Here is a 57,671-nt window from a genome sequence, read left to right as displayed (position 1 = left end):
AGTCGCCCATGCGGTAGGCCCGCTCGTCGAGCACGGAGGACACGATCATCGGCACGTCGGCGGATACGGCGGGCGCATCCGGGTCCCACGGGTGGCGGGGCAGGGCGATCCCGTCGACGACGGGCGCGAAGGATCGCGGTGCCTCGCCCTTGGCGCGGTCGGCGGCCTCCAGCTTGGCCTGCGTTTCGAGCAGAACGGTCCACGGCACCTCCTGCAGCTTGCGGAAATCGCCGGGGGCGATCTCCAGCGCATCCATCAGCCGTTTCGCGGTCGCGCTCGCCATTTCGGGCGGCATCATCCGCAGCGCCGAACCGCTCATCACGCCCGCGCGGTGGAACAGGCCCTTGCCACCGGGCATCGCCATCAGCACGCTGGTCTTTGCCCCACCGCCCGACTGGCCATAGACCAGCACGCGATCCAGATCGCCGCCGAAGGCCGCGACATTTTCGCGCACCCAGCCCAGCGCGGCGACGATGTCCTGCATGCCGACCGTGCCCGAAGTGGCGAAGTCCTCACCCCCGAACTCGGCGAGGTGGAGGAAGCCGAACGCCCCGAGACGATGGTTGATCGCGATCACCACGCTGTCGGTGAAGCGCGCCATCGCCTCCCCGTCCATGCCCACCGAATTGCCCGAGCCGGAGTAGAACCCGCCGCCGTGGAGCACCACGATCACCGGCTTCTTCGCATTCGGGTCGAGCCCGGGCGACCACAGGTTGAGCGAGAGGTTGTCCTCCCCCATCCCTGAGGGATTGCGATCGACCATGATCAGGTCGGCATAGACGTGGCGGCGATCGCCCGGGATTTGCGGGGCGACGTCGGTCCAGTGCAGCGCATCGCGCACGCCCGCCCATGGTGCGACCGGTTGCGGCGGCATGAAGCGGTTCGCGCCGCTCGTGTCGGCGGCGTAGCTCACGCCGCGGAAGATCGAGACCCCGCCCGATTCCAGGCCGCGAAGCTTGCCCTGCGCCGTCTCCACGATCGGGAACATGCCCGCCGCGAATGCTGGCCGCGCCATGGCGGTAGCGCCGAGCGCGAGTGCCGATCCAAGTGTCTGTCGCCGCGTCATCATCCCCGAGTCTCCCTGTGTCGTTTGCGCTGACACTAGAACCAATTGGACTTGCGTGTTAAGCCCTTTTCGTAAATGCGGTATGCCTGCAAGGTCCGGTTAAATCGGGTGAATGGTTTTCGTTCAAATGCCGGGTTCCTTGATGTGTGCGGTTCGATGAGTGGGAGAGGCAGGATTTGGAGCGATTGCGCATCACGCGGCGAAGCGCGCTTGCTGGGGCGGCTGCGCTGATGGCGGCGTCGACCTTGCGTGCGCAGCATCCGGCTGGTGGCCGGATTGCGCCCAAAGCCGATTCGCCCCAGCGGGTGTGGGCGAAGGCGAACCTGCGCGGGTTGATGAACCTGTTCCTGCCGACCTTCCGCGAGGACGGGCGCACGCTGGACGAGGACGCAATCCGCCACGATGTGCGCCATGCGATCGCGCAGGGCTTTTCGGGCACGCTGCCGATGATCAACTGGACGCTTCCCGGCGATCCGCGCTGGGGCGAGTTCCATCGCATCCTGATCGACGAGGCGGGCGATGGCCTGCCGGTCCACGGGATCATCGCCAGCGGCAAGGTGGAGTCGGACCTTCGCCTGCTCGGCGCACTGGAGGAACTGGGTACACAGCTGGTGCTGCTCGCCTCGACTTTTCCAGCCGAGAGCAGCGCCGACCAGCTTCACGACCTGATGGCGCAGCGGATCACCGCCACGCAGCTTCCGGTCATGCTCTATGCCGCAACCGGGCGGCGCGCGTTTCCGGCGCTTGGCCCGGCAGGCCAGCCGCTCGACGTGTACGACCGGATTGCCGACCTCGACAACGTGGTGGCGGTGAAGATCTCGCAGCCGGTATCGCTGACATCCACCATGCAGCTGTGCCAGCGGCTGGGCGACCGTCTCTCGATGGGGCCGGTCAATCTCGATTTTCTGCCACTGCTGGCGCGTCATTTCGACATCAGCTGGAGCGGGCAGTGGAATGCCGAGGCGGTGCAGACGCCTGCGCAGCCAATCGGCAACCGCTGGCTCGCCGCCTCTGCCGCGGGTGACATGGCCCAGGTCGATGCGCTGGCCCGTCAGATACAGCCTGCGCTGTCGCACTTCTTCGCGATGCAGGCGCCGGTGATCCGCGCGGGCGGGCATCCGTGGCAGCACAACCGCTATTACCAGTGGCTCTCGGGCGGCAATGGCGGGCTGCTTCCGCATGATCCCCACGCGCCGGCCGGAGCGATCCCCGTGCTCGATGCCAGCGCGCGCGCCGCGATGCGTGCGGCCTACCGGGCTTCGGGTCTGGAGCCGACCGATGCGCCGGAAGAGCAATTCGTGGTCGGGCGCGCGGCCTGGGCGCGCGGCGTGCGCGCCTCGGACCTGACCGCGCTGCCGTATTACTCGCAAGATTGAGACAAGAGGGAGAGGGGAATGACGATCCGCAAACTTTGGGTGGGCCTTGCCACCGCCGCTGCGCTCGGGCTGTCGGCCTGCGCGACCACGGGGGCAGACGCGCCCGCCGTGCAGGTGGGCGGCGCACCGCTCCTCCGGACCAGCTACGGCCCGGTGGTCGGCTCGCGCGAAGGCGCAAGCGGGGCGGTCAACGTCTTCCGCGGCGTTCGCTATGCGGCATCGACCGAGGGACGGCGCTTCCAGCGCGCGGCGGACCCGCAGCCGTGGTCGCAGCCGCTGGAGGCTACCCGGTTCGGCAGCGAATGCCCGCAAATCCCTTCCCCCGATGTGCCCGTTTTCGCCTCGTGGGCGAACACGGTCGGCACCAGCGAAGACTGCCTGTTCCTCAACGTCTGGACGCGCGGCCTTGGCGACGGGAAGAAGCGCCCGATCATGGTCTGGCTGCACGGCGGCGGCTACGTCACCGGTTCCGGCTCTAGCAATGGCTACGACGGCTCGCGGCTGGCCGAGCGGGGCGATGTGGTCGTCGTCACGCTCAACCATCGGCTGAACGCGCTGGGCTATTCCTACCTCGGCGGGCTGACCGACGATCCGAAATATGCCGATAGCGGCAACCTCGGCAGTCTCGACATCGTCAGGGCGCTCGAATGGGTGCGTGACCATGCCGAGGCGATCGGCGGAGACCCGGATAATGTGACGATCTTCGGCGAGTCCGGCGGTGCCGCCAAGGTCTCCACACTGATGGCGATGGAGGGTGCGCGCGGGCTGTTCCAGCGCGCGATCGCGCAGTCGGGTTCGATGTCGCTCTCAGGCTTCACCCCGCGCGTGGGAACGCCGCTGGCGAAGGACCTGATGACCACCGCCGGTGCCTCCAGCGTGGAAGAACTGGCAGCCATGCCGATCGAGGATTTCATCGCGGCGATGATGAAGTCGCGCAGCCGCGGCGCGTTCTATCGGCCGGTGGTGGATGGCCGATCGCTGACTCGCCAGCCTTACGCGCCCGATGCCAATCCGGTCTCCGCCGACATCCCGCTGCTGGTCGGCACCAACAACAACGAGATGCGCCTGCAGGGCGGCCTCGGCAGTCCGGAGAACTTCGTGCTGACGTGGGAGCAGCTGCCCGCGAAGCTCAAGGCCTTCACCGGCGATGCCGATGTCGATGAGGTGATCGCGGGCATGCGCGCGGCGCATCCGGACTACGACGCGAGCGACGTGTTCTTCCAGGTCGCGACCTTCCGCAATTATCGCGGCACGGCGCTGCTTCAGGCAGAGCGCAAGAGCGAGCAGTCCGCTCCGGTCTACATGTACCGGCTCGACTGGAAGACCCCGGTCGAGGGTGGGCGGCTGGAGACGCCGCACGCGCTCGATATCGCCTTCGTGTTCGACAATGTCGCGCGCTCGACCAGCTATACCGGGCCCGAGACGGCGGAGACGCAGCGAATGGCCGACCTGATGGCCGATGCGTGGATCGCGTTTGCGCGCACCGGTAATCCGAACACGCCCGCGCTGCCGCAATGGCCGACTTATGATACGCGCACCCGGGCGACGATGATCTTCGATCTCGATCCGCAGATGGTGCAGGACCCGGACGGGGAAGAGCGCGAACTGCTCCAGCGGCTGCTGCCCGAGGGGCGCGGGCTTTAGGGCCTGGCGATTGGGGAGCGCGGCCCTTGAGTGCCGCGCTTCTCCTCAGCCTGCGGTGGCTGCCGCGCCCATCTGCATGATCTCGATCTCGTGGCCCTCGGGCGCGCGGACGAACGCGATCCGGGCGGGGCCGAATTGAACGGTCTCGCCCTTCTGCTTTGCTCCGGCGGAGAGGGCGCGGGCCAGGTCGGCATCGAGATCGCGCGAGATCATGCCCACCGGGCCGTAGCCGTTGCCGGTGTCGATCGCGCGGCCATCCTTCCAGTGGAACAGCACGATCGTGGTCGAACCCTTCGCGCCGGTCATCACATGTTCGCGGAAGGTCGGCGTGTCGACCGTGTCGGCATGGGTCAGGCCGAAGCCGCTTTCGAAGAAGGCGGTCGCGGCGTCGATATCCGCCACCGTCAGTTTGACGAAGGTGAAGAGGGCGGGCTCGGTCGTGCTCATTGAGAGTCCTTTCGTGCATCACTTCTGGGTCGCATCAGGCTCTCCTGCGCAACGGTGGCGACCATCCGGCCATTGAGATCGTAGAAGTGCCCGCGATTGAGGCCCCGTGCGTGGCCTGCCCACGGGCTCTCGGTCGCGAACAGATGCCACTTGTCGAAATCGGGCGTCTCGTGAAACCACACCGCATGGTCGAGCGAGGCGGTCTGTACGCGATCGCTCCCCGGCCGGATGCCATGTGGCAGCAGCGCATTGCGCAGGAACATCATGTCCGACGCATAGCCCAGCAGCGCGCGCTGGAGCAGCGGGTCCGCCCCGGTCGGCTCGCGCATCCGCATCCACACCGCGGTCTTCGCTTCGCGTCCTTCGGAACCGAACAGCAGCCCCGGATCGATCGGGACGATCTCTATCGGGCGTTTCTGCAACCGCTCGACGATCGGGACGCTCGCCGCCTTGGCGTTACCTTTGCGCCATGCCTCCAGCCCGGCCAGCGCCGCGTCGATGTCGAGCGGGAAGGGCGCAAGGGCGGTGTGCCGGAACCCGTCCTCCTCGACATGGAACGACACGGTCATGGTGAAGATCAGCCGGCCGTCCTGAAAGCCATCGACCCGGCGCACTGCGAAGCTTCGTCCGGAAGATAGCTGGGTGACGGTGTAGCGCACCGGATGCGCGCTCGATCCGGCCTTCAGGAAATGGGCGTGCAACGAATGGGGCAGGCGGGCGCCATCCTCCACCGCCGATGCCGCGAGCAGCGCCTGCGCAATGGCATGGCCGCCGAACAGGCGCGGCCCCATGGCCGGGCCGGAGCGCCCTTCGAAAGTCGCGGCATCGATGGTTTCGAGCGCAAGGACTTTGACAAGATCGACGATGTTGAGCCTCCCCCAAGTTCTCCATACCGGATATTCAGCCATGCCGCCGATAGCAAGCCGCTGCGGCGAAATGTGCCAAACTTCGCTTTGCAGGCGCTTTCATTTACTAGCGTTGACACCATAACAACTAGTGTGACAATGTGCGCCGGACAACGCAGGGAGAAGCTGATGACCTATACCAAGGGCCGGATCGTGAACGACGCCGATTCACACACGATGGAAACGCAGGACTGGCTCGCCGCCCATCTCGAAGGCGAGTACAAGGAGATGTATTCGCAGGTCTATTCGAAGCGCGAGGGTGGTGACCGGATCGTCAAGATGATCGACGCGGCAAAGGCGCGGAAGAGCGACCCCGAAGCACGCGCCAAGGCGCTGGAGAACCCCATTGAAGGTGCCAAAGGCTGGCTCGGCTATGGCGGGTTCGACAAGGAGGAACGCGTCGAGGCACTCGACTGGCTGGGCTTCGAGCGCCAGCTAGTCTTCCCGACCTTCGGGCTGGGCGCGATCACCAGGGCGGAAACCGACGACCAGCGCTATGCTGCGGCCACCGCGCTCAACAAGGCGCAGCAGGAGTTCTGCGATGCCGATGCGCGGATGGACTGCGTCGCGTTCACTCCGCTCGACGATCCCGAGCGCGGCCTCGCGGAGGCAAAGCGCGCGGTCGGCGCCGGTGCGAAGGCGGTGATGTTCAGCGCCGGGCCGGCGGGCGACAAGAGTCCCGGGCACCCCGATTTCGATCCGTTCTGGCAGTTCCTGCAGGACAACAAGATCCCCTTCATGCTGCATATCGGGCCGGGCACGAAAACCCAGCCGACCAAGTTCCGCAACAACGGGCGCGAGCGTGCGGCGGATCTGCATGGCGGGGGCGAGAACCTGCGTTTCCCGGACTTCATGTGCCTGTGGTACGCGCCGCAGGAGTTCCTCACCGCGATGGTCTATGACGGCGTCTTCCAGCGCTTCCCCGACCTGCGCGGCGGCGTGATCGAAAGCGGGGCGGGTTGGGTGCCCGAGTTCCTGCGCATGCTCGACCACGGCTGGTACTCGTTCAACAAGACCGACCAGTACCTGAAGGACATGGACCTGATGCCGTCGGAGTACATCAAGCGTGCAGTCCGCTTCACGCCGTTCCCGAACGAGGACGTGGGCCACATGATCCGCAATTCCGCGCCCGAACTCTACCTGTTCTCCAGCGACTATCCGCACCCCGAGGGCACGAAGGATCCCTTCGGCAAGTTCGAAGCCTCGCTCGAAGGGTTCGACGAGGAGGTGAAGGACATGTTCTACCGCACCAACTACGACCACATGATGTACCGCAAGAGCGAAGCGTTGGCCGAAGCGGCCGAGTAAGCTTCCTCTCATGTCGACTGGGGGAGCATCCGCGCGGTGCTCCCCCCTTTTTGTCCGTCGTCAGGCGCTCTCGAAGCGCATCAGATCGATGATCGGATCGACGCTCTCGGCACTGTCCAGCCCATCGCATAGCGCGACCAGGCGATCCGCCTTGCGCGTGCCCAGCACCGGCTCGACCAGTTCGTGGGCCTTCACTTCCACCTCGGCCTTCGACAGCGGGTGGGTGGGGAAGCCGGGGACGTAGGCCACGTAGCGTTCCTCGCGCGTCCCGTCCTTGCGAACTAGCGTGACCCGCGCGCTTTCGGTGCGATCCTCGCCTTCGCCGGTTTCTTGCGCTTCGTCGCGCACCACCGTCACCTTGCGCGCGAAGGCCTGTGCCGCCGTGTCGCTCTCCTGCCGCTCAAGCGATTGCGCGGAGACGAAATCGAGCCGCCCGTCGAGCATGATGATCGCGGCGAGATAGGGGATGTTGAGCGCGGGCATGTTGGCGCGCTCGAAGGTGGCAGCTTCGCCGGGCATGGCCACGGTGATGCTCTCCACCTCGTCGGGCCGCACGGTCTGCCGCAGGTCGAGCAGCGCGCGGACTGCGGGCTGTGTCGGCCCGCCTACGGGATAGCGCTTCATCGCTGAGAGCGACAATTCGTAATGCTCGTGCAGGCCCTCGACCAGCGAGGCATGGTCCGCACCTTCGCCCTGGAACGCGCGCCAGCGGAACCAGGCATTCTCGTTGTCGAAGCTCGCGGGCACGCCGGTGTAGCCCAGCTTCGCCATCTGCGCGGCCTGCATCCCGTTGCGCGCGCCCATGCCACCGAACACGAACGCCTTTTCGACATGGCGCACGTCGAGCAGCCATTGCCACGACCCCGACGCCTGCTGCGCGCAGTAGGCGAGCATGTGATCGACCTGTTCCGCCGACAAGCCCATCAGCGGGGCCGCGGCGGCGGCCGCGCCGAAGGTGGGGGCAACGCCATGGTTGGCAAGCCCGGCGAGGTAGAGATTGCGCGTGCCGATCGCCTTGGGGAGCCTGCCCGCAATCTCGTAGCCCGCCGTCACCGCGCCGACCAGATCGGCTCCGGTCCTGCCGTTCAGCCGCGCCGCTTCCAGCGCAACCGGCACGATGGCGGGGCCGGGCTGGACATAGGCGGAGGGGATGAAGTCGTTGATCTCGGCTGCATGTGCCGTCATCGCCGAGGCGAACACCGCATCGACGGGGGAGGCGGTTTGGCGCGATGCGAGGATCGGGCTTTCCCCGTGCGGCGACATTGCGGCGGCATAGCTGCGCCCCAGCTTCGCCGCTTCGAGCGGCTGGCAGGCCACGATCGCGGCCAGCGTATCGAGAATGTGGAGCCGCGCTCGCTCGCGGATAGCGCCGGGTATGCGGTGCCCCCGCGCTCCGGCGATGTAGCCGGTCAGAGCGGGGGTGATCTCGCGCCACTCCGATGGCTCGGCAACCGGCGCGGCGGTCGCCTGGCGGGCGGCCAGCGCCGGGGCCGTGACTGCCAGCGCACCCGCCGCCGATCCCGCCTTTATAAGCCCGCGCCGTGTCATGCCCCTGCCGATACCCTCGCTCACCCCGGTTCTCCCTCTCTTGGCGTCAGGGTGCCGAGACGGCCTCTGACAGTCAAACCAATAGTGATAAAGCGTGGGAGAGTGGGGTGGCGACCTTGCCAATTTCGTGAGTGCGCGGCACAGCGGGGGCATGGAGGCCATGCCGGCAGAGGGTGATCGCGAGCAGCAGCTGCTCGACGCAGCGCAGACGCTGATCCGCGAAGGCCGGACACTCAACATCTCGCTGGGCGAGGTGGCCGACCGGGTAGGGGTCAGCCGCAGCCTCCTCTACGTCTATTTCGACGGTGTTCCGGCGATCATCGACGCGCTGTTCCTGCAGCATCTGGACCGGCTGGCGGCACGCATCCTGCCAGAGCTGGATTCCGCCGAGGCGAGCTATCGCGAGCGTGCCAGCGCGGCCTATGCCGCCTATCTCGACTACCTGATCGAGAGCGGGCCGATCCTGCAGTTGATCCTGCGCGAACGGCATCAGGACAGTCCGCTCGGCGCGGAGAGCCAGCGGCAGTTTCGCCGCCTGCTGCGGCGCGTTGCCGAGGATACGCGCCGTGCGCTCAGCCTCGCGCCGCGCGAGGCCTTCGTCCTGCTCGAACTCACCGCCGGGATACCCGAGGCGCTGGCGCGTCTGGTGCGTGGCGGGGAGATCGACCGGGAGGCCGCGCATGCGACCTGCCGCCGGCTGGTTACCGCCTCGGTAGACGGGTTCGCGGTCGCCCCGACGACCTAGTCGGCTTCTGCGGTGAGGGTGTCGCCGCTGTGGACTCCGGCCATGATCACGGTGAGGCAGATTTCCTCGACCATCGCGAAGGGCGCACGCCTGCTCGCCACGATACCGCCCGCTTTCAGGCTGACCGCAGCCAGTGCGGCGGTCGATGCGCGTGCGCTCTGCAGGTCCATCTTGCGCTTTCCGACCAGCTGCTGGAGGATCGGCGCGCGCGCCGCATTGCTTTGCGCCACCCATTCGGGCTTCAGCGCGTCGCGGACCTCGGGCGTGCGCAGCAGCATTTGCAGCAAGGGTCCGCGCTGCGCAGCTTCGTGCAGATAGCCGATGGTCGAGAGCATCACCCGGGTCTGGTGGTTCGTGCCGCGCGCAATCCGCTTGCGTCGCTGGGTTTCCTGGGTCGCGATCTCACGCCGCGCGAGCGCCAGCAGCAGCTCTGTCCGCCCGCCGAAGCAGTTGTGCACCTGGGTTTCGCTGATCCCGGCAAGCCGCGCGACCTCGCGGATCGTCACCGCCGACAGCCCTTCCTTGAGCGCGAGCTCGCTGGCCGTGTCCATCAGGTGCTGGCGCCGTTCCTCGGCAGACATGCGCGTGCGGGTGCCGGGCGACTTGCGCGGCTGCCGCTGGCCGAGGGCGAAGGTCTCGCTCAGGCCGATCGGGGCGGGGGGCAGGTCGGGGCGCGGGTCGCGCGCGGATGCGCTGCGGGTCCAGTGTGATCGCGGCGGGCGCGGAATGTCGAGCCGGTCGCAGATCTTGGCGAGGCCATTGCCGGTCAGGCCATAGCGTGCCGCGACCGATCCCATGGGTTCGGACCATACTCGTTCGAACAGCTCGGCGCGGGTCAGTTCCATGGTCGCTTGGATATTCCCATCATCACCGGTGTGTCCAGCCGCAGGATCGCTGCGCGCCGCTCGCGAGCCTGACACACCTGACACACTGTCCAGGGGGAGAAAACGTCCCCTTCCCGGGCGCGCCTTTCGAATCCGGTCCCCGGCCATCCGGTGCAACCCGTCCTAGCGCGAATGGCGAGCTGTAGGACAGCGCCCCTGTGGCTCCGCTGCCTGCGCACGCCGCCGCTGGCCGTCATGGCGTGTGCAGGCTTGTAAAAAATCCGTCTCGATATCGTACCCGATATTCGAATATGCTTGTTGTTAGATTGTAAATGGTGCGCTATGACGGTGGGAAATAAGGATGTGGAGGGGAGAATGGCGCGGTTTTTGGCGGCTTTGGCCGTTGTTGTCACCGGCCTGGTGCCGCAGGCTCTTGGCGCTCAAATGCCAGACCCGATCGACGGGGTGGAGGTCGATGTCGACGCGGGCACCCTCATGGGATCGCGCGAAAACGGCGTACTGGTTTTTCGAGGCGTGCCCTATGCCGCTGCCCCGACAGGCGAAAATCGCTGGCGCGCTCCGCAGCCGGTGGAGCCGTGGGCGGGTGTTCGCGCAGCGACCGCTCACGAACCGCCGTGTGCCCAGCCGGTCGATACCGACACCACGGTCGCAAATTTCGGCGGGGTGAACGGGGCCCAGTCGGAGGACTGCCTCTACCTCACCATCACTGCCCCGGAGAATGCACAGGGCGCGCCCGTGCTGGTCTGGTTCCACGGCGGTGCGTTCTTCCTCGGCGCGGGCAGTCTCGGCTCTTACGACGGGACGGCCAACGCGCAGCAGGGCGTCATCACGGTCAGCGTCAATTACCGGCTGGGGGCGCTGGCGAACTTCGTTCATCCCGCGCTCGATGCGCAGCACCCGGATGAGCCGCAGGGCAATTACGCGCTGCAGGATGCGGTCGCCGTGCTCGAATGGGTGCGGGACAATATCGCGGCTTTCGGAGGCGATGCCGAACAGGTGACCGTCGCTGGCCAGTCGGCCGGGGGCGGGATCGTCGTCAACCTCCTGTCGCTGCCGTCTGCCAAGGGCCTGTTCGACAAGGCCATCGTGCAGTCGGGCAGCCTGCTGCTGCCGGACCGGCCTACGGCAGACGCGCAGCGCATGGCGCAAGAGGCGCTGGAAACCATCGGCATCGGCCCGGACGTGACAGCGGACGAATTGCGCAGCATTTCCGCGCAGACCTTCGCCGCCTCGGAGCCGCTGCGCGCGGGCTTCTTCTTCACGCCGGACCCGGCTTTCAAGCCGACATCGACCATCGCCGCATTGCGGGCGGGCAAGGAAACCGACGTGCCGGTACTGGTCGGCACCAACAGGGGCGAGAAGGGCTTTGCTGCCGCGCGCACGCTCGCCGCGCTGGCGGGCGACACCGGCGCACCGGCCTTCCTCTACCGCTTCGACCACACGCCCGCCTTCCGCGCGGGCGAATGGGGCGAGGGGCCGATCCATTCGGCCGAGCTGATGTTCACCTTCGATTCGATCGACCGGTCGAGCTGGGGCGGAGAGCGCGCCGATGCAGCCGACCGTGCGCTGGCCGACAGGGTCAACGGCTGCTGGGTCGCCTTCGTGAAGATGGCGCCCGGGGCGAAAGACTTCGCGTGCGCCGACGGCTTCACCTGGCAGGCCTATCAGCCGGGCGGCTCGGCGGCGCTGATCGAAACCGCGGGTCTGCGGATGGCTCCGGCGGACGCGCTGCCGGACGGCCCCGAGGAGGATGCCACCACACAGGACGAATAGTCCGACCGAATAAAAACGCCGGAAAACGGCGATGTTGGGGAGAGAGAAATGATTGGTAAATCGCACTTCATGGTGGGGACCGCGTGCGCCCTGGCGTTCGCGCCTGCGGCAATGGCGCAGACCACCCCGGACAGCGACGCGCAGAACCAGCCCGAGCTTGCCGAGCAGATTGAGTCCGAACCCGATGTGACGATCGTGGTCACCGGATCGTATATCAAGGGCCAGCGCGAAGACGGCGCGCAGCCGGTCGACGTGTTCGGTCAGGCAGAGCTGGAAGCGCGCGGGATCGACAGCCCGCTGGAGTTCATCAAGAGCCTCCCCTCGGTCGGCCCGGTGCTCGGCGATTCCAACCAGTACGGTGCGGGCGGCAGCCAGGGCGTCGGCTCGATCAACCTGCGCAGCCTGGGGCGTGAGCGGACGCTTGTGCTGTTCAACAATCGCCGCTTCGCAACCGAACCGGGCGATGGCGCGGCGGATACCAACCTGATCCCGCTGTTCGCGCTGGACCGGATCGAGGTGCTCAAAGACGGTGCCGCCTCCACCTATGGCTCGGATGCCATCGCGGGCGTCGCCAACTTCGTCACCCGGCGCGATTTCACCGGCGTCGAGCTGGCCGGCGATTACGAGTTCGTCGACGGGTCGGACAATAATTATCGCCTCAGCGCGCTCGCCGGGTTCGATCTGGGCGCGGCCAACCTGATGATCGGGGCGGGCTGGCAGCACAGGTCCGAACTGCCCACGACCGCGCGCGATTTCACCCAGGTGCCTTACGCGGACAATCCCACCGGCTATTCCTTCCTCAGCAATCCGGGCCTCTATGCGCCGCTCGGGGTCATTCCCGGGCGCGGGGTGACGACGCTGGGGCTGGGGGTCGACGGCAATCGCGTGGATGCGTGTGAATCGCTGGGCGGGATCGAAGGTGCATTCCCCCGCGCGGTCGGCGCGCCGCTTCCGGTCTGTCGCTATAGCTACATCCCCTTCGTCAACCTGATCGAGGAAGAAGACCGCTACCAGTTCTATGGCCAGCTGCTGGTCGACCTCTCCGACACGGTCCGTTTCACCGCCGAAGCGCTCTATTCGCATACCGAGCTGAAGGAGCTTGGCTATTCGCCGAGCTATCCGATCACCCAGGGCCCCAACGGCCCCGGCAGCGCGAGCGCGTTCACCGTGCCCGCCAGCAACCCCGGCTATGCTGCCTTCCTCGAGCAGACCTTCGCGCCGGGCACGCCGCCGCGCCTGTTCACCCCGGTTCTCGCGTCCATCGTGCTGTTCCGGCCCTTTGCGCTGGGCGGCAATCCGCTCGACGATCGCGGAGCCGGGCGGGGACAGGCGATCAACGATGCGTGGCGCGTGTCCGCCGGGTTCGACTTCGACCTGACGGACAATCTGTCGCTGCAGACCTTCGGCACCTATATCCGCAGCTCCCGCCTCGCCTTCTCCTACGACATGGTCAGCGACCGCTTGCAGCGCGCGCTCAACGGCTTTGGTGGCGACAATTGCACTGGCACCACGCCGGGTGCGAACGGGTGCCTGTACTTCAACCCGTTCATCAATGCCGCGCCGGGCAATCCGGCGCTGGGCCTGACCAATCCGGCCTATGTTCCGGGGAACGAGAACTCGCAGGAAGTGATCGACTACCTGTCCCAGCAGAGTGGTACGCGCGCGACCGAAGAGCAGTTTATCGTCGATGCGGTGTTCAGCGGCGATTTCGAGGTGTTCGGGCGGACGCTGGGCTATGCCTTCGGTGGCCAGTTCCGGCAGACCAATTTCGCGACCGATCCGCTCAACCGGTTCAGCGATCCCGAGGCGTACCCGTGTGCGATCGATGGCGACCGCTCGTGCCTCGACGATCCGAACGACACCAACTTCCCGGTCGGCGCGTTCACCTTCCTCGGCCAGTATCCCGATGCGCGCCTGTCGCAGGATGTCTACGCCCTGTTTGCCGAGGCGCAGATGGAGGTGTTCGACGGGTTCGAGCTGACCGGCGCGGTCCGGTTCGAGGATTACGGCGGGCTGGTCGGCTCGACCGTCAATCCCAAGCTCTCGGCCCGCTGGCAGGTGACCGATTTCCTCGCCCTGCGCGGGTCTGTGGGCGATACGTTCCGCGGGCCGCTGCCGGCCGATCTGGGCACCGCCGGGGTGCGCGCGGTGGCGGGGATCAACGTGCTGGGCGGCAATTTCAAGGCGACCGACACCGTGGGCAATCCCGCGCTCGCGCCCGAAACCGCGCTGACCTACAACATGGGTGCGATTCTCGAATTCGGCGGGTTCAACTTCAGCGTCGATTACTGGACCTACGAGTTCGAAGGGCGGTTCACCAACCTGCCGATCCAGGCGATCGCGGCCAACGTCGCGCCCGGCGGGCAGGACGGCACCCAGCTGGTCGACTGCTCCAGTCCTTTCGTGGACTACGTGGTCTTCGCAGGCGGTGTCTGCACGCAGGGCACGACCATCGGGAACGACATCAGCCGACTGCAGACGCAGACGGTGAACGGCCCCGACGTGACCACCAGCGGTCTCGACTTCAGCGTCAACTACCGCACCAACCTTGGCCCGGTGCGGCTGAATCTGGGCGCGAACGCGACCTACACGCTCAAGTACGAATTCAGCGATTTCGAATTCAACGGGCTGCTCTTCAGCCCCGGCTACGATGCGGCGGGCTATGCCAATTACGACCGCGCACCGGGCACCGTGTCGAAATGGCGGGCGAGCGGATACCTCAATCTGCAGTTCGATCCGGTCAGCGTGACCTGGTCGAGCAACTATATCGGCGGAGTGACTGACAACCGCTGCGACGGCTTGCAGTTCTGCGCCGAAACGCCCGAGTTCGGCGGGACCAATTTCGGCCGCGAGATCGGCGACTTCTTCGTCCACGATCTCTTCGCCACGGTCGACCTGACGCTGGCCGGGGTCGAGGCGGAGCTGCAGGGCGGGATCGAAAACCTGTTCGATACCGACCCCCCTGCCGCCCGGCTCGAATACAGCTACGACCCGTTCATCGGCACCGCCAAGGGGCGCACCTTCAAGGTCGGCGTGAAGCTGCGCTTCTGAGCGGCAGCGATTGAAGCAGTCGTGCGAGGGGGCGGGGGCCAATGGCGGCTTTCCGCCCCTTCACGCGCGACGACACATCAAGGGGAGGAACCTTACATGACACGAACTGCCATGATGCTCGCATCGATCGCCGTACTTGCGCTGAGTGCTCCGGTCGCCGCGCAGGACAGTGCCGGGCCGCCCGCTGCGACCCCGGTGGTCGAGACCGAAGCAGGCAAGGTGCAGGGCCTCGAACAGGGCGGGATCGATGCTTTCCTCGGTGTCCGCTACGCCGCCCCGCCGCTGGGCGATCTGCGCTTCCAGCCGCCCGCGAAGCCCGAAGCTTGGGAGGGCGTGGCCGATGCCACCGGCTACGGCGCGCCGTGCATGCAGCTCTATTCGGCGAGCGGGCCCAACGAATCCGAGATGACCCGCCGCATCCAGGCTATCTTCCCCACCTCGACCGAGGCGAAGATGGACAACGAGGATTGCCTGTTCCTCAACGTCTGGACCCCCGCGGCGGGCGACGGGAAGAAACGGCCCGTGATGGTCTGGTTCCACGGCGGCGGCTACGCCTACGGATCGGGCAACTGGCCCGCCTATAATGGCCGCAATCTGGCGGAGAAGGGCGACGTCGTCGTCGTCACGGTCAACCACCGGCTCAACGCTTTCGGCTATCTCAACCTCGCGGAAAAGTTCGGCGAGGACTTCGCCGCCTCGGGCAATGTCGGCAATCTCGACCTCGTCCGCTCGCTCGAATGGGTGCGCGACAATATTGCGGGCTTCGGCGGCGATCCGGACAATGTCACAATCATGGGCGAGTCCGGGGGCGGGTCGAAGGTTAGCCACCTGATGGCGATGCCCGCCGCCGACGGCCTGTTCGACAAGGCGGTGATCCAGTCTGGCCCCGGCGTGTTCAGCGGCAAGCCTGCCGAGGCGGCGGATTATGCCGCGAAGATCCTGGAGGCGGCGGGCGTCGAAACGCTGGACGATTTGCGCAATGTGCGCAGCGACGAGATCGTCGAGGCGGTGCGCAAGGCGACCCCGGCGGAGGGCGCGATGGGGCGCGGGCCGCAGTTCGGGCCGATTGCCGACGGCACGATCATCCCGCGCGACCCCTTCCTGCCCGCCGCGCCCGAGCAGTCGCGCGATATCCCGGTGCTGATCGGCTACAACAAGGACGAGATGACGCTGTTCGTCGCCGCACAACCGTGGTTCGGGCGGCTGACCGAGGGCACGCTCAACGCGATGACCGGGGCGATGGGCGAACAGGCGGTTGCGGCGGTGGCCGCCTATCGCAAGCGCTATCCCGACTATTCGCCCACGCACCTCGCGGCCATCGCGATGGGCACCCGCTTCGTGCGCGGCACTTACCTGCTGGCCGACCAGCAGGCGAAGACCGCGAGCGCGCCGGTCTACGTCTATCGTCTGACGTGGGAGACGCCGATCGGCGGCGGCATGCTGCGCACGCCGCACACGCTCGACATCCCGCTGATGTTCGACAATGCGAAGGAAAGCGCGGCGCTGGTTGGCACCGGCGAGGACGCCCAGACAATGGCCGACATGATGAGCGACGCGTGGATCGCCTTCGCCAAGACCGGCACCCCGTCGAGCGAACTTCTGCCCGAGTGGAAGGCCTACACGCCCTCGGCCCGCAATGTGATGGAGCTGAACGTCGAGCCGCAGCTGGTCGACGACCCCGAAAAGGACATTCGCGAACTGCCCAGCGAGCTTTGAAGCGCGGACATGAAAAAGGCCGGCGTCCCGCGTGGGGCGCCGGCCTCTTCGTGTCCGGGTGAGGCAGAGCCTAGTTGAAGCTCTCGCCTGCCTCTGCCTTCTTGCGCAGGTAATCGCTCACCGGCAGGCCGTGCTTTTCGAGGCCCGCGACCACGGTATCCAGTCCGATCGTATCGGCCCAGAACATCGGGCCGCCGGTGTAGAGCGGCCAGCCATAGCCGTTGATCCACACCACATCGATGTCGCTGGCGCGCTGCGCCATGCCTTCATCGAGGATCTTCGCGCCCTCGTTGACCATCGGGTAGAGCAGGCGTTCGCGGATCTCGTCCTTCGAGATGTCGCGCTGTTCGTTGCCTTCCTTCTCCGCGAAATCGGCGATGATCTGCTTTACCTCGTCCGACGGAGTGCGCTGGCGTGCTTCGTCGTAGTCGTAGAAGCCCTTGCCCGCCTTCTGGCCGAAGCGGCCCACCGCGCACAGCGCCTCGCGGATGGTCGTGACCTTGGTGGGGTCGCGGTGCCAGCCGATGTCGATCCCGGCGAGGTCGCCCATCTGGAACGGCCCCATCGGGAAGCCGAACTCGAGCAGCACGTCGTCGACATCCCAGTAGTTCGCGCCTTCGAGGATCAGCTGGTTCGCCTGCTCCTGCCGCTTGGAGAGCATGCGGTTGCCGATGAATCCGGGGCACACGCCCGAAACCGCCGCGACCTTGCCGATCTTCTTCGACAGCTTCATCGCGGTCGCCAGCACATCGTCGCGCGTCTTCTCGCCGCGCACCACTTCGAGCAGCTTCATGACGTTGGCGGGGCTGAAGAAGTGGAGGCCCAGAACATAGCCGGGGCGCTTGGTCGCGGTCGCGATCTCGTCGATGTTCAGATAGCTGGTGTTCGACGCGAGGATCGCGCCCTCCTTCACCACCTCGTCGAGCTTGCCGAAGACGTCCTTCTTCACGTCCATGCTCTCGTACACCGCCTCGATCACGAGGTCGCAATCCGCGAGGTCGCTATATTCGAGCGTGGGGGTGAGAAGGCCCATCGCCTGCTCGACCTGCTCGGCGGTCATCCGGCCTTTCTTCGCGGTCGCTTCGTAGTTCTTGCGCATTGTCGCGGTGCCCCGGTCGAGCGCTTCCTGCTTCATCTCGAGGATGGTGACGGGGATGCCTGCGGACAGGAAGTTCATCGCGATCCCGCCGCCCATCGTGCCCGCGCCGATGATGCCGACCTTCTTGATGTCGATCAGCGGGGTGTCGGCGGGAATGTCGTCGACCTTGTTGGCCGCACGCTCGGCAAAGAAATAGTGCCGCATCGCCTTGGACTGTGTGCCGGTCATGAGCTTCATGAACAGCTCGCGTTCCTTCTTCACGCCCTCGGCATAGGACAGCTCGCCCGCCGCCTTCACCGCTTCGATCGCCGCGTTGGGCGCGTCGAACCCGCGCATCTTGCGGCCGTTCTTGGCGCGGAATTCGTCGAAGATATCGGGGTTTTTGATCCCGTCCTGGTTGGCGTCGCCCTCGCTGGAGCGCGGCACCGGCTGGCCGATCTTCGACTTGGCAAAGGCGATGGCGTCGGCGGCAAGGCTGTCCTCGCCCACCAGCTCATCCAGCAGGCCGATTTCCTTGGCCTTCTTCGCCGAAATCGGATTGCCGATCGCGACGAGGGGCAGGGCGGCTTCCGCGCCGACCAGACGCGGCAGGCGCTGCGTGCCCGCGGCACCGGGGATCAGGCCCAGCTTCACTTCGGGCAGGCCCATCTTCGCGCTCGGCACGGCGACGCGGTAATGGCACGCCAGCGCGACTTCGCAGCCGCCGCCCAGCGCGGTCCCGTGGATCGCGGCGACCACCGGCTTGTCGCTCGCCTCCAGCTTGTCGAGCGCTTCGGGCAGGCTCGGCCCCTGCGGCGGCTTGCCGAATTCGGTGATGTCGGCGCCTGCAAAGAAGGTGCGCCCGTCGCAGCGGATGACGACCGCCTCGACGCTATCGTCGGCCAGCGCCTCGGCAATGCCCTCGGTCAATCCGGCGCGGACCGCCTGGCCCAGCGCGTTGACGGGGGGATTGTCGGAAATGATCACCAGCACGTTGTCGTGGCGTTCTGTGCGAATGGGAGAGGTCATCGTGTCGATACTCCTTCAGGCGTTCGAGTGGGTGAGGGCCGAATAGATCAGCGTCTTGAGCTGTCGGCGGATGGGAAACGTGGTGGAAGGGTAGAGCTGGGTCATGAAGACGCAGGTGATCCGCTCCACCGGATCGACGAAGAAGGCGGTCGAATAGGCGCCGCCCCAGTAGAATTCGCCCTTGCTCGCCGGGATCAGCGTGCGCGCCGGGTCGGTGACCACCGCAAAGCCCAGACCGAAGCCGGTGCCCGCATTGTTCGCCTCGCTGAACAGGCTCTGGCTCATCTGCGTCAGGTCGACCCCGCCCGGCAGGTGGTTCGCGATCATCAGGTCGAGCGTCTTGGGCGAAACGATCTGCCCGCCCTGACAGGCTCCCCGGTTGACCAGCATCGTGCAGAAGCGGTCGTAATCCGCAAGGGTAGAGATCAGCCCGCCGCCGCCCGAATGGAAGCTGGCCGGTTCCATCAAACGCGATTCCGCACCCTTGTCGATCAGCCGCGCGGGCTTGCCGGGGCGGTAGGCATAGGCATCGGTCAGGCGATCCTGCTTGGCCGGGTCGATGTCGAACCCGGTATCCTCCATGCCCAGCGGGGCGAAGATGTGTTCGCGGAAGTAATCGCCCAGCCTCATGCCGGAAATGCGTTCGACGCAAACGCCGAGCACGTCGGTCGAGACCGAATAGTTCCACTGCGTGCCCGGCTCGAACTCGAGCGGGATAGCCGCCAGCGTGGCGATATATTCGTCCGACGTGATCGCGCCGCGCGACAGGTCGAGCCGGGCCTTGCGATAGGCCCCGTCCACGCTGGTGCGGTTCTGGAAGCCGTAGGTCAGGCCCGACATGTGCGACAGCAGATCGACGAAGCGCATTGGCCGGCCGGCCTTTGTCGGCGCGAAGGGCAGGTCGCCCCCGCCGCCCGCGTAGGCCCCCAGGTCTTCGAATTCGGGCAGGACTCGCGATACCGGATCTTCCAGAGCGACCTTGCACTGCTCGACCAGCTGCATGAACGCGATCGAGGTGACCGGCTTGGTCATGCTGGCGATGCGGAACAGCGCATCCTCGCGCATCGGCGTGCCGTCGTCGCGCAAGGTGCCGCCGTGGTAGTAGTGCACGGGCTGCCCGTCGCGCGAGACCAGCAGCTGCATCATGGCGAGCCGCCCGGTTTCGAGGTAGGTCTCGTCCAGAAAACGGTCGATCCGCTGCAGTCTTTCGCTGTCGAAACCCCGGTCTTCCGGATTGCCCAGCTTCATCCCATGCTCTCCTTTGCTGGCCGGTCCATTTAGGCCGTACCTGATCTTTATCGGTGCCGGGGTAACGGATTTTGCGGCGATGTGAAGGCTCATACCCCTCTTTCAGAAAAATTCATGTAGTCCTTGCCTGCCATCGGGTGAAGGGGCAAGATCGGACCCAAGCCGACACGAATCGGCGCGAGGGAAAAGGAATGTCTGGGAAAATGCGCGACGCCGTTATCGTGTCCACCGCCCGTACCCCGCTTGCGAAATCGATCCGCGGGGCCTTCAACGCTACCCACCCCGTGCAGCTGGGGGCATGGTCGGTCGAGGCCGCGGTCCAGCGGGCCGGGCTCGATGGCGGGGAGATCGAGGACGTCATCTTCGGCGCCGCCAGCCAGGGCGGGGCCCAAGGGTTCAACATCGGTCGGCAGATCGCATTGCGTGCGGGCCTCCCGGTCGATGTCGCAGGGATGACCATCGACCGGCAGTGTTCCAGCGGGCTGATGGCAATCGCCACCGCCGCCAAGCAGATCATCGTCGACCGAATGGATATCTGCGTGGCGGGCGGCGTGGAATCGATCACCGCGATCCGCAACAACACGGCCAAGCCGCATCGCGACGAAGAGCTGCTGAAGATGCATCCCGATATCTTCATGCCGATGATCGGCACCGCCGAAGTCGTCGCCAAGCGCTACGGCATCAGCCGCGATGATCAGGACGCCTACTCGCTCCAGTCGCAGCAGCGGACCGCCGCCGCGCAGGAGAGCGGCAAGCTGGCCGACGAGATCATCGAGGTCACCACCGTGATGGACGTGAAGGACCGCGAGAGCGGCGAGGTCTCGCAACGGAACGTCACCATCGCGATGGATGACTGCAACCGTCCGAACACCACGCTCGAAGGGCTGGCGAAACTCGATCCGGTGATGGGCGAGGGTCACACGATCACCGCAGGCAATGCGAGCCAGCTGGCCGATGGCTCGGCGGCGAGCGTGCTGATGGAGGCCGAGGTCGCCAAGGCGCGCGGGCTCACCCCGATGGGCCGCTATGTCGGCATGGCGGTCGCGGGCACCAAGCCCGACGAGATGGGCATCGGGCCGGTCTTCGCTATCCCCAAGCTGCTCGAACGGTTCGATCTGAAGATCGACGATATCGGCTTGTGGGAGCTGAACGAGGCGTTCGCGGTGCAGGTGCTCTACTGCCGCGACAAGCTGGGCATTCCGGACGACCGGCTCAACGTCAACGGCGGCTCGATCTCGATCGGTCACCCCTTCGGTATGACCGGCGCGCGCTGCGTGGGCCATGCGCTAATCGAGGGCAAGCGGCGCGGCGTTAAATATGTCGTCGTCACCATGTGCGTGGGCGGCGGAATGGGCGCGGCCGGCCTGTTCGAGGTGCTGTGATGGCAAGCACGGCTAAATCCAAGGACCTCGCCTCCGCGATCGGCTGGACCCCGCCCGAAAACTGGCCCGCGCGCAGCCGTGCCGAGTGCAAGGCGATCCTGACCGCGCCGGGCATGCGGTTCGAGATGGAGGAGGTCGACATTCGCGGCGTCCCGACCCGCGTGTGGAAGCACGCCCCGCCGAACCTGCGCGCGATCGCGCTGCTCGGTCAGACGCACGGCGAGCGCAAGTTCATGATCTACCAGGGCGAGCGGGTGACCTATGATGCATGGTTCCGCGCGGTCGCCACGCTGGCCCACGAATTCCAGTCTCTCGGTGTAGAGAAGGGCGACCGGGTCGCGCTGGCGATGCGCAATCTGCCCGAATGGCCGGTGGTGTTCTTCGCCGCGGTCACCATCGGCGCGATCTGCGTACCGCTCAATGCGTGGTGGACCGGCGGCGAGCTGGCCTACGGGCTCGCCAACTCGGGCACCAAGCTGCTGGTGTGCGATGAAGAGCGGTGGGAGCGGATTGCCGAACTGCGCGGCGAATGCCCGGCGCTGGAGACCGTGCTCGTCACCCGCCATGAGGGTGATCCGGAGGGTGCTTCGCGACTGGAAGACGTGATTGGCACGCCCCCGACCTACAAGGACCTGCCTTCCCGCGCGCTGCCCGAGATGGAGATCCTGCCCGAAGACGACGCGACGATCTTCTACACCAGCGGCACCACCGGCAAGCCCAAGGGCGCGCTGGGCACGCATCGCAACCTGTGCACCAACATCATGTCGAGCGGGTTCGGTGCCGCCTGCGCGGTGTTGCGCCGGGGCGAAGAAATCCCTGCACCGCAGCCCAAGACGACGCTCACCGTCATTCCGCTGTTCCACGTCACCGCGTGCTCCGCCGGACTGATGGGCTCGATCGCTGCGGGCAATACGCTGATCTTCATGTATCGCTGGGACCCGGTCGAAGCCTTCCAGATCATCGAGCGCGAGAAGGTCAATTCCACCGGCGGGGTGCCGACCATTGCCTGGCAATTGCTCGAACATCCCGAACGCAAGAACTACGACCTCTCCAGCATAGAGGCGATTGCGTACGGCGGCGCGCCCGCCGCGCCCGAACTGGTCCGCCGGATCCGCGAGGAATTCGGCGCGCTGCCCGGCAATGGCTGGGGGATGACGGAGACGATGGCGACGGTAACCGGCCATTCGAGCGAGGATTACCTCAACCGCCCCGACAGCTGCGGCCCTCCCGTGGCGGTCGCCGACCTCAAGATCATGAGCGAGGATGGCACGCGCGAATTGCCGACCGGCGAGATCGGCGAGTTGTGGGCACGCGGGCCGATGGTCGTGAAAGGCTACTGGAACAACCCCGAAGCCACCGCCGAGACCTTCATCGACGGCTGGGTGCGCACCGGCGACCTCGCGCGGCTGGACGAGGAAGGGTGGTGCTACATCGCCGACCGCGCGAAGGACATGATCATCCGCGGGGGTGAGAACATCTATTCGTCCGAGGTCGAGAACGTGCTTTACGATCACCCGGCGGTGACCGATGCCGCGCTGGTCGGCATCCCGCACCAGCAGCTGGGCGAGGAACCTGCCGCAGTGGTCCACCTTGCGCCGGGGACTAGCGCGAGCGAGGCCGAATTGCAGGAATGGGTCGCGGCCCGGCTGGCCAAGTTCAAGGTGCCGGTGAAAATAGCCTTTTCAAACGAGACCTTGCCACGCAATGCCAATGGCAAGATCCTGAAAAAGGAGCTTTCGAGCTTCTTCTGAAGCCTGCTACCGGGCGCTTGAAACGCGAGTGTACGGGGTGGGGAATGATGCTGGGGGAAGCGGATGGCGAATAAGCCTGACGTCACGAAGAAGTTTGGCGAAAAACGCACCGCCATCGTGCGCGCCGCATCGGTGCTGATCAACGAAACCGGCGTTCAGGCGACCACGCTCACCAAGGTGGCGCGCGCGATCGGGCTGAACGCGACCAGCGTCACCTATTATTTCCCGCGCAAGGACCAGCTGATCGTCTCGGTCTATGCCGAAACCATCGCGCTGCTGAAGGAGATGGCGGAGGAGGCGCTGGCCGAAGATACGCTTGAAAAGCGTATCGCCAGGTTCGTCCAGCTGCACGTCGCGCTGCGCGACCGCATTCGGCGGGGCGAGCAGGGGCTGATGGCCGCGCTGTCCGAAATCCGCTCGCTCGATCAGGAACAGCAGGACGAACTGCTGTTCGCCTACCGCGAGGTGGTCAACGACGTGCGCGCCTTCTTCGGCGAGCCTGCGGACGAGAAGCAGCGCGCGCTCTTCTCCGCCCGGGCGCACATCCTGATCGAGGCGATGCTGTGGTGGCCGGTGTGGTCGCGGCGCTATTCGGTACTCGATTTCCCGCGGGTCGAGACCAAGATCGTGGATATCCTGTGCTTCGGCATCCCCGCGCAGCGTGGCGAGTGGAACCCGGTGGCCCTCGAAGATGACGGCTGGCGCGTTCGCGAGGATCGTCCGCTGCAGCAGAACGACGAGTTCCTGCGCGCGGCCACGGTGATGATCAACGAACGCGGCTATCGCGGGGCGTCGGTCAACCGCATTGCCGAAGCGCTCAACGTGACCAAGGGCAGCTTCTACCACCACCACGATGCCAAGGACGATCTGGTGCTGAAGTGCTTCCAGCGCAGCTATGATCGCCTGTCGAAGGTGCAGATGGCGGGGTACGATCTGGAAGGATCGTACTGGACGCGCCTGTCGAGCATTCTGAACGAGCTGCTGCAATTGCAGTTCTTCGATTCCATGCCGCTGCTGCGCACCACCGCACTGCAGGCGCTCGACAGCGAGACCAAGGTGGACGTCGTGATGCGCTCCAACCGCCTCGCACGGCGTTTCGCAGGCTTTCTGATCGACGGGTTCGCCGACGGGTCGGTGCGGGCGATCGATCCGCTGGTCGCCAGCCAGATCATCATGTCCACGCTCAACGGTGCCTACGAGGCGCGGCGCTGGGCGGGCCGGTTCGACGATCAGGAAGATGCGGTCGAAACCTATCTCTCGGTGCTGAGCGAAGGGATGCTGGCGGACCGCAGCTAGCGGCCCGTTCGCTAGATTGCCGCCGACCGGTGACGCGGCTCGCGCACCTTGACGATCAGCAGCAGCAGCGCCGCGATCTGCGCCGCAAGCACGATGAAGAACAGCGGCTGGAACCCGCTGACCGCCACCAGCAGGCCGGCAATCACCGGACCGCTCGCCGCGATCGCCCCTTCCAGCGTGGTCACGAAGGCGAGCCGCATCGGCGTGTCCTGCGGCTCCCCGAATTCGAGCACCATCGTGGTCGAGGCGAGCATCCAGCCCGATCCGCCCACGCCCAGCAGCACGAAGGCGGCGTAGATCGGCACGGCGGTGCTGCCGAGGATCAGCAGCGTGACCCCGGAGACCGAACTGCACAGCGCCAGCACGTAGATGATCTTGAAGCCGAAGCGGTCACCCAGCGGCCCCCACAACACGTTGGAGAGCGTGTCCGACCCGAGGAACACGAAGCTGAGGCCACCGATCAGCGCCCCGTCGAGGCCCAGCTGCGTGCCCGCATAGATCGTCCAGAACGGCGCGCCCACGCGGGCCATGGTCGAAAAGCTCTGAACGCCAAGAAACCACGCGAAATCGCGATCCTGCAATAGCTCCGGAAACTGGCGGATGCGCTGCATCATCGGCATCTGCGGGCGGCTGACGGGCGCGGCAGGCTCGCGGATCATGGTCTTGAGCACGACCAGCCCGGCGCTGGTCAGCAGAAAGGCGAACAGGAAGGTGGTGGCGTAGCCGTTGCCCAGCCATTTGTCCGCGATGAGGTAGTTGCCCGCCGCCCATGCGAGCAGCGCGGCGATCAGTCCGCCAGCGAAATTGCGATAGCCCTGCAACCGCCCGCGTTTGCGGATCGGGATCAGCTTGCTCATCAGCATCTGGAACGCGACCCGCTGCGCGCCGGTGAAGAAGCCCAGCAGCACGAAGCAGGCGAAGGTCGCGACCAGCAGGACGTTGCCGATGAGGAAATAGCCGGTCAGCGCCAGCCCGAGGATCATCAGCCGCATCATCGAGCCGACGCCGATCGCGTAGGGCAGGATGTGGCTGCGATGCTCGATCCGCGATCCGCTGGCGATGGGGCTGATCGTCGCGCCCAGTTGCAGCAGCGCGGTGCCGAGCCCGACGGCGGCGGTGCTGCCGGTAAGCAGGAGCAGGTAGGCGGGGATGATGGTGGGCGCGTAGATCAGCCGGAAGCCGGTCATCCCCAGCACGCCATGGATGAAGTTGGCGGTGTAGTTGCGCTTCAGGTTCTCATCGACGAAGCGCGCGTGTTCGGCCAGCGCGCGTCGCTGCGCGCCGGCCGTCTCGTCCAGTCCTTCGGGATCCTCCAGCGGATCCAAGGCCTCAGTAGCCGCCCAGCGTTGCGAAGCGGTTCTTGAGATAGCTGCGCGTGCCCCACGCAGCCTCCAGCACGCGCGCACGCTTGAGGTACAGGCCGATGTCGTATTCGTCGGTCATCCCGATCCCGCCGTGCAGTTGGATGCCCTCGTTGCTCATGGTGTGCATCACGCGGTTGGCCTCCGCCTTGGCAACGATTGCCGCGCGCGACACGCCTGCGCCGCTGTCGATCGCCTGCAAGCCCGCCTCGACCGCAGAGCGCATCTGCGCCAGATCGGCGAAGAGGTCCGCCATCCGGTGCTGCAGCGCCTGGAAGGAGCTGAGCACCTGATTGAACTGCACGCGCTGCTTCAGATAGGCGAGCGTCGTGTCGAACACGATCTGCGCCATGCCGAGCATTTCGGCGGCGGTTAGCACGCGCGCACGGTCCAGCACCTTGTCGAGCAGGTCGTCGCCGCCATTGGCGAGCTTGTCTGCCGCAGCGCCGTCGAAGGCGATGTCGGCATGGCTGCGCTGGTCGGTCAGGCGGCGGGTGGTGAGCGTCACGCCGTCGCCCTTTTCGACAAGGTAGAGCCCGTCGGTCGCGGCGACCACGAACAGGTCCGCCCCGTGCGCCTCGGCGACGAAGGCCTTGGCCCCGGTCAGCTTGCCGCCCGAGACGCTGGCCTCGATAGCATCGGGCGCGTGATGCGGCCCTTCGTCGATCGCAAGCGTGGCGATGGCTTCACCGCTCGCGAGCTTCGGCAACCACTTCGCCTTCTGCTCCTCGCTCCCGCCAAGGATGATCGCGCTCGCGGCGAGCGTGGTGGCGATCAGCGGGCTGGCGGTCAGCGTCTTGCCCAATTCCTCGACCACGAGGCCTACCGACATGAAGCCGAAATCCGAACCGCCGTGCTCTTCGGGAATGATGATCCCGGCCCAGCCCATCTCTGCCATCGTGGCGTAGGCCGTGCGGTCGAACGCCTCGGGCTCTCCGCTCGCGCGCACCTTGCGGAATTCGGTCACCGGGCTTTCGTTGGTCGCCCATTCGCGCGCCATGTCGCGCAGCATTTCCTGCTCTTCGTTGAGAACTGCCATGTCTTTGTTTTCCGTATCTTACAGCCGGTAGCTTACTGATGGTCGAGCATGCCGAGCACGCGCTTGGCGATGACGTTGTTCTGGATTTCGGTCGATCCGCCGTAGATCGTGGTGGCCTTGCCGTAGAGCCAGGCGCGCACGCCCTGCAGTTCGACCGGGCTGAAATTGTCGCCTTCCCAGCCGAGGCCCTGAAGGCCCATGATCTCGATCGTCAGCTCGGCGCGTTCCTGCCCCAGCTTGGTGCCGAGCTTCTTGAGCGCGGAGCTGATTTCGGAGACGCCGCCCTGCGCCTTGCTTTCCTCGACCGCGCGGCGCGCGGTATGCAGGAAGCTGGTCCAGCGGATTTCGAAATCGGCGATCCGGTCGCGCAGCACGGGGTCGGCCAGCGTGCCGTCCTTGTTGGTCCGCCCATACTTCTTCGCGATGTCCGCGAGGCTTGCGCCCGAGCGGCCGCCCGGAGCCGCGCCGGAAAGGTTGGTGCGCTCGTGCTGCAGCAGTCGCTTGCCGATGGTCCAGCCCTGGCCTTCCTCGCCGACGAGGTTTTCCTTGGGCACCTTCACATCGGTGAAGAAGGTTTCGCAGAACGGGCTGGTGCCGCTGATCATGGTGATCGGGCGCACTTCCACTCCCGGCGAATCCATGTCGATCAGCAGGAAGGAAATGCCCTTGTGCTTGTCGCTGCGATCAGTGCGGACGATGGCGAAGCACTTGTCCGCCCACTGGCCGCCGCTGGTCCAGGTCTTCTGCCCGTTGACGAGGTAGTGGTCGCCCTTGTCCTCCGCCATGGTTTGCAGGTTCGCGAGGTCGGATCCGGCATTGGGTTCGGAATAGCCCTGGCACCAGCGGATCTCGCCGCGACAGATCGGCGGGATATGCTCCTGCTTCTGCGCCTCGCTGCCATATTCGAGCAGGGTGGGGCCGAACATCATCACGCCCATCCCGCCAATCGGGTTGTAGGCACCCGCGCGCGCAAGCTCCTCGTTGAGGATCGCCGCCTGCTTGCGGTTCAGCCCGCCGCCGCCGTATTCCTTGGGCCAAGTGGGCGTGCCCCAGCCGCGCTCGCCCATCGCCTCACGCCAGGCCTTCTGCGCCGGGGTTTCCTTCGCGCTGCCTTCTGCCCCCGCCATGGACAGGCCCTTGCCCTTCAGCTCGGCGGGGAAATTTTCGGCAATGAACTGTCGCACTTCCTCGCGGAATACGTCGACGCTGTCGCGCGCCTCGGGTTCAAGCTGGGTGGCCATGTTTGCTCCTTGGTCGGTCGATTGTTTGTAAGAGAGTGGCGAGGGCGGCTATTCCGCCGGTTCGGGAACCTCGTCTGCGTTCACCGCGCTCGCGCGGTCGCGCCGGGCAAGCTCTTCCACGTTCGCTTCGTGGCTTGCGCGGTCGATCCGGTAGGCGAACAGGAAGCCCGCGCCGCCGATGTAGAGAACGATCAGCGTGGGCACGTAGACCAGCGCCAGCATCCGCGGAATTTCAGGGTCGATCGTGCGCGGGTCCGAACCCGGCACGATCCCGACGAAGGCGACCAGCAGCCCAGCGGCAAAGACGCCGAGGCCGGAGGTGGACTTCTGCATCAGCGTGTTCGCGGCGTAGAACAGCCCTTCGGAGCGGCGCCCGGTGCGCAGCTGGCTTTCCTCCACGATGTCGCCGATCATCGCGTGGGTCAGCACGGCGGAGGATACCCCGCACAGCTGGAACAGCATGGAGAACAGGAACACCGTGGGCACGAGGCGCGGATCGCCGTTCTCGAACATCATGCCGCCCAGCCGCAGCAGGTAGGGTGCGCTGGCGAAGATCACCGCGACGATCGCGAGCACGAAGGCGGCATTGCGCTTGCCCAGCCGCTTAGACACCAGCGGGGCGAAGAACAGCGCGAGGAACGCGCCCGCCAGTGCGTCCACCGTCAGCACCGCCAGCTGGGCCGAGTTGAAGCCCCAGAAATAGGTGCCGAAATAGATGTTCAGCGCAGAGGTCATCCCGACCGAGGTGTATTTGAGCACCCCGAAGGAGAGGATCGCGAGGAAGCCCTTGTTCGAGAAGGTCCGCCCCATCTGGCCCAGCGTCTTCACCGCGCCGATCTTCTCGGGCGCAGGCGGCATCTTGAAATACTTGATCCGGTGCAGCGTGCCGAAGCTCGACAGCAGGATCGCGCCCAGCATCAGCGCGGCCCCGACGATGGCGAAGGTCTCGTACCCGGCGGGGTTCAACTGGCCGACCGGGTATTCCTCGGTCGGCGCGAGGAACACCAGCAACGTCAGGAACGCCATGCCGACGCCGCCCAGATAGGCGAAGAAATAGCGGTAGCTGGCGATCGAGGTGCGCTCGTCGTAATTGCTGGTCAGCTCGGGCGCGAGGGCGGAACTGGGAATTTCGTAGAAGGTGATGAAGGTGCGCACGCAGCAGCCGACCACCAGAATGTACCAGAAGATCTGGCTGTCGCTCATGCCCGAGGGCGGGAAGAACAGCAGCAGCAGGCTGGCGGACGCGGGCAGGGCGGATGCGAACATCAGCGGATGGCGCCGCCCCAGCCGGGTGCGGAGCGAATCCGACCACTGGCCCACGATCGGGTCGGAGATCGCATCGACCACCAGCGCCACCAGGATCGCGAAGGAGACGAGCTCTGCCCGCACCCCGACGACCTGGTTGTAGTAGAGCAGCAGGAACGAGCGGAAAGCGACGTCCTTGATGCCGTAGCCGATCGAGCCGGTGCCGTAGAGCAGCCTGGTGAAGAAGCCGAGCTTCGGGGCGGTAGGGTCGGTTACCATGGCGTAATCCTTCCTATCTTGCCGGGGAGCCGAAGGAGCCGTCGCGGATCTGCTGTTCGCGCGCCTGTGCCTCGCGCGCCTTCAGCCGCTCGACATTCTCGCGGTGGCCTTCTTCGGTGATGGGGTAGAAGAGGAGGAACAACGCGCCGATCACCCACAGGCCCAGCGAGGCGGGCACGTAGTGGGCGATCAGGCTGTCCTCCATCGCGGGGGTGATCTGCGAGACATCGGCCTTGGCCGGGAAGTCCGACAGTTCTAGCACGATCCCTGCGACCATGATCCCGAGCCCGGCCGAACATTGCTGCATGAAGCTGGACGCGGCGAAGAACACGCCCGCCGTATGCTGTCCGGTGCGCACCGCGTGGTCTTCCACCACGTCCGCCAGCATGGACGAGGTGTTGATCAGCGAGATCGCGATCATCGCTCCGTAGACCGCGCCGATCGTGAACAGCGTGGGCAGCAGGCGCGGGTCGCCGGGCAGGAAGAAGGCGTCGAGCAGCGTCAGCAGCAGCGGCGAGATGCCCAGCGTGATGCCGACGATCGCCATGAACATCGATGTGTTGCGCTTGCCCAGCCAGCGCGAGAAGCGCGGCGCGAGCGGAGCGGCGAGGACGGCGGCGATCAGGCTGTCGAAGGTCAGCAGCGCCAGCTGATCCGCCTCCAGCTTGAAGACATAGGTGCTGAAATAGACCGTGGTCGCGGCGTACAGGCCGATCGCGGTATATTTGAACACGCCGAAGCCGAAGATCGCGAGGAATCCGCGGTTGCGGAACGCCTGCCACATCTCCTTGAAGTGCGAGGCGGGGGTGGCCCCTTCGCCCGGCTCGTCCCGCTGGCGCAGGTAGGGCACACGGCTCAGCGTGCCCCAGCCGCAGACCAGAATCGCGATGAAGATCAGCGCCCCGCCGAGCCACGCGAACTTGACGTAGCCCTCCGGGTTCAGCTGCCCGCGCGAAATCTCCGGCGTGGCGACGAAGAACACCGCGAGCGAGAAGGCGGCGAAGCCGAAAGTGCCGAGATAGCCGAAGAAATAGCGCAGGCCGAACAGCCCCGTGCGCTCCGAATAATTGTCCGTCAGCTCCGCCGCCATCGCGCTGGTCGGGATCTCGAACGCGCTGATCGACATGCGGGTGAGCGAGGCGAGGGCGAAGATCCAGAACCCCATCTGCATGTCGCTGAGCCCGGCCGGCGGGAACCACGACAGCACGAAGAAGGCCGCCGTCGGCAGCGCGGAGCCGAAGATGAAGGGATGACGCCGCCCGATGCGCGAACGCGTCATGTCGGACCAGCGGCCGATGAACGGGTCGGCAAAGGCATCGACCAGCAGCGTCAGCGCAATCGCGCCCGATACGATCGCGGCAGGCACGCCCAGCACCTGGTTGTAGAACAGCAGCAGGTAGGTCGAGAACGCGGCGTTCTTCACCCCGTTGGCGACCGCGCCGAAGCCGAAGCTGAGCCGGTGTACGCGCGTGATCGGCGGAGGTGAAGCGGGCGAGGGGGCGGGGGCGGTAGTGGCCATCGCGCTACTCCGCCGCCTCGGTAATTTCCTCGACCGGATCGTACATCTGCTCGGCGCGCGCGCGCCGCTCGATCAGCGAATAGTCGGGGAACATCGGGTCTTCGATGTCGCGGTAGGCGCGCAAGTGCTGCTTCGCGACGGTCACCTTGTGAACTTCGGTCGGCCCGTCGGCGATGCCCATCACCATCGACCCGATCAGGTTGCCCACGAACGGCATCTCGTTCGACACGCCGAGCGAGCCGTGGATGTGGATGCAGCGCTGCGCGATGTCGTGATAGACCTTCGGCATCAGCGCCTTGATCGCCGCGATGTCCTTGCGCACCTTGCGATAATCCTGGTGCTTGTCGATCATCCACGCGGTCTTCAGGACGAACAGCTTGAACTGCTCCAGCTCGATATAGCTGTCCGCAATCTGCATCTGCACGCTCTGGTAATCGGCGATCGTGCCGGTGCGCGTCTTGCGGCTGACCGCGCGGCGGCTCATCGCGTCGAGCAGGCGCTTGCAGCTGCCCACCGTGCGCATCGCGTGGTGGACGCGCCCGCCGCCCAGCCGGGTCTGCGAAATCGCAAAGGCCCCGCCGCGCTCACCCAGCAGATGATCCCCCGGGATGCGCACGTCGGTGTAGCGGATGTAGCTCTCCGAGCCGTTCTCCTGCCCGTAGACCCCGACATTGCGCAGGATTTCGACGCCCGGCGTATCGACCGGCACAATGAACATGCTCATCCGCTCGTGGCGCGGCGCATCGGGATCGGTCACTGCCATCACGATCAGGAAATCGGCCCACTTGCCGTTGGTCGAGAACCATTTTTCGCCGTTGATGACCCAGCATTCCCCGTCGAATTCCGCACTCGTCACGAAGCTGGTCGGGTCCGATCCACCCTGCGGCTCGGTCATCGAGAAGGCGGAGACGATCTCGTTCTGCAGCAGTGGCTCCAGATACCGCGTTTTCTGTTCGGGCGTACCGTAATGGGCGATGATCTCCGCATTGCCCGTATCGGGTGCCTGGCAGCCGAACACGATCGGGGCGAAGCTGGCCCCGCCGAGAATCTCGTTCATCAGGCCCAGCTTGACCTGGCCATAGCCCTGTCCGCCCAGTTCAGGGCCAAGGTGGCAGGCCCACAGGCCCTGGCGCTTCACCTCGTCCTGTAAAGGCCGAACAAGCGCGTTTCTGCGCGGATTTTTGACGTCATAGGGATGAATGCCGAGCAGGCCGAGCGGCTCGACCTTCTCGCGCACGAAGCCTTCCATCCAGTCCAGCTTCTGCTGGAATCCGGGCTCGGTCTCGAAATCCCAGGCCATCGTTTTTCTCTCCCACGCGACGCGCTTTTGCACGTTCTGGAGTCGAGCATACCTAGTTTTCAGAACGGAACAAGGGATCGCTTTACGCTGAAGCCGAAGTTCGCGTTTGGGGAGGTGGGGCAGGATGCGATCATGCCCGATGCACGGGCGGGGGCCTGGCCGATGTCCCGGGTTCGACGAGGTGAAAAAAGCCGCTTGCCCGCGCCTTTACACGGAACAGACTTCGTCCTTACGGCCTTAACAAAGATTACGGAAAAGGGCGTTTTGGATGGTGGTGCGCGGTTTGTTTGCAGACAAGGGCCTGGAGAGAAATCTGGGTTTTTGGGTCCCTCTGGTACTCACCCTCGCTCTAGTCCTTCTCGGCCTGTTTGTTCACGAAGGCTTTTTCTGGGGCCTCATCGTGGCCGCCCCGCTGCTGCTGATCGCGCTGTGGGACATGGTGCAGACCACCCATTCGTTGCGTCGCAACTACCCGCTCACCGCCCGTTTCCGCTGGCTGTTCGAGGATCTGCGACCGTTCCTGCGCAGCTATATCGTCGAAGGCCCGCTGGAAGGTCGACCATTCGACCGGGTGTCCCGCTCGCTCGTCTATGCCCGTGCCAAGAAGCAGGAAGACGCGCATCCCTTCGGGACAGAGCTGGACGTGTATTCCGAGGAATACGAGGCGCTGTGCCACTCGATCAATCCGAACCCCAAGGCACCCAAGCGCACGCGGGTGCATGTGGGGACGGACCAGTGCAGCAAGCCCTATGACGCTGCCCGCCTGAACATCAGCGCGATGAGTTTCGGCGCGCTCGGCAACCACGCGATCGAAGCGCTCAACATGGGCGCGAAGATCGGCGATTTCTATCACGACACGGGCGAGGGCGGGCTGTCCAAATACCACCTCAAGCATGGCGGCGATGTCGTGTGGGAGCTGGGCTCGGGCTATTTCGGTGCGCGCGACAAGGACGGCAATTTCGATCCCGAAAGCTTCCGCGACAAGGCGCAGCACGATGCCGTCAAGATGACCGAGATCAAGCTGAGCCAGGGCGCCAAGCCCGGCCATGGCGGACTGCTGCCCGCCGCCAAGGTGACCGACGAGATCGCCGAGACGCGGCAAGTGCCTGCGCATCAGGATTGCCTCTCGCCTCCCGGCCACTCGGCCTTCTCGACCCCGCGCGAAATGCTCGAATTCGCGGCGAAAATGCGCGAGCTTTCGGGCGGCAAGCCGGTCGGCATCAAGCTGTGCGTTGGCATGCCGCACGAGGTGTTCGCGATCTGCAAGGCGATGCTCGACAGCGGCATCACGCTCGACTTCATCGTCGTCGATGGCGGTGGCGGCGGGACGGGCGCGGCTCCGCTGGAATTGTCCGACCATGTCGGCCTGCCGCTGCGCATCGGGCTTTATTACGTGAACAACGCGCTGATCGGCACCGGCCTGAAGGACAAGATCAAACTGGCCGCGTCGGAGAAGGTGTTCTCCGGCTCGGCCATCGCGATGAACGCCGCGCTCGGCGCCAACTGGTGCAACGCGGCGCGCGCCTTCATGTTCTCGCTCGGGTGCGTGCAGTCGCTGCGCTGCCACACGGGCACCTGCCCGACGGGCGTGGCAACAAGCTCGCCCGCTCGCCAGCGCGGTCTCGTCATTCCGGAAAAGGCCCAGCGCGTGGCCAACTTCCAGTCCAAGACGCTCGACAGCCTGCAAGATATCGTGGTTGCCTGCGGGCTTGAATCGCCCGACGAGTTCACCCCGCGCCACCTGCGGCAGTGGAAGAACAATGCGCAGATGATCCCGTGGTCGCAGATCGTGCACGAGGTCGAGCCCGGCAAGCTGCTGAGCGAGCCCGACGACACGCCCTTTGCCGAATACTGGCGGATGGCGAACCCGGACACCTTCAAACCGACGCTGTGATCGCGCGATGATCACGCCGTTCCTGAACGCCAAGGCAAGTCCAACGCCCACCGCGACGCCATCACCCGCAGCGTCCGACACGCCGAAAGCGGTGGTCGAGCTGACGCACTACATCGATCCCAACCACTTGTGGGGTGCGGTGGCGCTCGGCGTCCTTTTCCTCCTCTTCGGGCTGGTCCTGACCCGACTGCTGCGCCGCGCGATCCATGCGTTGATCGATCACGATCCCAAAGAGCATCTCGACCGGATGACGCTGAGCTTCATTTCGAACCTCGCGACCTTCGTGATGTGGATCGTGCTCGCGCTGGTCTTTTGCCACGCGGTGCCCGCGCTCAACAAGCTGACGACCTCGCTGCTGGCCGGGGTCAGTATCGTCTCGGTGGTGATCGGTTTCGCCGCGCAATCGACGCTGGGCAATCTGGTGTCGGGCATCAGCCTGGTGATCTACAAGCCGTTCCGCCGCGGCGACCGGTTGCAGTTGACCACGCCGACCGGGTTGGAGACCGGCATCGTCGAGGACCTCTCGCTCGGCTACACCGTGCTCAGGACTTTCGACAACCGGCGCATCGTCCTTTCGAACGGGACCATCGCCAACCAGATCATGATCAACCTGTCCTCGGTCGATCTCAGGGTGATGATGACGCCGACAATTTCGATCGGCTACAATTCCGATATCGCGAAGGCGCGCGCGATCATCCTCGAACTGGCGCATGCGCACGACGATGTGCTGGAGGTGGTCGGTTGCCCCGTTGTGAACCTCGGTGCGTCGAGTGTGGACCTCTCGCTGCGCGCTTGGTGCGCCGATGCGCCCAGCGCCAAGGCGGTCGAATTCGACCTGCTGGAGCAGATCAAGACGCGCTTCGACGAGGCGGGGATCGAGATTCCCTATGCCTATCAGAACGTGATCGTGAGCGGTGCGATCTCCGAACAAAAGCGCGCCAGCGAAGGCGACAACGACGAGGCCTGATGCATGTGTGAACTGTTTGCGATGAGTGCCTCCGTCCCGCACACGGTGCGTTACGAACTGGACCTGTTCGCCGCCGAAGGGGGAGAGAAACATCGCAACCGCGACGGGTGGGGCATCCTCTTCGCGCAGGACCGCGACGCCTACCTGTTCCGCGAACCCGACCCGGCCACAACCAGCGAACTGAGCCGCATGGTCGTCCGCGACGCGCGGCCCTGCAAGCATCTGATGGCCCATGTCCGCAGGGCCTCTGCGGGCAAGCCTGCGCTCGCCAATACGCATCCCTTCGACCGGGTGGTGAACGGCAGGCGGAATGCCTTTGCCCATAATGGCGACCTGCCGGGGATCGAGGATCGCGAGGACGCGCGCGAGTGGATTCCCCACCGGATCGGCGACACCGATTCCGAACTGGCATTCCTGATGCTGCTCGACCGGTTGAGCCAAGCGGGCGCAAGCGATGCGGAGGCACGGCTCGACGTGTTCGCGCGTTTCGCCGCCGAAATGCGCGAACTGGGCAGTTCGAACTTCCTGTTCTTCGACGGCGAGTACCTGTTCGTCCATGCAGACCGGCGCCGCTTCGAAACCGAAGAGGGGCTGACCGAACCGCGCGAACCGGGGCTCAATATCCGCAGCTTCGACGAACGCCATCGCGGCCAGAAGTGGCAGACATCCGGCGCGACCATCGAGGAGATTTCCGGCCCGCTGCACCTCTTCGCCTCGGTGCCGCTCGATCCCGAAGGTTGGGAGCCGCTGCCGCGCGGCACGGCGATGGCACTGAAGGATGGCAAGATCGTATCACACTATGTGAGCTGACCCTCGGGCCGAGTGCACGCGCCTGACCCCGGTCTCCCGAACGAAAGGAAGAATATGTCGAAGAAGGTGGCGGAGATCGTCGTCGATGCCCTGCAAAAGGCGGGTGCGAAACGGATCTACGGAATTCCCGGCGATACGATCAATCATTTCACCAATGCCGTCGCCAAAAGCGACCTTCGCTGGATCACCGTGCGCCACGAAGAGGTGGGCGCGTTTGCCGCTGGCGGGGAATCCTACATGACCGGCGAACTCTCGGTCTGCGCGGGCACCTGCGGGCCGGGCTCGCTGCACTTCGTCAACGGCATCTACGAGAGCCACCGCAACGGTGCTCCGGTGGTGCTGATAGCCTCCGACGTCGCGCGCACGGAGAGCGGCTTCAACTTCCCGCAGGAAGTCGATCAGAAGAAGATTTACGAGCAGCATTCGCACTTCTGCGAATATATCTCGCACCCCTCGCAGGCGCGCCGGATCGTGACCAAGGCGGCTCAGGCTGCGCTGACCAAGCGGGGCGTGGCGGTCGTCATCGTGAACGGCGACATGTTCACCGAGACCGACGAGGATGCGATGGAGTGGGAGGTCTATCGCCCGCAGCCCGTGTGCCGCCCGAACGACGCCGAGATGGCCGAGCTGGCCGCGATGGTCGATGCCGCCAGCAAGGTCTCGGTCTATGCCGGGATCGGTGCCCGCGACGCGCGCGAGGAGATCATCGCCTTCTGCGAAAAGGTGAAGGCACCGATGGTGCACACCACCCGTGCGAAGGAATTCCTCGAGCCCAACAACCCATACAACGTCGGGGTGAACGGTATCCTGGGCAACAAGGCGGGCGTGGAAGCGCTGGAGGATGCCGATCTGGTCATCTCGCTGGGCTGCGACTTTGCCTACACCCAGTTCTACCCCGAGGCGAAGAAGATCGTGCAGATCGACATCGACCCGACGCATCTTGGCCGCCGGTCGGCGATCAACATGGGGCTGGTCGGCGATGCCAAGACGACCTTCGCGGCGTTGACCCCGCTGGTTGCGCCGAAGAGCGACGACAGCCATCTCCAGACGCACCTCAAGCAGTGGGCCGAAGACCTGAAGGGCTACGATCAGGAGGGCGAGGAGCATGATCCCGACCTGATCCACCCGCAATTCGTCGCCAATATGCTCGACGCAAAGGCGGCGGACGATGCGATCTTCGTGTCGGACGTCGGCACCGCGATGGTGTGGATGCTGCGCCACCTGAAGGCCAACGGCAAACGGCGCTTCCTCAACAGCCTGCTGCACGGCACCATGGCGAGCGGGATGCCGCAGGCGATGGGGGCGAAGCTCGCTTACCCGGACCGGCAGGTGATCGCGATGTGCGGCGACGGCGGGCTGACCATGCTGATGGGCGACCTGCTGACGCTGGTGCAGGAGGACATTCCGCTCAAGCTGGTGGTGTTCCACAACAACACGCTGGGCTTCGTGGAGATGGAGCAGCGTGTCGAGGGACTGGTCGATCACTTCACCGGGCTGCACAATCCCGATTTCGCAAAGCTGGCAGAAGCCTGCGGGTTTGCCGGATGGCATGTCGAGCAGGCGGGCGAGCTGGAAGCGGCGATGGATGCCTGGCTGCGCCACGAGGGGCCTGCGCTGCTGGACGTTCACGTCAACCAGATGGAGCTGGTCATGCCGCCCAGGGTCGAGGTGTCTCAGGTTGCATCGACCGCCCTGTTCGGCGTGAAAGCCGTGCTCGATGGTCGTACGAAGGAGGTCGTCGATCTGCTGCGGAACAATTTCTTGCGATGACCTCGCCAGCGGCTAGTTTGGCCGCGCCATTCAACGCCGGGCTGCGCCGGTGCAAATCAGGAAAATGATGATGACCTTCAAGATGAAATACGCCCTGCTCGCCCTGCCGCTGGCCCTCGCGGTGTCGGCCTGCGAGAGTCCGGCGGAAAAGCAGGAAGAAGAGGCGCAGGCCGAAACGGTCGCGCAACCCGGTTTCGACGGCACCGCCGCCACGCCTTCCGAAGCGCGCGACGAAGCTTTTGCGCTTGCAGCGAAGCTCTCTTCGGGCGACCTGGACCCGAACGAAGCAGTGAGGGTGCTCGAAGATCTCGACAGCCTCGTCAGCGAGAACCTGACCGATTTTCCGGAAGACATGCGTCCGGCCCTGACCGAGGATATCGAGTCCGCGCGCGACGCGCTGGAAGCGGATGATGAGGCGGGGATGCGCGAAGCGGCGACCCAGTTCCAGAACAAGCTGACCGCTGCTGCGACGGGCTCCGAAGCACAGTAATCGATAGCGCGCCGTCCTTTTGGCGGCGCGCTGTCCCTGAATTTGGGCGGCTTTCACGGGGAAGCCGGGGGCTAGGTTTTTATGTCTTGGGCCCGACTGGCCGCAGGCTGTCTGCTTGCATTGATCGCCACGGACGCCGCGCTGGCGTCCGGCGCGCTGCAGCAGAGCTTCCTCCAGCCGATGGGGCCCGTCGCGCAGGAGCAGGCGACCCACCTGATGCGGGTGGTGGGGATCACGATGATCGTGATCCTCCCGGTGCTGGTGGGGGTGCCCCTGATTCTGTGGCGCTACCGCTATGCCAAGCCGCGCGGCGCCTACGCGCCCGAGTGGGAGTTTTCCGGCAAGCTCGAATATGCCCTGTGGGGTGTGCCGGTCCTGATCGTGATCGTGCTGGCTAGCTGGCTGTGGTATTCCACCCAGAAGCTCGATCCATACCAGCCGCTCGGCCCCGACCCACTGCAGGTGCAGGCCATCGGGCTCGACTGGAAATGGGTGTTTATCTACCCGGCAGAGGGGATTGCGACGGTCGATGAACTGGTCGTGCCGGTCGGGCGTCCGGTGGAACTGACGCTGACCACCGATACCGTGATGCAAAGCCTGCTGATCGCGCCGCTGACCGGGCAGATTTATGCGATGCCGGGAATGACGACCAAGCTGAACTTCGCCGCGACCCGTACAGGGGAGGCGGAGGGCGAGAATACGCAGTTCAACGGCGACGGTTTCGGCCGCCAGAAATTCACCCTGCGCGCGCTCGACCCGGTGGACTACATTGTATGGACGGCGCGAGGCGACAACGGCCCTACGCTCGATGAAGCGACCTATGCCACATTGCGTCGGCGCACGGTGCTCGCGGAGGCGCGCGGCGATCTGGGGCTGGAGAAAAATGCGCAGCCGATCGTGATGACGCTCGGCCAGGCAGACATCTTCCAGCAGATCGTTGCGAAATACCATGGCGGCGAAGCGGAACGCTGGGGCGGCATCGGACTGCCGCAAACCGGCGCGACGGGGGCTGGGAAATGAGTGGGCAGACCAGCCCGATTTTCGGCAATCTCGACTGGAGCGTGACGCCCTTTACCGATGTGCTGCAGCATCCGGGCACCAGCACGATTATCGGAGCGTTTGCGGCGAGCGTGCTGGTCCTCGGTGCGATCGCCGCGGTGGCCCTGTTCACCCGCATGCGCTGGTGGGGGCCGCTTTATCGCAACTGGCTGACGTCGCCCGACGCGAAAAGAATCGGCATCATGTATATCGCGCTCGCGCTCATCATGCTGGCGCGCGGGATCATCGAAGGCTTCGTCATGCGGGCCCATCAGGCGAGCGCGCTCGGCACTCTGGCACAGCGGGAAGGCGGCCTCGTCGCGCCCGATCACTTTGCGCAGCTGTTCAGCACGCACGGCACGATCATGATCTTCTTCGTCGCGATGCCGCTGCTGATCGGCCTGATCAACTTCGTCCTGCCGCAACAGCTGGGCGCGCGCGACATGGCGTTTCCGGTGCTCAATCAGGTGAGCCTCGGGCTGACCGCGGCGGGCGCTGCGCTGGTGATGATCTCGTTGCTGGTGGGCGATTTCGGGACCGGCGGCTGGACCATGTACCCGCCCTATACCGGCAAGATCTTCAGCCCGGGCGAGGGCGTGGACTACTGGCTCTGGGCCATCCTCATCTCGGGCATGGGATCGACGCTGACGGGGATGAATTTCGCCGTCACCATCTTCAAGGAACGCGCGCCGGGCATGCATTTCATGCGCATGCCGCTGTTCTGCTGGACCAGCCTGTGCGTCGCCATCATGCTGATCTACGCCATGCCCGCGCTCACCGTGTCGAGCGCGATGCTGGCGCTGGACCGCTATGCCGATTTCCACTTCTTCACCAACGAAGCGGGCGGCAACATGATGAACTATGCCAACATCTTCTGGATGTTCGGCCACCCGGAAGTCTACATCCTGATCCTGCCCGCCTTCGGGGTGTTTTCGGAGATCAGCTCCACCTTCTCGGGCAAGCGGCTCTACGGCTATACCTCGCTGGTAATCGCCAGCATGAGCATCGCGGTGATCAGCTTCACCGTGTGGCTGCACCACTTCTTCACCATGGGGCAGAGCGCGGCGGTGAACATCGCCTTCGGTATCGCGACGATGGTGATCGGTATTCCGACCGGCGTGAAAATCTACGACTGGATGGCGACCATGTGGCGCGGTCGCGTGCGGATCACCACGCCGATCGTGTACCTGACCGGGTTCTTCCTGCTGTTCGTGATCGGCGGACTATCGGGCATCATCCTCGCCAATCCGTCGATCGACTATCAGGTTCACAACTCGACCTTCCTGGTGGCGCATTTCCACAACGTGATCATCCCCGGCGTGCTCTATGGCATGCTGGCGGGCATTCACTACTGGTTTCCCAAGGCCTTCGGCTTCCGGCTGAGCGAGACGTGGGGCCGCCGCACCGCGTTCCTGTTCGTCGGTGGCTTCGTCTTCACCTTCATGCCGCTCTACGTCCTCGGCCTGATGGGGATGCCGCGCCGATCGCCCACCTTCCAGAACCCCGATTTCCTGCCGTGGATGTACATTGCAGCGTTCGGCGGGGTGCTGATGCTATGCGCGCTCGCCAGCCTGATCTGGACGTTCTGGACCAGTTACCGCCACCGCGCGGCTCTGGCAGTGCCGGGCGGCGATCCGTGGAACGGCTCGACCCTTGAATGGTCGACCCCCGCGCCGGTGCCCGAATGGACCTTCCCGTGCATCCCGCAGGTGACCGCACGCCACGAGTGGGGCGAGCGCAAGCGCGCGGGCGACCCGTGGAAGGCCCCCGCCGAGTACACTGACATTGAAATGCCCGCCAACACGGCGCACGGCTTGCTGATCGCGATTGCGACCTTCGCCTTCGGCTTTGCGATGGTGTGGCATATCTGGTGGCTCGCGATCCTCGGCGTCCTTGCCATACCCGGCCTCGTGATCTTTCGCGCCATGCGGATCATCGAGCCTCGGATCATCCCGGCTGCCGAGGTCGCCGAAGCGGACGGCCGCTTCCGTCAGCTGGTCGCGAGCCTCCCGGCGGCAACACGCGCCGACGAAGAGACCGAGCGCAATCGCGGCGTCCCCGATATTGCGGAGTTCGCAGGATGAGCGGCAACGGCCTCTATCCCGGCCTCAACCTCGGCGCGACGCATGGGGAGGCCCACGAAGACGCGGAGAAGACCGTGTTCGGCTTCTGGGTCTTCCTGATGAGCGACCTCATCATCTTCGGCATCCTGTTCGCCTCTTACGCTTCGTATCTCGACCCCGTCGGCATGGCGGGCGGTCCGGGGCCGAAGGACCTGTTCGACCTGACCAGCGTGGCGATCCAGACCGCTTTCCTGCTGGTCGGCGGGATCGCCTATGCGGGTGTGTCGCTGGCGCTGAAATATGATCAGGGCCGCGCGAAGATCATCACCTGGCTGCTGGTGTGCGCGGTGCTGGGTGCAGGCTTCCTGTTCTTCGAAGTGAAGGATTTCATTGCCCAGGCGGGTGAAGGCGGCGTGCCGCAGGCGAGCGGATGGCTCAGCTCCTACTGGGCGCTGGTCGGGCTGCACGGCATCCACGTTTTCTCCGGCATTCTGTGGATATTCGCGACGATCGGACAGATCGCGACGCGCGGGCTCGACGATGTGGTCAAGGTCCGCCTGTCGATGCTCGGCGTGTTCTGGCATTTTCTCGACCTGATCTGGGTCGGGATCTTCTCGCTCGTTTTTCTGGTGCCCCTCGCATGACCAAGCCCAATACCGGAGAGCTCGATCCGCAGGGCAAGGCGGCCAGTGAGATCAGGAGCTATGCGACCGGCTTCGTGATCAGCCTGCTGCTGACCGTGGGCGCGTTTGCGGCCCTGCTGTCGGATTTGCCGACGACATGGAAGATCGCCCTGATCTGCGGCGCGGCGCTGGTCCAGATCGTGGCGCACCTGCGCAATTTCCTCCATCTCAGCCTTGCCGATGCGCAGTCAGAGGAGGATCTGCTTCTGGTGCTGTTCTCGGTCTGCCTGCTGGCGATCATGGCGGGCGGCACGTGGTACATCATGTCCGACCTTGGCGGGCGCATGCACGGGGGATCGCAGGGCGAGGTCGGGGATGGGCATATGGAGCCGGATCGAACCCATCGCTGAGCGATCGCGGTGCGAGATTTTTGGCTCCGAACCGGCGGCTTTTCCCCTCTGCGAAACCGTCACGCCGGACCATTTTTTGCGTCGGTCGGCGGCCAGTTATGGTAAACCTGCGATGATGGACCCGGCGGGGCCCGGGTTGGTGTCGGGGGGGGCGACCATGCCAGTTTCAAGCTTCATCATTCAGTATTCGAACGTAAATTATTCCGACCTTCTGTCGGCCGATGCCGATCTCATCATAACCGAGGGTGATGGCGATGATTCGCCGCTGATCACGGAACAGCTCACCCCGGGCGAGATCGCCAACCTTGTCGCGCAGGGCCGTTTGGTCGCAGGCTATGTCAATGTCGGCGTGACCGACGCGGTGCGCGGATACTGGAATCCGGACTGGACCTCGGCAGGCTCCTACGGGGCGGGCGAGGATGATCTCAATCCGGTCGCCGCAACGGCGCCTGCCTTCCTGCAGGGTGCACCCACCAACAGCTTCGGGCGGCTGGTCGATTTCACCGATCCGGACTGGCAGCAGATCGTGATCGATCAGGTCACGTTCTTACTTACCGAGCGTGGCTTCAACGCGATCTTCCTCGACGATGTGAACACTTACTACCAGCGATATGTCTCGCTGAACGGAGAGCCTGCCACCGCTGCAGAGCGCGACGAACTTGCCGCGCAGGCACAGGCGATGACCGAGTTCGTCACCCGCATCCGGGGCGTGATGGACAGTATCAATCCGGACGCGGTGCTGATCGCATCGACCGATCCCTATATGCCCGACAACTCGCCGGGGGGTGCGAGCGGAGCGATCGCCGACCAGTATCGCGACGCGGTCGACTGGTATCTGCTGGACAATATGCCCAACCAGGCCGCACTCGACCGGGCCGCCGCTGTGTTCGGAGACCATCTCCTGGTCGTCCAGTCGGACGGCACCTTCCCGACCGGGTCGGCTGGGCCGCTGCCCCTCGACGATCTGCACGGCTACGGGCCGGCCTTCTACGCCCCGTCATCCGCCTACGACACCTTCGTCCCGTTCGAACGTCCGACCGCCACGACCGGCACCCTCATCGAAGGCGGTAATGGCCCGAACACGCTTCGTGGGGGCGATGGCGATGACATCATTCTGACCGGCGAGGGTGCGGACACAGCCTATGGCGGGGGCGGGAATGACTTGATCGCCGGTAGCACCTCAGGAATGCGCGCTTTCTTTGCCGAAGGTGCCGAAGTCACCCGGCCCGTGCGTCAAGGTGCCTTCGTGATCGTCAACGGGGGAGACGCACTTTACGGAGAGGGCGGCAACGATCGAATTTACGTCGGCTACAACAGTCTGGCCGACGGAGGCGCAGGGTTCGACACTGCCTATGTCGATATGCGCTTCATGTGGGTGCCGTGGGTAGCGGGCACGGTTCTCACCACGCACAACGACCTTGGAGTGAACGTCGATCTGTCGCAGGCGGACAATGGTTCCGTCGTTCTCGATGTCGGCGGGGTCGGAAACCTCGCGGTCACGCTGACCGATTTCGAGAGGTTCGTGATCACCTTCGGATCGGGCGACGATGTCGTCATCGGCGGCGCGGGCAATGATATCCTCGAAGGAGACTCCTACAATTTTCCTGGCGGCAACGACACGATCGACGGCGGGGGTGGAGACGACGACCTCTATGGCGGTGGCGGAGCCGACATTTTGCGCGGTGGTGATGGGAATGATCTGCTCAACGGCGGAGAGGTGCGGCCGGGATTCGACGACTATGCTGCCGACCAGCTGTTCGGGGACGCCGGTGACGATCTCATCATCGGCCGACCGCTCGACATCATCGATGGCGGCAGCGGGTACGACACGCTGGAGCTCTGGCTGAGCGAAAGCGGGCTCGACTACACGATCGACCTGGCGGCCATCACTTCCGGCAGCACCGTAACCCTTATCGACGGGACGTCGATTACAGGGATCGAAGAAGTCTCGGTGCTGCGCCTGGGGGATGGCAACGAAACCGTCATCGGCACTTCGGGCAACGACACTATTCGCGCAGAGGGCGGCGATGACGTGCTCGACGGCGGTGCCGGGGTGGATACCGCGAGGTTTGACGGCAGGCGCAGCGAATATACCATCACACAGCTCTCGAATGGTCATGTACAGGTTTCCGGGCCGGACGGGACCGATGATCTGGTTCGTATCGAGCAGCTGCGGTTTTCGGACGGCACCTATGTGCAGGAAATAACCACCGGCCCGGTGAGCCTGGGCTACGCAGGCTTCGGTTACGCGCCCGAGGCAGGCGGCTGGGCGGACAACACGACCTATCCGCGCGGCGTGGCGGATATCGACGGCGATGGCCGGGCGGACCTGATCGGCTTCGGCAGTGCAGGGCTGTTTGCGGCGCTTTCCAATGGTGACGGCACCTTCGGAGAGACCTTCCTCGCCTATAACGGCTTCGGCGCGAGCAATGCTGCGGGCGGCTGGGCGAACGACGATCTCTACCCGCGCACCATTGCCGATGTGAACGGCGACGGGCTGCAGGATCTGATCGGGTTCGGTTCGGCTGGCGTCTCGATCGCGCTCGGCCAGGCTCCGGCTTCGGGGCAGGCGGTCGCTTTCGGTCCCGCCACGCTCGCCTACGCAGGCTTCGGCGCGAGCGATGCGGCGGGCGGCTGGACCAGCGCGGACACCTACCCCAGAACCGTGGCGGACGTGAACGGCGACGGGCGCGGCGACCTGGTCGGGTTCGGCGGCGCGGGCGTGTATGTCGCGCTCGGCCAGTCGGATGGCAGCTTCGGCGCGACGCAGCTTGCGCTGAACGGGTTCGGCGCTTCGGATGCGGGCGGCGGCTGGTCGTCGGACGATCGCTTCCCGCGCGTGCTGGCCGATGTGAATAATGACGGACGCGCGGATATCGTCGGCTTCGCGGCCAATGGCACTTACGTCGCGCTGGGCCAGTCCGACGGGAGCTTTGGTAGCATGATGCTCGGCATAGCGGGCTTCGGCTATGCCGATGTTGGCGGCGGTTGGTCGACCGCAGACCGCTATCCCCGCACGCTGGGCGATGTGAACGGCGACGGGGTGGCGGATATTATCGGCTTCGGCGGAGACGGCACCTACGTAGCGCTGGGGCGCGGCGACGGCACCTTCGGCGATGCCACGCGGCTGGTCGATTCCTTCGGGCAGAGCGATGCCGGTGGCGGCTGGTCGAGCAACGACCGGTTTCCCCGCTTCGTCGCCGATATCGATGGCGATGGACTGTCCGATCTGGTCGGCTTCGGCGGGGCAGGGGCCTATGTGGCGCGCGCCAGTGTCGGGTGGGTGCGCCAGAGCGGGCAGGAAGGTCAGTCCGGAGCTGGCGATCACCTGCCCGATTGGGCCGAGGTTTTTGCAGGTGCCGAAGCTGCGCCCGACCCGCGTGGGCCCTTGCCCCTGCCGGTAGAGATGGCCGCGGTCGTCGAGCATGCCGCGATGCATGCCTTCTAACGTCGCACCACTGCGGAAAAACGCTCGTACTGGGCGAAATACCCAGTTGCCATAGGTTTCTATTAAGGATTATTTGCCCTTCGACTTAGACGGTATCCCTTGCTGTTGCGAAAAGGGGGTCGTGGTCGCGCGGTCTTCGCGTGAAGTGGCGCCCGGCAGCGTGCTGGCATGTCCCCTCCATGCGTGAGATGTGGGTCGGAGGGGACATTAAGTGGCATATCTGTCTTTCGGGCGTTTCGATTCCTATGTGAACCTTGGTATCGGCGCTAAGCCCATCGACCGGGAGGTTTCCGGCGAGTGGACCGATCTTACGGGCGAACGCTCGTATACAGGTCGTCAGACGACCTCGCTGAGCCTGCCGGACTGGCAGGCCGATCCGTTCTCGACCGTGTACGCTCCGCTGCCGCAGCCAGTACCCACACAGCCCGCGCAGGCCGAATTCGGCGATACCACCCCCATTTATGACGGCTTCGGCTATCTGCCGTCTGCGGGGGGCTGGTCGGACCAGCTGACCGCCCCGCGCACCATGGCGGACATGAATGGCGATGGGCGCGCCGATATCGTCGGCTTCGGCGAGGCAGGCGTGTACGTCGCGCTGGCGGATTCGCAGGGTGGCTTCGGGCAAGCCTTCCTTGCCTATAACAGCTTCGGGTTTGGCGATGCGGCGGGCGGCTGGGCGGACAGCGCCACCTATCCGCGCACGATCGCCGACGTGAATGGCGATGGCCGGGCCGACCTGATCGGGTTCGGCTCCGCCGGCGTCTATGTCGCCTTGGGCGAGGCACCGGGCTCCGGGCAGGAACTCGCGTTCGGCAATGTCTTCCTCGCGATCGAAGGGTTCGGCGCGGCAGACGCGGGCGGCGGCTGGTTCTCGAACGATGCCTACCCGCGCATGATCGCCGACGTGAACGGCGATGGCCGGGCGGATATCGTGGGCTTCGGCGGGACAGGGGTGTTCGTGTCGCTCGGCCAGGCGGACGGCACCTTCGCAGCCAGCCAGTCTGCCTATTCGGGCTTCGGCCGCAGCAATGGCACGGGCGCGTGGATCTGGCAGCAGGAAACCCCCCGCGAACTGGCCGACGTCAACGGCGATGGCCGGGCGGACATTGTCGCCTTCGGCCGCGACGGCGTTTACGTCTCCTTCGGGCAGGCAAACGGCACCTTCGCCACCGCGAGCTTCGCGCTGGCAAGCTTCGGTGCGGATGCGGCGGCAGGCGGCTGGGTCAATAACGACACCTATCCGCGGCGCGTCGGCGAGTGAACGGTGACGGATTCGCCGATATCGTCGGCTTCGGGTCGAACGGGGTCTACGTCGCCGTTGGGCGTGGCGACGGGACCTTCGCCGATCCGGTGATGACCATCCAGGGCTTCGGCGGCAGCGAGGCAGCGGGCGGCTGGTCTTCCGAAGGCCGCTTCCCGCGTGTCCTCGCCGATCTCAACGGCGATGGCATCGCGGATATCGTCGGCTTCGGGCCCGGTTCGGTCTATGGGGCGCTGGGCGTTAATCCCAACCGCAGCGCGCCGGTGATCACCAGCGGTCCGAGCGCGAGCGTCTCGGAAAACCAGACCAGCGCCTATCTCGCGCGCGCGACCGATGCCGACGGCAATGCGATCACCTTCTCGATCTCCGGCACGGATGCGGCGCTGTTCACCATCAACGCCAGCACCGGCGTGGTGACCTTCCGCAATGCGCCGGACTACGAGAACCCGGCGGATGCGGGTGGTGACAACGTCTACAACTTCACCGTCACCGCCAGCGACGGGCGCTTCTCCACCGATCAGGCAGTGGCGGTCACCGTCACCAATGCGAACGATAACAGCCCGGTCTTCACCTCGGGCGCGAGCGTGAACGTCGCGGAGAACCAGACCGCCGCCTACACCGCGACCACGACCGATGCCGATGGCAACATCATCCTCTACTCGATTTCGGGCGTCGATGCCGCGCTGTTCAATATCGACGCGGCCACCGGCGTGGTCACGTTCCGCAATGCGCCGGACTACGAGAACCCGGCGGATACGGGCGGCGACAACGTCTACAACTTCACTGTCACCGCCAGCGACGGGACCAATTCGACCAATCAGGCAGTGGCGGTCACCGTCACCAATGCGAACGACAACAGCCCGGTCTTCACCTCGGGCGCGACCGTGAACGTGGCGGAGAACCAGACCGCCGCCTACACCGCGACCACGACCGATGCCGATGGCAACATCATCCTCTACTCGATTTCGGGCGTCGACGCCGCGCTGTTCAATATCGATGCGGCCACCGGCGTGGTGACCTTCCGCAATGCGCCGGACTACGAGAACCCGGCGGATGCGGGTGGTGACAACGTCTACAACTTCACCGTCACCGCCAGCGACGGGACCAATTCGACCAATCAGGCGGTGACGGTCACCGTGACCGATGTTCTCGAACAGCGGATCATCGACCTGACCACGCTGACCGGCGCGCAGGGCTTCATCATCCAGGGCGATGCGGCGCGTGACTACGCCGGAACATCGGTTTCGTTTGCGGGCGATCTAAACGGTGACGGCTATGCCGACGTGATCGTGGGAGCGCCTGACGGCGACGATGGCGGCTCTGTTGCTGGCGAGGCCTACGTGGTGTTCGGCTCTGCAAGCGGATTCGGCACCGATGTCGATGGTCGCCAGGTGATCGACCTGACCACGCTCACTGCGGCGCAGGGTTTCGTCATCCAAGGCGATTCGGCTGCCGACCGGGCGGGGGGGGCGGTCTCATCTGCAGGGGATATCAATGGCGACGGTTATGATGATCTGATCGTCGGGGCGGCTGGCGGCGACGATGGCGGCAACTTGTCGGGCGAGGCTTATGTGGTGTTCGGCACGGCATCCGGCTTCGGAACCAATGTTAATGGCCGGCAGGTTATCGATCTCACTACGTTGACGGCGGCGCAGGGCTTCATCATCCAGGGCGATACGGCGAACAACAGTGCGGGCACCGCAGTTTCGTGGGCCGGCGATGTGAACGGCGATGGCTATGGCGATGTCATCATCGGGGCAACGGGCGTGGACGATGGCGGTTCGAGGGCTGGCGCGGCCTATGTGGTGTTCGGTTCGGCGAGCGGGTTCGGCAACGACGTCGATGGCCGCCAGGTGATCGACCTGACCACGCTCACCGCCGCGCAGGGTTTCATCATTCAAGGCGATGAAGCCAGTGACAACGCCGGTTGGTCGGTGTCCTCGGCGGGCGATGTCAACGGCGATGGCTACGACGATCTGATCGTCGGGGCGCGCTATGGCGATGATGGCGGCAGTAATGCAGGCGAGGCCTATGTGGTGTTCGGTTCGGCGAGCGGGTTCGGCAGCGACGTCAATGGCCGCCAGGTCATCGACCTGACCACGCTCACCGCGACGCAGGGTTTCATCATCCAGGGCGATGTTGAGGGAGACCTTGCCGGTTGGTCGGTGTCTTCGGCGGGCGATGTGAACGGCGATGGCTATGACGATTTGATCGTCGGGGCGCGCTACGGCGATGATGGCGGCAATGACGCAGGCGAGGGCTATGTCGTATTCGGCTCGGCCTCCGGTTTCGGGACCGATATCGGCGGTCGCCAGGTGATCGATCTCACCACGCTGACCGCGACGCAGGGCTTCATCATCCAGGGCGATGTGTTGAGAGACTGGGCCGGATTCTCTGTCTCCTCGGCGGGTGACATCAATGGCGACGGCCTCGACGATCTGATCGTCGGAGCCCCCTTGGGCAGCGATGGCGGTAGCTATGCCGGAGAAGCCTATGTCGTATTCGGTTCGGCCTCCGGGTTCGGAACCGAAATCGGCAATCGTCAGGTGATCGACCTGACGACGCTGAGCGAAACGCAGGGCTTCATCATTCAGGGTGATGAGAGTTACGACCAGGCCGGCAGGGCGGTCTCCACGGCTGGCGACATCAATGGTGACGGGTATGACGACCTGATCGTCGGTGCGCGGGTCGGTGACGACGGCGGCATCAATGCCGGCGAAGGTTACGTCATCTTCGGGGGCGCGACCGGTACCGAGAGCACGACCGCAGTCACCCGCACCGGCACGGCAGGTGCGGACAACCTGATCGGCAATGCGGGCAACGACACGCTTGTCGGCAATGGCGGCGCGGATGTGATCCGCGGCGGCGCGGGCAACGACACGATCTCGATCTCGGACCTCACCTTCGCCGATATCCGCGGTGGTCACGGCAGCGACACGCTGGCGCTGGCCGGATCGGGCCTCTCGCTCGATCTGACGACCAACGCCGTCCGTTCGCGGATCGACTCGATCGAGGTGATCGACCTGACGGGCAGCGGCAACAACAGCCTGACGGTCGACGCAATGGCGATCCGCCGGATCACCGAGCAGCGATCGACTGGCGAGGCGACGCTGATCGTCCGCGGGGATGCGGGCGATGTAGTGAATGCCTACGGTTTCACCGCCAACGGCACGCAGGTGATCAATGCGGTCACCTATAACCTGTACGAGAACGGCAATACCAATCTGCTGATCCGGCAGGGCGTCACCGTGGCGACCAGCGATCCGAACGGCCCGGCAAACGTGGTCGATCTGAGCACGCTCTCGGCAGCGCAGGGCTTCATCATCCAAGGCGACACCGCTCAGGATCAGGCGGGTTATGCCGTGTCGATCGCGGGCGACCTCAACGGAGACGGCTTCGCCGATGTGATCGTGGGTGCGCGCTATGGCGACGATGGCGGTGACCGGGCGGGCGAAGCCTATGTCGTCTTCGGATCGGCTGGCGGCTTCGGCACCGATGTGAACGGTCGCCAGGTGATCGACCTGACCAGCCTTACGAGCGCGCAGGGTTTCATCATCCAGGGCGATACAAACTACAATCTTGCGGGTTCGGCTGTCTCGAACGCGGGCGACATCAACGGAGATGGCTTCGACGACCTGATCGTCGGCGCGCCGCAGGGCAGCGACGGCGGCAGTTATGCCGGCGAGGCCTACGTGATCTTCGGCAGTGCGAGCGGTTTCGGGACCAGTGTCGGCGGGCGGCAGGTGATCGACCTGACCACGCTCACGAGTGCGCAGGGCTTCATCATCCAGGGCGACGCAGCAAGCGACGCCGCCGGGGTATCGGTTTCGAGCGCAGGCGACATCAACGGCGATGGCTACGAAGATCTGATCGTGGGTGCCAAGGCCGGCGATGATGGCGGCAGTTACGCGGGCGAAGCCTACGTGATTTTCGGCAGTGCGAGCGGCTTCGGCACCGATGTCGGCGGGCGGCAGGTAATCGACCTGACCAGCCTTTCGAGCGCACAGGGCTTCATCATCCAGGGGGATGCCGCGGGTGACGCAGCCGGTTTCGCCGTTTCGAACCTCGGCGACGTGAACGGCGACGGCTACGACGACATGGCCGTAGGCGCGCTGTTCGGCGATGATGGCGGCAACGGCGCGGGTGAATCCTATGTCGTCTTCGGCAGCGCGAGCGGCTTCGGCACCGATGTGAACGGTCGCCAGGTGATCGACCTGAGCAACCTGACCCCAGCGCAGGGCTTCATCGTTCAGGGCGACGCGGTCGGCGACCGGAGCGGGATGGCCCTTTCCAACGCCGGCGACATCAATGGCGACGGCTACGACGATTTCATCGTAGGCACGCCGCGAGGCAATGATGGCGGAACCTACGCGGGCGAAGCCTATGTCATCTTCGGATCCGGAGATACCTTCGGCACCACGGTCGCAGGCCGTCAGGTGATCGACCTGACGACGCTCACCGCCGCTCAGGGTTTCATCATTCAGGGCGATGTCCAGTTCGATTTTGCCGCCCATTCCGTTGCGAGCGCAGGCGACATCAACGGCGACGGGCTCGACGATCTGATCATCAGTGCGAACGGTGGCGACCTCGGCGGGGCCAACGCAGGCCAGGCGTATGTCATCTACGGCTCGACAGGGGGCTTCGGCACGGCGGTCAGCGGTCGTCAGGTGCTCGACCTGACCAACCTGACCGCGACGCAGGGCTTCATCATCCAGGGTGATACAGCGGGCGACGCTGTGGGCCAGTCGGTTTCGGGCGGTGGCGATATCAACGGCGATGGCTACGACGATCTGATCGTCGGCGGGACTGGCGGCGACGACGGGGGCGATGCCGCCGGCGAAGCCTACGTTGTCTTCGGCGGTGCGACCGGCACCGAGAGCACGACCTCGATCGTCCGCAGCGGCACGGCAGGTGCTGACAACCTGATCGGCAATGCGGGCAACGACTCGCTGATCGGCAATGGCGGCGCGGATGTGATGCGTGGCGGCGCGGGCGATGATTTCATCGCGGTTGCGGACTTGGCCTTCGCCGATATTCGCGGCGGTAATGGCTATGACACGCTGGGACTGGGCGGATCGGGGCTGACCCTCGATCTCACGGCCAATGCTGTGCGGTCCCGGGTCGACTCGATCGAGGCGATCAATCTCGGCAGTCTCGGCGACAATAGTCTGAGGGTGGACCGGTTGGCGGTGCTCGCGCTGTCCGACGATACCACCGGCGGGCAAACCACTCTGCGGGTCGGCGGCGATGCGGGCGATACGGTGTTCATCACCGAAACCGGCTGGGTCGTGGCGGCGGATGTGATCGTCGGCAGCACCACCTACGCGACCTATATCCGCGGCAATGCCCGGCTGCTGGTCCAGCAGGGGGTTACGGTCGAGAATGGGGTGACCAATGCCGCGCCCATCTCTGCCTTGTCGGACCACAGTGGCACCGTTCAGCATTTCGCCTTCGACAGCGGCCATGACATCGTTCGCGGTGGCGAGATGATCGAGCTGGTGGCGCCGATTCAGTTGGCGGGCAGCCATCGCTTGATGTCGCCCGGCATGCTCTTCGGTATGGGCGAGGAGGCGGCGGTGGGTGTCGACTGGCAGCCGTCTGGCGCACCAATCGCCAGCGGCCTGCTGGTGGGCGATACGGTGTTCGACGATGCGCTGATGACCGATGTGCTCAACACCTATTCCAGCATGTCGGGCACACCGGCTAACTTCGGCCTGCGGGCGGGTGAACTGCCTTTATATGGCGATCTGTTCGACGCCGGTACGGGCGATCATGGGCAGGTGCAGTTCGGCGTGGCGTCGCCGTCGGCGGCGGGGATGTTCCTCGACCCCGGGATCGAACCGGCAGCGGCGCACCATGGCCCCGCCGGATCGATCTCGCCCTTCGACGAAATGCCGATGCACCTCCTGTAAGCGCACCAGACCGGCTTTGCCATCTTGGCCCATGCCGGTTTAGGAAGGCGAGGCACGCCCGACGCGTGCCTCGCCTCATGAGCGGATTTGTTTTCCTGAAAGGACCAAGATGAACCCGGCGCCCACATCGCAGGAGCCCAGATTTGCGGTCGATCTGTCGCGCGGGTTTTCCGCCTGGCTGGCGACACAGCAGGCGAGCATCGCGATCACCACCTACCAGGTGGGCAAGGTGATCTTCTTCGGCGTCGACAAGGATGGGCAGTTCTGGAGCTTCAACCGCACCATCGGGCGGTGCCTGGGTATGGCAATCGGGACCGACCGCGAGACCGGCCGCGCGAACGAGATGTGGGTGTCGAGTGACGCGCAGCTCTATCGCTATGCCGATATCCTCGACCCCGGTCGGGAGGGCCCCAAGGGGGCGGATCTCTATCTTGCGCCGCGGACAAGCTACGTTACCGGCGATATCGACATGCACGATCTGGGGATCGACGCCGATGGCCGACCGATCTTCGTCAACACGCTGTTCAATTGCCTTGCACGGCCGGACCCGGACCACAGCTTCCAGCCGGTGTGGAAGCCGGACTTCATCAGCACGCTGCTGCCCGAGGATCGCTGCCACCTGAACGGGCTGGCGATGCGCGACGGCAAGCCCGCCTTCGTCACCGCCGTCAGCCAGTCCGACACCTTCGACGGGTGGCGGGGCCATCGGCGCGACGGCGGCGTGGTGATCGAGATCGAGAGCGGCAAGGTCGTGTGCGACGGCCTGTCCATGCCGCACTCTCCGCGCTGGCACGACGGGCGGCTGTGGCTGCACAACAGCGGCGAAGGTCAGTTCGGCTATGTCGATATGGACAAGGGCGCATTCGTCCCGGTCGCCTTCTGCCCCGGCTACCTGCGCGGGCTCGCCTTCACGGGCGATATCGCGGTGGTCGGCATGTCGCTGCCGCGCGACAACAAGACCTTCAGCGGGCTCAAGCTCGACGAGGAACTGGCCGAGCGCAAGATGAGCCCGCGCGCCGGGCTGTATTTCATCGACACCACGAATGGCAGCATCGTCCACTCGATGAACTTCGAAGGCATTGTGACCGAGCTTTACGATGTGTGCGTGCTGCCCGGCATCCGCCAGCCCGCCGCGATCGGCCCCGCCTCGGAAGAGATTCGGCGGACCATCAAGGTCGCCGACTTCGAAGGCTAGGGCCGAGGCACGCGGAGCGTCTACAGCCCGCGCGGGAGGTAGCCCGGCACCAGCGTGATCCCCTGGAAATACACGGGCTGGCTGGCGGTAGCTGCCGCCGTGTCGTGGTGCAGGCGCACTGTGATCTCGTAGCATTCTTCGGGCACCGTCAGCCCGCAGATCGCCCACGGTATCCAGGCATTGCCCTGATCCTGCGCAAGCGGCCGGGTGGTGCAGGCGGCCGATCCGCCCGCAGGGGCCAGCGCCTCCAGCGTGATCGCGCCCAGCGTGTGCGGCGCACCCGTGGGTTTGTACACCCAGCCGAACAGCGAGACCGGTTTGCCGCGCAGGAGGGCGTGGCCGTAATCGGGCAGGGTATAGGATATGCGGTTGAGGAACACCGTGCCGCCAGTGCTGGTGAGCTTGAGCGAATGGCCCAGCGCGCGATCGCGCACGATCCCCGCCTCCCTGCTCGCGGTCACCCCGGATGCAGCCACCCAGCCATCGGGCACTGCGCCGTCGAACTGCGCGAAGTCGCCATTGGGGATCAGGTTGAGCGCAGGGTCGAGCCCGCAAAGGGTCGATGGTGGGCCGAAGGCGGGGCGGGCGTGGGCTGCATCCCACAACTCACGGATCGCGGGCAGGCATGCCGCTTCGATCCCCGCGTCGCTCGGGTGCACCGGATCGCCATCGGCAAACCACGCGGACGGCTTGCCCGCTGCAAGATAGGGCGTGTGCGCGTCGATCAGCGCGATATCGCGCAGCCGCGCAACCCGCCGCCACGCATCGACCGCACTGTCCATCGCGGAGCCGTCCGCGCGCGGGTTCTGCAGCAGCGCGACGATCGGCACGCCCGGATGGGAGAGGCGATAGTATTCCAGCGCGGTGAGGAATTCGCCCAGCACCTGTTCGTCGCTGGTGCCGACCACATGATTGTGCCCGTGGCAGATGGTCAGCAGATCGGGCGTGTCGTCGGCCAGCCCGCTATAGCGCCACAGCGGGCCGAGACCATTGGCCAGCATCGCACCCGGCAGAGCGAAGTTGCGGATGCGCACGGTCGGCCCACTCCCGACCGCCTCGGTGGTCGCCGCGCCATAGCTGCCGTCGGCCCAGGTCCTGACGAGCACCGTGGGCTGGCTGGGGTGGGTGGCAATCACGTCGGCGAGGCGGAAGACGAACTCGCGCGGGTTCTCGCGCGAGTTGGACAGGCTGTCCGACCAGTTGGTGATCGACACATCGCGACCCTGGTCGAGCATGTGCTTGATATGGCCGAGGCCGTTGGCGGCGGCGGTCGACGGAGCTTGCGCCGCATTGGCGGCGGGACGGGGCTGGATCGTCTGGAGCATGGTGCGTGCCTTTCGTCAGTCGAGCAGGGTCAGGGCGGGGGCGAAGTCCGGGGCACCGGCACTGATCCCGGCCACAGCGAAGGGCAGCACGGTCAGGCCAGGTTCGACCGGCAGATCGATCGTGCCGCCCCCTTCCAGCGTGAGCGACAGCCGACCATGCTGCTGCGCGACGATCGCCAGCGCGCGGCCGGGCTCCAGCACGCTGTCGAGCGCCGCAGGGCGCGCGGCGCGATAGCTGACCTCGCCGATCGGCAGGGGGCTGGCGGCGCTGGCGGTTATCGCTTCGCCCGCCTGCTCGAAAGCGACGGCGGAGGGGGTGACGTAAGGGGCGGGGGTCTGGATCGGTTTGGGCGGGGACGGGGGAAGGGCTTGGGGCATGGGCATCTCCGACAGGGAAATCGCGCACCCGCGCCCGCACCGCGGGGGCGATGCGACGGACGGCAAACAGGCAGCGACTCGCGTCGTCTACGTCCGACAAACCCTTGTAGGACAGCGATAATGTGTAGGATTTGCGCTGGCCCGGTCAGCCGGTCTTGCGATGATCCTCGCGGTCGAGCGTGGAGTGTTTTTCCTCCCACGTCAGCGCGTGGCGGATGATCGTTTCCAGCCGGTCGTAGCGCGGCTCACACGGCACTGTCGCGAGCAGTCTGGTACTGTCCGCGATCTGCATTGCCGGGTCGCCTGGACGCCGCCCAACCGAGGCCGGGGCAGTTGCGCGCCGGGCAGAGCCGACGGGTCATTCATGTCCGAAATCGAGCAGGCACCCTACGCATGGATACCTAGGCATTGGCTGCTCTTCGGCAGCGTCCTGGGCCCTCGAATAGCTCCATATCGGCAATACCTCGCATTTCTGCGAAGCGGGAAAACGCGGATCACTGCGGTCGACCCTTAAGGGTTAACACGCAGCAGGGGGTGCAAATGCGGGGAACATTGGCGGTTATCGACGCGGACGAGCAGGTGCGCGATCAGGTTGCACGACAGGTGGAGGCGGCGGGCATCATCGCACAGTCTTACGACACGCTCGATCAATTCGTGACGCGGCGTGCGGGCGGGGAACAGGTGGTGCTGGTGGGCGACGACACGCCGACGGCGCTCGGCGTGTGTGAACACTTGCGCTCGCAAGGGTTCTGGCTGGCAGTGATCGCCTACGCCAGCCGGCCCAGCCTGCGGCGGGTGGTCGCGGTGCTTCGCGGCGGAGGGTATGACTATTTCTCGCTCCCGCTCGACACCGCTGCATTGCTGCGCAGTATCGACCAGCTCGGCGACGGGAATGCCCCCTATGTCGCCGCACGCCAGCGTGCGGCTGCGGCCCGCACCCGGCTGGCGCACCTTTCCCCTCGCGAGCGCGAGGTGCTGGCGCGCATGGCGGGCGGCCATTCCAACAAGGTGATCGGAATAGAGCTGGGGATCAGCCCGCGCACGGTCGAAATCCACCGCGCGAACATGCTCTCCAAGCTGGGGGCATGCTCCTCCACCGAAGCGCTGCGGATGTATTTCGAAGAGCACCTGCTCAACGGAGCGGCCGCGCGACCCGAAGGGTGACGCGCACCGGAGGGGGCGCGCTTGTCCATCAGGCGACAGAGAAAGCACTTTACGCGAGCGTAAACCTGCGCCAGTGTCGCGCCCATAACAGCCGGTATGGGAGAGTGAAGATGGCGAGCGTCGCCGAACCCGAAGCTAAAGCCGACCTGGACGCCTTCCGCGAGGAAGTGCGCGCCTTTCTGGCAGAGAATTTTCCGCCCGAACTGCGCGGCAAGAACAACCTCCTCAGCTCTGTCGAGGAAGCGGGTGAAGAAAGCCCCGCGGAAAAGGCATGGCGCCTCGCGATGGGCGAGAAGGGGTGGGGCACGCCCACCTGGCCGAAGGAATATGGCGGCGGCGGACTGACCAAGAAGCAGGCCCGCGCGCTCGAAGAGGAAATGGCCAAGGTCGGCGCGTGGAACCCGATCGGCGGGATGGGCGTGATGATGCTCGGCCCGACGCTGCTCGAATTCGCGAGCGAGGAACAGAAGCACGAGCATATCCCGCCGATCTGCAAGGGCGAGATCCGCTGGTGCCAGGGCTATTCGGAACCCAATGCCGGGTCGGACCTCGCCAATCTGCAGACGATGGCGGACGACCAGGGCTACCACTACCTCGTCACCGGGCAGAAGACCTTGCCCAGCGTCTGGCAATGGGCGGACAAGTGCTCCTGCACCATGCGCCCCAGCCGCGCGGCCCAGCCCCAGGGCATCTCTTTCCTGCCTCTCCACATGCCCCCCCCCCGAGCGCGG

Annotated in this window: 41 protein-coding genes (1 of these 41 running past the window's edge); 25 read left to right on the top strand and 16 right to left on the bottom strand. The window is 65.4% G+C overall.

What is annotated here, in order from left to right:
- A protein-coding gene (locus KYN89_RS13650) for a carboxylesterase/lipase family protein (protein ID WP_248285297.1) crosses the window boundary here: on the bottom strand, window positions 1-1,015 show its 5' portion. It extends 515 nt beyond the left edge of the window; the window shows 1,015 of its 1,530 coding nt (coding positions 1-1,015); it begins with the start codon at window positions 1,013-1,015; its stop codon lies beyond the left edge, outside the window.
- Between the two features lie 281 nt (window positions 1,016-1,296).
- Here KYN89_RS13650 and KYN89_RS13645 point away from each other — a divergent pair, with 281 nt between their 5' ends.
- Together KYN89_RS13645 and KYN89_RS13640 are read left to right on the top strand one after the other, a co-directional pair.
- Complete coding sequence (locus KYN89_RS13645; protein WP_248285296.1) at window positions 1,297-2,442, top strand: dihydrodipicolinate synthase family protein; 1,146 nt, start codon at window positions 1,297-1,299, stop codon at window positions 2,440-2,442.
- 18 nt (window positions 2,443-2,460) lie between these two features.
- Complete coding sequence (locus tag KYN89_RS13640; RefSeq protein ID WP_222825607.1) at window positions 2,461-4,086, top strand: carboxylesterase/lipase family protein; 1,626 nt, start codon at window positions 2,461-2,463, stop codon at window positions 4,084-4,086.
- A 45-nt stretch (window positions 4,087-4,131) separates the two neighbouring features.
- Here the strand turns inward: KYN89_RS13640 and KYN89_RS13635 are convergent, their stop codons facing one another.
- Both KYN89_RS13635 and KYN89_RS13630 read right to left on the bottom strand, forming a co-directional pair.
- Complete coding sequence (locus KYN89_RS13635) at window positions 4,132-4,533, bottom strand: VOC family protein (protein ID WP_222825606.1); 402 nt, start codon at window positions 4,531-4,533, stop codon at window positions 4,132-4,134.
- Window positions 4,530-5,441 carry an acyl-CoA thioesterase gene (locus tag KYN89_RS13630; RefSeq protein ID WP_248285295.1) on the bottom strand — a complete coding sequence of 304 codons (912 nt, stop codon included), beginning with the start codon at window positions 5,439-5,441 and terminating at the stop codon, window positions 4,530-4,532. Before KYN89_RS13630 ends, KYN89_RS13635 begins: the two co-directional genes overlap by 4 nt.
- Window positions 5,442-5,567: 126 nt before the next feature.
- Between KYN89_RS13630 and KYN89_RS13625 the strand changes: the two genes are divergently transcribed.
- Window positions 5,568-6,746 (top strand): amidohydrolase family protein, encoded by a 1,179-nt coding sequence (locus KYN89_RS13625; protein ID WP_222825605.1) that lies wholly within the window; start codon window positions 5,568-5,570, stop codon window positions 6,744-6,746.
- A 60-nt stretch (window positions 6,747-6,806) separates the two neighbouring features.
- Here KYN89_RS13625 and KYN89_RS13620 read toward each other — a convergent pair whose 3' ends face one another.
- Complete coding sequence (locus KYN89_RS13620) at window positions 6,807-8,318, bottom strand: MmgE/PrpD family protein (protein WP_346727242.1); 1,512 nt, start codon at window positions 8,316-8,318, stop codon at window positions 6,807-6,809.
- Window positions 8,319-8,445: 127 nt separating this feature from the next.
- On the opposite strand from KYN89_RS13620, the gene KYN89_RS13615 reads away from it, so the two are divergent.
- The gene (locus KYN89_RS13615; RefSeq protein WP_222825604.1) at window positions 8,446-9,039 is read left to right on the top strand and encodes a TetR/AcrR family transcriptional regulator; all 594 of its coding nucleotides are present in this window, start codon (window positions 8,446-8,448) and stop codon (window positions 9,037-9,039) included.
- Here KYN89_RS13615 and KYN89_RS13610 read toward each other — a convergent pair.
- Window positions 9,036-9,884, bottom strand: a complete 849-nt coding sequence (locus KYN89_RS13610; RefSeq protein ID WP_222825603.1) for a TetR/AcrR family transcriptional regulator — start codon at window positions 9,882-9,884, stop codon at window positions 9,036-9,038. The genes KYN89_RS13615 and KYN89_RS13610 overlap by 4 nt on opposite strands.
- A gap of 423 nt (window positions 9,885-10,307) precedes the next feature.
- Between KYN89_RS13610 and KYN89_RS13605 the strand changes: the two genes are divergently transcribed.
- The 3 genes from KYN89_RS13605 to KYN89_RS13595 all read left to right on the top strand — a co-directional run bounded on the left by KYN89_RS13605 (window position 10,308) and on the right by KYN89_RS13595 (window position 16,424).
- Window positions 10,308-11,657: a carboxylesterase/lipase family protein gene (locus KYN89_RS13605; RefSeq protein WP_222825602.1), complete on the top strand. Its 1,350-nt coding sequence runs from the start codon at window positions 10,308-10,310 to the stop codon at window positions 11,655-11,657.
- 48 nt (window positions 11,658-11,705) lie between these two features.
- Complete coding sequence (locus KYN89_RS13600; protein WP_248285294.1) at window positions 11,706-14,708, top strand: TonB-dependent receptor domain-containing protein; 3,003 nt, start codon at window positions 11,706-11,708, stop codon at window positions 14,706-14,708.
- Between the two features lie 96 nt (window positions 14,709-14,804).
- Entirely contained in the window at window positions 14,805-16,424 is a 1,620-nt protein-coding gene (locus tag KYN89_RS13595) for a carboxylesterase/lipase family protein (protein ID WP_248285293.1), read from the top strand.
- Window positions 16,425-16,494: 70 nt separating this feature from the next.
- Here the strand turns inward: KYN89_RS13595 and KYN89_RS13590 are convergent, their stop codons facing one another.
- The gene (locus KYN89_RS13590) at window positions 16,495-18,531 is read right to left on the bottom strand and encodes a 3-hydroxyacyl-CoA dehydrogenase NAD-binding domain-containing protein (RefSeq protein ID WP_222825601.1); all 2,037 of its coding nucleotides are present in this window, start codon (window positions 18,529-18,531) and stop codon (window positions 16,495-16,497) included.
- A 15-nt stretch (window positions 18,532-18,546) separates the two neighbouring features.
- Window positions 18,547-19,779 carry a serine hydrolase domain-containing protein gene (locus KYN89_RS13585; protein WP_222825600.1) on the bottom strand — a complete coding sequence of 411 codons (1,233 nt, stop codon included), beginning with the start codon at window positions 19,777-19,779 and terminating at the stop codon, window positions 18,547-18,549.
- A gap of 203 nt (window positions 19,780-19,982) precedes the next feature.
- Between KYN89_RS13585 and KYN89_RS13580 the strand changes: the two genes are divergently transcribed.
- The 3 genes from KYN89_RS13580 to KYN89_RS13570 all read left to right on the top strand — a co-directional run bounded on the left by KYN89_RS13580 (window position 19,983) and on the right by KYN89_RS13570 (window position 24,208).
- On the top strand, window positions 19,983-21,161 hold the full coding sequence (locus KYN89_RS13580) for an acetyl-CoA C-acyltransferase (RefSeq protein WP_222825599.1): 1,179 nt from the start codon (window positions 19,983-19,985) through the stop codon (window positions 21,159-21,161).
- Window positions 21,161-22,912 (top strand): class I adenylate-forming enzyme family protein, encoded by a 1,752-nt coding sequence (locus tag KYN89_RS13575; RefSeq protein WP_222825598.1) that lies wholly within the window; start codon window positions 21,161-21,163, stop codon window positions 22,910-22,912. Before KYN89_RS13580 ends, KYN89_RS13575 begins: the two co-directional genes overlap by 1 nt.
- A gap of 63 nt (window positions 22,913-22,975) precedes the next feature.
- A complete protein-coding gene (locus tag KYN89_RS13570) occupies window positions 22,976-24,208 on the top strand; it encodes a TetR/AcrR family transcriptional regulator (protein ID WP_222825597.1) in 1,233 nt (410 codons plus the stop codon).
- A gap of 11 nt (window positions 24,209-24,219) precedes the next feature.
- On the opposite strand, the gene KYN89_RS13565 is transcribed toward KYN89_RS13570, so the two are convergent.
- Genes KYN89_RS13565 through KYN89_RS13540 form a run of 6 tightly spaced genes read right to left on the bottom strand, consistent with a single transcriptional unit; the run spans window position 24,220 to window position 32,192 of the window.
- Entirely contained in the window at window positions 24,220-25,533 is a 1,314-nt protein-coding gene (locus tag KYN89_RS13565) for an MFS transporter (RefSeq protein WP_222825596.1), read from the bottom strand.
- A gap of 4 nt (window positions 25,534-25,537) precedes the next feature.
- Entirely contained in the window at window positions 25,538-26,608 is a 1,071-nt protein-coding gene (locus KYN89_RS13560) for an acyl-CoA dehydrogenase family protein (RefSeq protein WP_222825595.1), read from the bottom strand.
- 32 nt (window positions 26,609-26,640) lie between these two features.
- A complete protein-coding gene (locus KYN89_RS13555; RefSeq protein ID WP_222825594.1) occupies window positions 26,641-27,849 on the bottom strand; it encodes an acyl-CoA dehydrogenase family protein in 1,209 nt (402 codons plus the stop codon).
- 48 nt (window positions 27,850-27,897) lie between these two features.
- Window positions 27,898-29,373 (bottom strand): MFS transporter, encoded by a 1,476-nt coding sequence (locus KYN89_RS13550; protein WP_222825593.1) that lies wholly within the window; start codon window positions 29,371-29,373, stop codon window positions 27,898-27,900.
- 13 nt (window positions 29,374-29,386) lie between these two features.
- Entirely contained in the window at window positions 29,387-30,892 is a 1,506-nt protein-coding gene (locus KYN89_RS13545) for an MFS transporter (protein ID WP_222825592.1), read from the bottom strand.
- A 4-nt stretch (window positions 30,893-30,896) separates the two neighbouring features.
- On the bottom strand, window positions 30,897-32,192 hold the full coding sequence (locus tag KYN89_RS13540) for an acyl-CoA dehydrogenase family protein (protein ID WP_222825591.1): 1,296 nt from the start codon (window positions 32,190-32,192) through the stop codon (window positions 30,897-30,899).
- Window positions 32,193-32,460: 268 nt separating this feature from the next.
- Between KYN89_RS13540 and KYN89_RS13535 the strand changes: the two genes are divergently transcribed.
- The 13 genes from KYN89_RS13535 (at window position 32,461) to KYN89_RS13475 (ending at window position 54,073) form a co-directional block, all read left to right on the top strand.
- A complete protein-coding gene (locus KYN89_RS13535) occupies window positions 32,461-34,086 on the top strand; it encodes an FMN-binding glutamate synthase family protein (RefSeq protein WP_222825590.1) in 1,626 nt (541 codons plus the stop codon).
- A gap of 7 nt (window positions 34,087-34,093) precedes the next feature.
- Window positions 34,094-35,053, top strand: coding sequence for a mechanosensitive ion channel family protein (locus tag KYN89_RS13530; protein ID WP_248285292.1), 960 nt, complete (start codon window positions 34,094-34,096; stop codon window positions 35,051-35,053).
- A gap of 3 nt (window positions 35,054-35,056) precedes the next feature.
- On the top strand, window positions 35,057-35,863 hold the full coding sequence (locus KYN89_RS13525; RefSeq protein WP_222825589.1) for a class II glutamine amidotransferase: 807 nt from the start codon (window positions 35,057-35,059) through the stop codon (window positions 35,861-35,863).
- Window positions 35,864-35,917: 54 nt separating this feature from the next.
- On the top strand, window positions 35,918-37,633 hold the full coding sequence (locus KYN89_RS13520) for a thiamine pyrophosphate-dependent enzyme (RefSeq protein ID WP_222825588.1): 1,716 nt from the start codon (window positions 35,918-35,920) through the stop codon (window positions 37,631-37,633).
- Window positions 37,634-37,703: 70 nt separating this feature from the next.
- Window positions 37,704-38,123: a hypothetical protein gene (locus tag KYN89_RS13515; protein WP_222825587.1), complete on the top strand. Its 420-nt coding sequence runs from the start codon at window positions 37,704-37,706 to the stop codon at window positions 38,121-38,123.
- 120 nt (window positions 38,124-38,243) lie between these two features.
- Window positions 38,244-39,143 (top strand): cytochrome c oxidase subunit II, encoded by a 900-nt coding sequence (locus tag KYN89_RS13510; protein WP_222825586.1) that lies wholly within the window; start codon window positions 38,244-38,246, stop codon window positions 39,141-39,143.
- Complete coding sequence (locus KYN89_RS13505; protein WP_222825585.1) at window positions 39,140-41,245, top strand: cbb3-type cytochrome c oxidase subunit I; 2,106 nt, start codon at window positions 39,140-39,142, stop codon at window positions 41,243-41,245. Before KYN89_RS13510 ends, KYN89_RS13505 begins: the two co-directional genes overlap by 4 nt.
- Window positions 41,242-41,868, top strand: a complete 627-nt coding sequence (locus KYN89_RS13500) for a cytochrome c oxidase subunit 3 (RefSeq protein WP_222825584.1) — start codon at window positions 41,242-41,244, stop codon at window positions 41,866-41,868. Before KYN89_RS13505 ends, KYN89_RS13500 begins: the two co-directional genes overlap by 4 nt.
- Window positions 41,865-42,257 (top strand): cytochrome o ubiquinol oxidase subunit IV, encoded by a 393-nt coding sequence (locus KYN89_RS13495; RefSeq protein ID WP_222825583.1) that lies wholly within the window; start codon window positions 41,865-41,867, stop codon window positions 42,255-42,257. The genes KYN89_RS13500 and KYN89_RS13495 overlap by 4 nt, the downstream gene beginning before the upstream one ends.
- A gap of 157 nt (window positions 42,258-42,414) precedes the next feature.
- Complete coding sequence (locus tag KYN89_RS13490) at window positions 42,415-45,705, top strand: FG-GAP-like repeat-containing protein (RefSeq protein ID WP_222825582.1); 3,291 nt, start codon at window positions 42,415-42,417, stop codon at window positions 45,703-45,705.
- 211 nt (window positions 45,706-45,916) lie between these two features.
- A complete protein-coding gene (locus KYN89_RS13485; protein WP_222825581.1) occupies window positions 45,917-46,966 on the top strand; it encodes an FG-GAP repeat domain-containing protein in 1,050 nt (349 codons plus the stop codon).
- Window positions 46,963-52,878, top strand: coding sequence for a cadherin domain-containing protein (locus tag KYN89_RS15505; RefSeq protein WP_222825580.1), 5,916 nt, complete (start codon window positions 46,963-46,965; stop codon window positions 52,876-52,878). The genes KYN89_RS13485 and KYN89_RS15505 overlap by 4 nt, the downstream gene beginning before the upstream one ends.
- Window positions 52,879-52,987: 109 nt before the next feature.
- Window positions 52,988-54,073, top strand: coding sequence for a TIGR03032 family protein (locus tag KYN89_RS13475; protein ID WP_222825579.1), 1,086 nt, complete (start codon window positions 52,988-52,990; stop codon window positions 54,071-54,073).
- A 20-nt stretch (window positions 54,074-54,093) separates the two neighbouring features.
- On the opposite strand, the gene KYN89_RS13470 is transcribed toward KYN89_RS13475, so the two are convergent.
- From KYN89_RS13470 to KYN89_RS13460, 3 genes are all read right to left on the bottom strand, one after another.
- Window positions 54,094-55,398, bottom strand: coding sequence for an SGNH/GDSL hydrolase family protein (locus tag KYN89_RS13470; RefSeq protein ID WP_222825578.1), 1,305 nt, complete (start codon window positions 55,396-55,398; stop codon window positions 54,094-54,096).
- Between the two features lie 15 nt (window positions 55,399-55,413).
- Complete coding sequence (locus KYN89_RS13465; protein WP_222825577.1) at window positions 55,414-55,776, bottom strand: hypothetical protein; 363 nt, start codon at window positions 55,774-55,776, stop codon at window positions 55,414-55,416.
- Window positions 55,777-55,921: 145 nt separating this feature from the next.
- Window positions 55,922-56,068, bottom strand: a complete 147-nt coding sequence (locus KYN89_RS13460) for a hypothetical protein (RefSeq protein ID WP_222825576.1) — start codon at window positions 56,066-56,068, stop codon at window positions 55,922-55,924.
- Window positions 56,069-56,316: 248 nt separating this feature from the next.
- Here KYN89_RS13460 and KYN89_RS13455 point away from each other — a divergent pair, with 248 nt between their 5' ends.
- Together KYN89_RS13455 and KYN89_RS13450 are read left to right on the top strand one after the other, a co-directional pair.
- Complete coding sequence (locus KYN89_RS13455; RefSeq protein ID WP_248285291.1) at window positions 56,317-56,940, top strand: response regulator transcription factor; 624 nt, start codon at window positions 56,317-56,319, stop codon at window positions 56,938-56,940.
- A gap of 110 nt (window positions 56,941-57,050) precedes the next feature.
- Window positions 57,051-57,671: acyl-CoA dehydrogenase family protein (locus KYN89_RS13450; protein ID WP_222825575.1), on the top strand; the 621-nt coding region annotated here is incomplete at its 3' end.

This window comes from Alteriqipengyuania abyssalis (assembly GCF_019857185.1).
Lineage (GTDB): Bacteria > Pseudomonadota > Alphaproteobacteria > Sphingomonadales > Sphingomonadaceae > Alteriqipengyuania > Alteriqipengyuania abyssalis.
Note: the sequence above shows the minus strand (reverse complement) of the source record. Positions and strands in the feature narration are given on the sequence as shown.

Coding starts and splice junctions, on each gene's coding strand:
- KYN89_RS13645 (WP_248285296.1), top strand. CDS start 1,297: ATGGCGGCGTCGACCTTGCGTGCGCAGCATCCGGCTGGTGGCCGGATT.
- KYN89_RS13640 (WP_222825607.1), top strand. CDS start 2,461: ATGACGATCCGCAAACTTTGGGTGGGCCTTGCCACCGCCGCTGCGCTC.
- KYN89_RS13635 (WP_222825606.1), bottom strand. CDS start 4,533: ATGAGCACGACCGAGCCCGCCCTCTTCACCTTCGTCAAACTGACGGTG.
- KYN89_RS13630 (WP_248285295.1), bottom strand. CDS start 5,441: ATGGCTGAATATCCGGTATGGAGAACTTGGGGGAGGCTCAACATCGTC.
- KYN89_RS13625 (WP_222825605.1), top strand. CDS start 5,568: ATGACCTATACCAAGGGCCGGATCGTGAACGACGCCGATTCACACACG.
- KYN89_RS13615 (WP_222825604.1), top strand. CDS start 8,446: ATGGAGGCCATGCCGGCAGAGGGTGATCGCGAGCAGCAGCTGCTCGAC.
- KYN89_RS13610 (WP_222825603.1), bottom strand. CDS start 9,884: ATGGAACTGACCCGCGCCGAGCTGTTCGAACGAGTATGGTCCGAACCC.
- KYN89_RS13605 (WP_222825602.1), top strand. CDS start 10,308: ATGCCAGACCCGATCGACGGGGTGGAGGTCGATGTCGACGCGGGCACC.
- KYN89_RS13600 (WP_248285294.1), top strand. CDS start 11,706: ATGATTGGTAAATCGCACTTCATGGTGGGGACCGCGTGCGCCCTGGCG.
- KYN89_RS13595 (WP_248285293.1), top strand. CDS start 14,805: ATGACACGAACTGCCATGATGCTCGCATCGATCGCCGTACTTGCGCTG.
- KYN89_RS13590 (WP_222825601.1), bottom strand. CDS start 18,531: ATGACCTCTCCCATTCGCACAGAACGCCACGACAACGTGCTGGTGATC.
- KYN89_RS13585 (WP_222825600.1), bottom strand. CDS start 19,779: ATGAAGCTGGGCAATCCGGAAGACCGGGGTTTCGACAGCGAAAGACTG.
- KYN89_RS13580 (WP_222825599.1), top strand. CDS start 19,983: ATGCGCGACGCCGTTATCGTGTCCACCGCCCGTACCCCGCTTGCGAAA.
- KYN89_RS13575 (WP_222825598.1), top strand. CDS start 21,161: ATGGCAAGCACGGCTAAATCCAAGGACCTCGCCTCCGCGATCGGCTGG.
- KYN89_RS13570 (WP_222825597.1), top strand. CDS start 22,976: ATGGCGAATAAGCCTGACGTCACGAAGAAGTTTGGCGAAAAACGCACC.
- KYN89_RS13560 (WP_222825595.1), bottom strand. CDS start 26,608: ATGGCAGTTCTCAACGAAGAGCAGGAAATGCTGCGCGACATGGCGCGC.
- KYN89_RS13555 (WP_222825594.1), bottom strand. CDS start 27,849: ATGGCCACCCAGCTTGAACCCGAGGCGCGCGACAGCGTCGACGTATTC.
- KYN89_RS13550 (WP_222825593.1), bottom strand. CDS start 29,373: ATGGTAACCGACCCTACCGCCCCGAAGCTCGGCTTCTTCACCAGGCTG.
- KYN89_RS13545 (WP_222825592.1), bottom strand. CDS start 30,892: ATGGCCACTACCGCCCCCGCCCCCTCGCCCGCTTCACCTCCGCCGATC.
- KYN89_RS13540 (WP_222825591.1), bottom strand. CDS start 32,192: ATGGCCTGGGATTTCGAGACCGAGCCCGGATTCCAGCAGAAGCTGGAC.
- KYN89_RS13535 (WP_222825590.1), top strand. CDS start 32,461: ATGGTGGTGCGCGGTTTGTTTGCAGACAAGGGCCTGGAGAGAAATCTG.
- KYN89_RS13530 (WP_248285292.1), top strand. CDS start 34,094: ATGATCACGCCGTTCCTGAACGCCAAGGCAAGTCCAACGCCCACCGCG.
- KYN89_RS13525 (WP_222825589.1), top strand. CDS start 35,057: ATGTGTGAACTGTTTGCGATGAGTGCCTCCGTCCCGCACACGGTGCGT.
- KYN89_RS13520 (WP_222825588.1), top strand. CDS start 35,918: ATGTCGAAGAAGGTGGCGGAGATCGTCGTCGATGCCCTGCAAAAGGCG.
- KYN89_RS13515 (WP_222825587.1), top strand. CDS start 37,704: ATGACCTTCAAGATGAAATACGCCCTGCTCGCCCTGCCGCTGGCCCTC.
- KYN89_RS13505 (WP_222825585.1), top strand. CDS start 39,140: ATGAGTGGGCAGACCAGCCCGATTTTCGGCAATCTCGACTGGAGCGTG.
- KYN89_RS13500 (WP_222825584.1), top strand. CDS start 41,242: ATGAGCGGCAACGGCCTCTATCCCGGCCTCAACCTCGGCGCGACGCAT.
- KYN89_RS13495 (WP_222825583.1), top strand. CDS start 41,865: ATGACCAAGCCCAATACCGGAGAGCTCGATCCGCAGGGCAAGGCGGCC.
- KYN89_RS13490 (WP_222825582.1), top strand. CDS start 42,415: ATGCCAGTTTCAAGCTTCATCATTCAGTATTCGAACGTAAATTATTCC.
- KYN89_RS13475 (WP_222825579.1), top strand. CDS start 52,988: ATGAACCCGGCGCCCACATCGCAGGAGCCCAGATTTGCGGTCGATCTG.
- KYN89_RS13470 (WP_222825578.1), bottom strand. CDS start 55,398: ATGCTCCAGACGATCCAGCCCCGTCCCGCCGCCAATGCGGCGCAAGCT.
- KYN89_RS13465 (WP_222825577.1), bottom strand. CDS start 55,776: ATGCCCCAAGCCCTTCCCCCGTCCCCGCCCAAACCGATCCAGACCCCC.
- KYN89_RS13460 (WP_222825576.1), bottom strand. CDS start 56,068: ATGCAGATCGCGGACAGTACCAGACTGCTCGCGACAGTGCCGTGTGAG.
- KYN89_RS13455 (WP_248285291.1), top strand. CDS start 56,317: ATGCGGGGAACATTGGCGGTTATCGACGCGGACGAGCAGGTGCGCGAT.